Origin of the sequence: Balneola sp., assembly GCA_003712055.1 — a bacterium.
In the GTDB taxonomy this organism is placed as follows: Bacteria; Bacteroidota; Rhodothermia; order Balneolales; family Balneolaceae; genus RHLJ01.
This window is the reverse complement of sequence record RHLJ01000003.1, coordinates 230,687-288,357: the sequence shown is the minus strand read 5'-3', so window position 1 is coordinate 288,357 and position 57,671 is coordinate 230,687. Positions and strand designations below refer to the sequence as shown.

Sequence of the window (57,671 nt, the reverse complement as noted above, 5' to 3'; positions counted from 1 at the left end):
CCAGGATTTACTTATAACTTATCTTCAGAAGGTTTTGATATAAGTTCAATTGAGGAATTGAGTGAATTTCCTACCCACATCAATATTGATGTTAGTGGACTAGGGCAGGGTTTAAATTTGGAAGAATGCACCATTTCCGCAGTAGTAAATATTTCCTCTAGTATTATCAATGGAGCAGAGATGGAGGAAGCTACAGCATCACTAACGTTCTCTGAAGGTGTACTCAATATTGATGAAGGAATATTAAAAAGTGATATAGCAGATGGATCATTTACGGGAAGGAAAAATGTAACAGATGAAACCGATCCTGAGAATTGGCTGAATGCAGATTTAAATGTGAAGAATATCCAGCCCCTTGCACCTTTAGCGGGGGTAGAAGTATTAAAAGCCAATGGAATTTTTAAAGGGAGGGTCACTCAGGATACGAGTGGGGTATTAACAGGAACCATGGCTCTTGATCTTGAAGATATAAGGGTTGACAGTTTATTTACCTCGTCTAAAATTGATGGAGATATAATTGTCAGGCTTACCGACTATGAGTATTTCGATCTTAATGTAGACGTACAATCACCAGTTGTTAGTGGGATTACCTTTCAGGATATACAACTAATTTCTCAGGGTTTCGCAAGTGATGATACACTTGGCGCCGGATTTGAACTCGAAATTGTAGGTAGTGATCGTGGTAAGCTAATACAAGAAGGTGCTATTGTAGCAGATGTATCTGAAGAGAGGATCAACATGCGCTTTGATCGTTTTGATTTTATTACTAATCAATCTGAGCTATCGATAACAAGGCCATTTCATGTTGAAATCCTGGAATACTCCGTCACTACGGATACATTGGATCTGGCTTCGCAAGGGGGCGCTTTTCTTGCTCTTTCTATTCCCTATGCCGATAGTCTTGAACAATATGGCTGGGTAGAAGGGCAGAATTTTGATGTGGGTTTGTTACTCGAAGTAATTTTTGGGGAGCGCTTTGTAGATGGAGTCCTTTCAGGTGAATTGGTTGTGAATAAATCGGTAGAGGAAACAACTGGAAGTGGAGCTCTTAGTCTGGAAGGGCTAAAGTATGGAGAAATAGAAGCGGATCTGTTAACACTTCAGTTTGATATTATAAGAGAGCGTCTGGAGGCAAACGGAATCATAAACTGGGATGGAGAAGACCGGGTAGTAGGAAATCTGGATGTACCTTTTGTTTTGGGTAGACCAGATGAAAAAGAAGAGACCTTTTTTGAGCAGCCCGTGGAAGGTTCGTTAACGGTAAAACCTTCTGAATTATCTCGCTTTAAAGCCTTTCTTACTGAGTTCGGAATTACCGATACCGATGGAGTCCTGAGTTTTGATGGAACAATGAGTGGTACGGCAAGTGATCCAAATTTCCAGGGGGATTTTGAATTAGATGATCCAACTTTATCAGGTATTGCTGTTGATTCGGTGCTGGCGAGTTTTACTTATGATATCCAACAAGGAGGGCTGCAGCTTGAAGCATCTGTTATGACAGCAAACCAACGAGCTGCTGATATTGATGTGATTTACCCCATTGAGTATGACTTCAGAAACTTTGAAGTCGTTTTACCTGATGAGAGCGAGAATATCCAGGTATACGCTAAAACCGATGCTTTTAATCTGGCCGTATTTAATGACTTTCTCGATAAAAGGTACTTAAGGGATTTAACCGGAAGGTTAGATGCAGACATTAGCTTACAGGGTACCAGAGAAAATTTGCTTCCTTCAGGATATCTCAGACTATCGAATTCTGAAGTAGATGTACCAAAAGCAGGTATCACACTAACCGATATCCGTTCCAATTTAGAATTTGCTCAAAATGGGTTAGTAGTAAACGAGTTCCAGATGAAAAGCGGAGGAGGGAATCTTAGTGCTGATGGTATTATTTCACTAGAAGGTATTTACCCGGAGGCTCTGGATCTGAACATTAGTGCAACTCGATTGAAACTGGCTAATACAAGTAATTATAATATGATTATTGATTTGAGTAGTGAGCTTACTGGTAAAGCTACTAACCCGGTTGCCAGTGGAGAAATAACGGTGAAGAATGGGTTTTTTAGGCTACAAGGCTTTGGTGAAAACTCGGTAGAAGAAGTAATACTTGAAGGAGAAGAAGCTTCATCATTTAGTCCATATGACTCACTGAGCATTGATATGGTAATTGAAATAGAAAGAGATTTCTACGTGCGCAATGCTAATTATCCAGATATGGAAATAGAAGTTAGGGGGAATCTGGATGCTCATAAAACTACGAATGAAGAATTTTCCTTATTTGGTACTTTAGAAGGAACCAAAGGCTACATAAGACCCCTGGGTAAGTTGTTTACTACCGAAGAAGCGAGATTTATCTTTAGTGGTCCTGTGGATGACCCCGAACTTTTTGTGCGTGGAAAGTATATTCCTCCTACTCGCCAAAAGGGAGAATCCATAGAATTATTTTATATCAGCGAGGGAACTCAAAAAGATCCGAAGTTCCGTTTTGAAAGTAACCCAGAGATGGAAGAACAGGAAATTATTTGCTACACTTTATTTGCGAATCCATGTGTAGAATCCTGGCAGCAAATACTTGCGGTAAACAGCAATACCTCAACAAGAAATATATTAACAGACGTGTTATTGGATGAAGTAGAAGCTCTTGCTACCCGAGAACTGGGAGTAGATATAGTTCAGATAGACAACACAAGTACAACCGGAACAACTTCCATAAAAACGGGATGGTACCTAAACGAGAGAACCTTCTTTGCAATCATAAACGAACTTTCAGGTTCAACTCCAAAAACCTTGTTCCAATTGGAATACATTCTTTCTAAGTATCTGGACTTAATTGTTACTCAAAGTTCGGATACACGAAATGGTATTGATCTTAGATATCAGTTCGATTATTGATTATTTGTTAATGGTTATTCGTTTTTGGTGAAATCACCTTACCAATAACGAATAACCATCATCAGTTTGAGGTGAGTTCGTCATACGCTGTATTGATATTGAACTCAAGGGTTAGCCCCCAACCCGGAGCCTGGAAGTCTTCAAAACCCGGTATCACCTCTGCGCTGGCAATTTCCTCTTTTGATTTTCCTTCATCTATTCCTTTTTGAGTAAACATCAAAAGTTCTTCAAGGAAATCACTTTTTCTGAGCACATCTCCTTTTGAAGCCTGGATTCCATAGTTGGCATTTCCATGACCACAAATATAAATGGCATCTGCTGGTAGCTCATTAACTGTAGTTCGTAAAACTTCAACCCAGTTTTTAATCCAAGCACCCGCTCCCGGATCGATAAAAGGGTAGGCTCTATTGAAAACTAAATCTCCCATGTGGGCTATATTCGCATTTTCAAAATAGATAACTGAATCTCCACCTGTATGAGCACGCCCATAATAGGTTGCGTGAACAGTTTCGTCGCCAACTTCTTGACTCCATTTGTCAGAAAAAGTAAGATCTGCCGTGACCTGGGCGTCGACTACTTCCTGCCCTCTCCTCTCTGCAGCAGCTAACTGATACCCGGGTACATTTTCATGAGCAACAATATGAGTAGTAAAATCTTTGAAAGCTGAGTTACCAGCTGTGTGGTCTCCGTGGTGATGTGTGTTGATTAAATAGTCCATTTTCCTGCTGGTACGCTCTTTTAAACCGGCAATGCAATTGGCTGCCGAATTCGGAAACTGTGAATCCACAGCAACAAGAGCATTATCATTTAATAGCCACCCAATAGTACCTCCGCGCTCTGTATATACTCCCACATTTCTCCGAATGAGGGAAAAATCACGCCTAAAAAAAGTATTTGAAAAAATATTAAGAGGAAGAAAAGCACCTGCTCCAACTAAAGCAGAATTGAAGAGGAAATCACGTCGTTTCATAAATAGTATTAGTTAAGTGGAGTTTGAAACAAGCAAACAACCGAAAGAAAAGCAAGAACGTTTACCAGATTTGAGGTCTTATTTACCCCTCGATTTCATCTCTGATGAGTAGCAAAATTGCTGAGTGAGGGACAATCAGGTATTTCTCGTTTTCGAATTCAATTTCGAATGACCTGCTCTTCAAAAAAATAGCCAAATCACCTTCGCTGGCTTGCATACCAATATAACGGGTGTCCTCAGTAGCCTTCCACACTTCTTCTACATCATGATTTGGGATGGGATATCCGGGACCTGTTTTTAAGATATATCCACTTTGAATTTCTTCTTTCTCTTTTACAGATGCTGGTAGAACCAGGCCGCTACGGGTATGCGTTTCCATATCCCGGGGTTTGATAAGCACCCGATCACCAACAACAACAAATTTGTCGATAGAATTAAGATATTCCTGAATCATTCTGAATATTTTTCGTCAAAGATACACATTGCGAACCTTTTGTGTGTTCGAGTATGTTAACAAGATCAACGATCTAACCATTTCGATTATGGATTTAAATAATAAACTATGCGTAGTAACAGGAGCTAATTCAGGAATTGGTTTCGAAACCACAAAAGAACTAGTAAAAAGAGGGGCTTTTGTTGTCATGGTTTGCCGAAATGAAGACAAGGCAGAAGCAGCTAAACGAAAAATCCAGGAAGAAGTGCATGGTGGAGGTATGGAAATCATTCTTTGTGATTTCTCCATTCAATCTGAGATTCGAAGTGCTGCAGAAAAAATTAAGTCAACATATCAAACCATCGACATGCTGATCAATAATCATGGTCTGGTGTCAGCTAAGTACCAGGAAACCGTTGATGGTTTAGAGTATACCTTTGCAGTAAATCATATTGGATATTTCCTATTTACCAACCTCCTGCTAGATCATTTAAAAGCAGCAGAAAGAGCCCGGATTATTAATGTGGCTTCAGATGCACATAAAGGAGGGCGTTTTGATCCAGATAACATTCAGCTAAAAGATGGATACAGTAACTGGACAGCGTATGGAAATTCTAAACTGTACAATATCCTGTTCACGGTAGGATTAGCTGACAGGCTTAAAGAAACCAATGTAACAGTTAACTGCCTCCACCCCGGAGTGATTCGTTCTAATTTTGGGAATAATGGCTCCGGTGTGTTCAAGCTTTTCTGGAAAATGTGTGGGCCTTTTATGAAATCAAACCGCCAGGGAGCAGAGACCACCATATATCTGGCAACATCAGATGAAGTAGAAGAAGTAAACGGTGCGTATTTCAAAAACAGCAAAGTCACCACCCCTTCAAAAATAGCCCGGAATAAAAAGTACGCGGAAAAACTTTGGGAGTATAGTGAATCGGTAGTCGATAGTTAATGGAACTTTGTTGCTAAGGAGATAGAAAATCAATACCCTGTTTACTAATTAACCTATTCGGTCAATGAAAAATATTGCTCTCTTTAGTGTATGCCTTTTTTTTATATCCCAAACGGCAATCGGTCAATCCAGGGTTTCGATAGATGAATACCGTGGCACTCAGGAGATGATTGCTCGTGGGATATTGGAAGGCAATGCTATCCAAACTAATTTTCGCAATCATGGAGAACATTCCAGGTGGGGAGATTTGCCCTGGGGGATATGGCCAAACCTAACTTGTGATAGATTTGATCCTACCTGTACTGGTGGTGGTGGCAGGCACATTGATGGAGTTGGATTTATTGTAGCAGCAAAAGTAGTGGGTGAGCAAGCAAAATGGTCGTATTATTATGGCGAGGGTGCTCGAGATACCACACTTAATCCTGTAATTATTAACTATAAGGCTGCAGGGATACGAGTAAGCCCATATTCAAGTAATATTTGGGGGTGGCTACCGCTAAACGGGTTTCATAATATTTCCAGAGTAGACCCAATTACTTTTTCAGCCAGCCCTGTTCCGGCAACTTCTGATGACAATACTTCCTGGCCTAATTCATGGCCGGATCGACTAAGCGAGACTACAGATGCCGGGTGGCCAGGAAGCTGGAATGGATTTAGAGGCAAAGGTCTCGCTACCGGGAACCAGGAGACTTTTTATGTGATGGATGATTTTTCAGACCACGAATATTCATTTGGTCAGGAGGTCGAAGGCCCCCATAGTACTTTTGGAGTATACCAACCTTCCCCCTCTGATTCATCAATGGGGGGGCTTGGGATTCAAACAGAAGTAAGGACTTTTCAATTTAATGATGGAATTGGAAAGGATATGTTATTCACACATTATCGCATGACTAATGTAAGCGAAAAAGATCTTGAAGAAGTCTGGACTTCCATACTTCTTGAAAGTGGGTTAGGTGTTGAAGAAGATGACGACAATGCACAGTTATTTCCTGAGCACAATATGATCATGTTATGGGATAGTGATGGTGTTGGCGAACCTACTCAGGTCGGCAGTGATACATATGATTTAGGGTATGTTGGTTTTATGCTGCTTGAGCACTCTTTAGATGAGACTAATGGTATTGACGATGACAATGATGGGATAATAGATGAATCCAAGTTTAATGGCCCAGGGGAACTTATTGAGGGTCAGACTGCTATTGAGGCGTACTTAAATGCTAATTACAATCGAGACCGATTTGATAATGTTTTTATCCCTCTTGACGAATTTCCAGCCTATCAATTCGGATCATGGTGGACAGGTGATGAAGATCTTGATTGGGTTCCTTTCGAAGATTGGAACGAAAATGGAATATATGAACCGGATTTAGGGGAAGAATTGATTGATGATGTAGGAAGAGATGGGATTGGTCCTGGAAATGAGAATTATATGGGCCCTGATGAAGGCGAAGCCGATGGCATTCCAACCCAAGGAGAACCTAATTTTGGAGAATTGGATATGCTTGAAGCGGAGAATGGAGACTTAACGGTTTATGATCTGAACACTCGCCCCTACTATGAAAGCGGAAATAATCTAAGAGACGATACATGGATGTTTGATCGGATTTTTAACTCACAGATTTCCAATCCTGATTTTGTAATGCCAGGCACAATAGTTTCAGATGAGCCAATGGTAATTATGGGAGTTGGTCCATTTGAGCTTCCGGTAAATTCCAGTTCTTACTTTATAACGGCACTATTTTTTGCTGAAGACAGTACGGAGCTTTTCAAGAAAAGGGAGCAAATCTTAGCTATTTATGAGAGTGATTATGGACAATCCATATTTCTTACCAATTCAGAAGAAGATGGTTCTCAAGTAGTACCAACCGAAATATCTCTTTCTCAAAACTATCCCAACCCATTTAACCCAACTACCAACATTGAGTTTAGTCTGAATACTACAGCTAGTGTGAACTTGGCTGTATATGATGTAATGGGGAGAGAGGTAAGCCGATTGATTTCTGGGCAAAACTATAGTGCCGGAAGCCATAGCATAAATTTTGATGCATCCGGTTTATCAAGTGGGATATATTTTTACCAGTTAAAAATTGGTAGGTTTATTCAAACAAAGAAAATGATGCTAATCAAATAAGATGATATTTTTTAAGCCTATAGTATTTGCCAGCCTATTTCTGTTTGGTGTTTCTTTTTCAATATTTGCTCAGTCATCCATACCACCAGAGTATCGGGGAGCTTGGGAGAATCAAGCTCGTGGTGTTTTATATGGAAATGAAATTTCTACTAATTTCCGCAATCATGGGGAACATTCCAGGTGGGGAGATTTCCCCTGGGGGTTTTGGCCAGATGGTGGGAGTAAGCATATAGATGGAATGGGTTTCATTATAGCTGGCAGGGTTCCCGGAGAAAGAGCAAAATGGGAAGCTTATTTTGGAGAAGGAGCAACTGATACCACACTTACACCTGTAATTATTAATTACAAGGAATTTGGAAAACGAATTAGCCCATATAATGGAAATTTGTGGGCCTGGACGCCATTGAATGGGTTCCATAATCCAAATCGATTAGACCCAACTACTTTAACACCTAATCCAATACCTGCAACATCTACGGATAAAAGTTCCTGGCCAACATTTTGGCCAGATCGATTAGATCAAACAGATTCAGGATGGGAAGGAGTTTGGAACGGATATCGCGGTAAAGGAATAGTGAATGGGGCTCAGGAGACTTTTTATGTAATGGATGACCTTTCTGATTATGAATACTTGTTTGGCTTAGAGACGGATGGACCTCATAGTGAACTTGGAGTATATTATCCAATTCCAAGTGATTCAACAATAGGTGGATTAGGTATTCAAACAGAGGTAAGAACGTTCCAGTTTGCTGACCAAATTGCTAAGGATATGTTGTTTACACATTATCGAACAACTAATGTTAGTGAGAAAGATTTGAAGGAGGTGTGGACTGCTCAAATCGTTGATGTGGGATTAGGCAATGAAGAAAATGATGATGATATAGAACTGATTGAAGAGGAAAATCTGATAATTTTGAAGGATGATGACGGATTAGGTATTAGTACATACGGACAGAGTTATGATCTGGGTGTAGTAGGAATTTTGCTTCTTGAGCATTCCTTAGATGAGAGTAATGGTATCGATGATGACAATGACGGGATCATAGATGAATCCAAGTTTAATGACCCTGGTGAATATTTGGTTGGGAAATCTGCTATCGATACATATTTGAATCAAAACTACAATATGGAGCGCTTTAACCAGCTTCACATTGATTTGGATGAGTTTCCTGCATATAGGAATGAGCGTTGGTGGACAGGAGATGAAGATATGGATTGGATTGCCTATGATGATTTGAATAAGAACGGCGTACAAGACTCTGATGAACCACTGCAAGATGATGTTGGTCGTGATGGCTTGGGTCCAACAGATGAAAATTATCCGGGACCGGATGAAGGTGAGGCAGATGGGATACCAACTAAGGGAGAGCCAAATTTTGGTGAGTTGGATATGTTAGAGTCAGAGAATCGCGACATATCTTTTTTTGATGTAGATACACGTCCTTTTTTTGAGTCAGGTAATAATTTGAGGGATGATACATGGTTGTTCAATCAGATTTATGAGAATCAACTTTCAAACAGGTTTATAGTACCGGGCCCGCAAAACGACGAACCGTTTGTAATCTTTGGAACAGGTCCCATTGAATTGAAAGTAAATTCAAGTATGTATTTCATAACAGCTTTAGTTTTTGCCGCCACGGAAGAGGAATTATTTGTAAAAGTTGAGCAAGCAAAGGCCATTTATGAAAGTGATTATGGACAATCCATGTTCCTAACTAACTCAGAAGAAGATGGTCCTCAGGTAGTACCAACCGAAATATCTCTATCTCAAAACTACCCAAACCCGTTTAACCCAACTACCAACATTGAGTTTAGTCTTTCCAGATCAGGCGCAGTAACACTGGAAGTACTTGACATCACAGGAAGAAAAGTTCAGACTCTGATTTCAGATCAAAATTATAATGCCGGGATACACTCTGTTCAATTTGACGCAGGTAGTCTTTCAAGTGGGATTTACATATACCGTCTTGAAGTTGCCGGACAAGTATTTACCAGAAAATTAACCTTGATTAAGTAGGAGTAGCTTATTCCTCATAATGTCTTGTTAATACCTCACTCATATAGTCAAAGAAAGGTCGAACTGTGAGATAGGTCTTGGTAACTTCGTAAACAAAATCTTCAGAAAACACTTCTTCATCAGTGAACTTGTGCTCAAAATAAAACGACTTATATCGAATTAAGTCGATATTTAGGTGATCTTTATCATAGCCTCTTGGCGCTGTAGCAACGGTATCTCCTTTAAGCTCCCCAAATGTTTGTTTAAAGGTGGTTTCCTCCATGATAGATCGCAGCGGTTGAGCGTCGTGGGCTAGCTCTTCTCTAATTAATTTTAAATCGTCCTTATTCGGTTGCCAAAACCCGCATCCCACAAAAGTACCTCCGGGAGTGAAATGGATATAATATCCTCCCCTCAACCATTTGGTCGATCGTTTAAGAAAACCAGCCAGGTGAGTTTTATAGGGAGATTTATCTTTCGAAAAACGCACATCCCGATAAATCCTGAACATCGATTTTTTTCCAGACTCATTTTCAATGTTATCTATCTTTTTCATCTCATCAATAAGCCCTTCCAGGAAATTAGCAATATTCGCATGCGCTTGTTGGTATTGAGGCTTGTTCTCGGTAAACCACTCGCGGTTATTGTTCTCTTTTAACTCAGATAGAAATTGATAGGTACCGGGTCGTATGCTTTCCATATTTTTTTCTCTAAGATCTAAAATGTGTTCGAAAGCCTAAAATCTAAGGTATAGGCAGGTTGGTTTTGGGATTACCGGGTCTTTTTGCCTTCTGTTAGTAGCTCAATGGTTTTTGCGATCCGGCGTTGTCGGGTTTCTTCTTTTTTGGCCTCATAAATCCAGGCCACATATTCGCGTTTATGGGTGTAAGCTATTGATTCAAAAAAGGCCTTTGCCTCGGGATTTACTTCAAGTGCTTTGGCAAGGTCTTCGGGAGGAATAACCGTTTTGGTTTTTCGGTCTACTCCAGGTGGGTCTTGTCCAAATTTTGAAGGTGTTTTCCGGCCAGCTTTGCTGACCAGCCTCATACTTGACCAATCTTCATCCAGAGAGATTAACCTTACTGGTTCAAGTCCAAATGCCTTTACCGCTCCCCAGGTATTATCACGGCTTAAGTCTGTATCAATACTCCCGGATTTCTTGGGGTAAGAAAGCCACAGCTGGCCTTCCTTCTTTTGTCTATCGGCAGCCTTGGGAATCCATTCTCTGAGCTCAGATTCATTTTTAGTGAAGAGAATTACGGAGTCAAAATGCTCATCATCAGCGGATGAAAACTCAATGCGAATTCCATCAAACAGAGGATGAACGCCCGGGTTCGAGTTCATCAAAAGCACTGAATAATCATCTTTGAGCTGTAATTTTTTGAATAAGGGATTTGACATACTCAGGTTGGGTTTCTCCAAGCAGAGTATGATCTATTTAATTCAAGTTCAAGAGTAATTCTAGAGATGCATCGAGCAATTGACGTTGCTGATTCTCCTGAGAAATGGAGGCGGTGCCTGAGCCAAGTTGTATTCCATAATAGCCAAACTGAGAGTGGTTTCCCCCTTCAACTAAAACAAACGAAGTATGCTCAGGAAGATTCACTGAGAAATCTTCAACTTCTTTAACCGATGACAGGCCATCTTCACTTCCATAAACTTTCGTAATTGGAATGTCTAAGCTAGTCAAATCTACTTCTCTGGGATGTGATGTGCCGATGAGCAGGAGTCCGGAAATTTCTTCAGGATGAATGCTCGAGAAATCGGAAGCCATAGCTCCACCTTTTGAGTGTCCTGCCAGAACCCATTTAACGGAATCAGGATAGCTTGAAAAAAGCTCTACCGTCTTTTCGAACACCGATGTTTTCAACTTTTCTGTAAAGGCTAGTCGGAAAGGAATCTTCTGAATAATTACCGGATATCCCTTCTCTGCTAATTGTCTTGCATAGGGTGCATATGCCTCAGCCTGAACCAAAGCTCCGGGATAAAAAAGTAAAGCACTAGAATATCCGGAGTTTACTGAAGCTGAAACCGGAATAAACTTAATGTACTCCGAAGAGTTTTCAACCATCACCGACGAGTTTGATTGAAGGATTGAGTCGTCATAACCCGTGGCCTGCATTTGAAAAAACATCCATATAACCACTGCAGTCCAAAAGATGAACAGAAAATACCGGATTCTTTTTCGTAAGCTTTTCTTTAACATAAATGAGCATGAATGAATTCGGACAACTACGTTTCGAATTGAAAAAGGTTAGAAATGCTCCATCATTATCTTTTGTGAAGAAATACTGCTCAAGAAAAAAATTCTCTGCTTTTAAAATTGTGTCTTTCTTCATTACTTGCTCGCCCTAATTGATAAACCTAAAACCTGAATTAGATCGGAATGAATAATCGTAAGTTGAGAATGGGGATGATAGGTGGCGGTGTAGGTGCTTTTATTGGAGCAGTACACCGACTTGCAGCAAACCTGGATGGGCAAATTGAGTTAGTATGTGGTGCCTTCAGCAGTAGTCCTGAAAAATCAAAAAAGACCGGAGAGGAATTGTTTCTGGATCCATCTCGGGTATATGGTTCGTATAAAGAAATGATCGAAAAAGAAGCAGCACTTCCTGAAGATGTACGAATGGATATTGTGTCGATTGTTACTCCTAACCATGTTCACGCAGATCCTGCGATTATGGCTCTTGATCATGGCTTTCCCGTTATCATTGATAAACCCCTTTGCTTCAATATGGAAGAAGCTTTCGCTATTCGTGATAAGGTTAAGGAAACAGGTTTGCCCTTTGCACTTACTCACACTTATACAGGTTACCCAATGGTGAAAGAGGCCAGGCAATTGGTGAAGTCCGGAAAATTTGGAGCAGTAAGAAAAATTTCTGTCGAGTATCCGCAAGGATGGCTATCTGAAAAACTGGAAGATTCTGATCAAAAGCAGGCTGCATGGAGAACAGATCCTTCCCGTTCCGGAAAGAGTGGAGCCTATGGGGATATTGGTACACATGCAGCTAATATGGCTGAGTATGTGTCCGGATTAAACATTACAAAAGTGTTGTCCCAGCTTTCAAAAGTAGTTCCCGGGAGGTTGCTGGACGATGACGCAAATGCTCTGTTAGAATTTGAAGGTGGAATTCCCGGAGTATTATCCGTTTCTCAAATTTCTGCTGGAGAAGAAAATGCAATTAAAGTCCGGGTGTATGGTGAGAAAGGAGGAGTGACCTGGACACAACGCGATCCAAATACATTATTGGTTAGCTGGACGGACAAACCTGCTGAAGAATATCGAGCCGGAACAGGTTATGTATCTGAAGCAGCTCAGGCGAATTCAAGAACTCCAGCGGGTCATCCAGAGGGATATTTAGAAGCTTTCGCGAACATTTATAGAAATTTTGCCATGCATGTTCGAGCTCATAATGCAGGAGAAAATCACGATATGGAAGTGTATGATTATCCCGAGATTGATGAAGGAGTTCATGGAATGAGTATGGTAGATGCGATAGTAGAATCTACCGAAAAAGGTAATGTTTGGATCAACGTAGAACACTAATGAATTAAAAATTCAAAATGAAAGATTTAAATAGAACCTTTGCGATCCCGACGAATGTCGGGAGAAGCAATCTCCGGTTAATGTTTAAATACTGAGATTGCTTCGTCGTATTCACTCCTCGCAAATGTTAGACATTTTAAATTTTTCATTAGACGAAGTAGAATAAAAGTATTGAAACAAATTTTAGGAGATAAATGAGATGAAGACAATCAAAGGACCAGCAATTTTTTTGGCGCAATTCATGGATGACGTTGAGCCCTTCAATAATTTAAAAAGCATATGTGAATGGGCAGCAGGGTTGGGATATAAAGCGGTTCAAATTCCAAGTTGGGACGGTCGGGTAATCGATCTTGAAAAAGCCGGAACCAGTAAAGATTATTGCGATGAAATAAAAGGTGTTGTAAATGAAGCAGGGCTGGAAATCTCCGAACTTTCTACGCATTTACAGGGGCAATTAGTAGCTGTTCATCCCGCCTTTGATACCATGTTTGATGCCTTTGCTCCCGACAATCTTCAGGGGAAACCCAATGAGCGAACTGAATGGGCAAAGCAGCAAGTGAAGTACGCCGCAACTGCAAGTAAACATCTTGGTATAAATGTAATGGCGAGCTTTTCGGGAGCGTTGGCCTGGCCCTTTGTGTATCCGTGGCCACAACGCCCGGCTGGTCTGGTTGAAAATGCTTTTGAAGAATTAGCAAAACGATGGATGCCAATTCTTGATCATTGTAAGGAGGAAGGTGTAGAGGTATGCTATGAAATTCATCCGGGAGAAGATTTGCACGATGGCGTGACATTCGAGCGGTTCCTGGAAGCTACCGGAAATCATAGTTCGGTTAAGATGTTGTATGATCCGAGCCATTATGTGCTTCAGCAACTGGATTATCTCCAGCATATCGACTTTTATCATGAGTACATCCGCATGTTCCACGTTAAGGATGCCGAGTTCAATCCCACAGGTAAATCGGGAGTGTATGGGGGATATCAGGGATGGGCGGATCGGCCTGGCCGATTCCGTTCGCTAGGAGATGGACAAATTGACTTCGCAGCCATTTTCTCCAAATTAAGTCAGTATGGGTATGACGGCTGGGCGGTAATGGAATGGGAATGCTGTATCAAATCACCAGAGCAAGGAGCAGAAGAAGGAGCTCCATTCATTCAAGCCCATATTATTAAAGTAACCGAAAAAGCCTTTGATGATTTTGCTGGCGGCGAAGTGGATGAAGCTACAAATCGTAAGATTTTGGGGATTGATTAATTACTCAATATGTCCATCAAGAAACCGATCATAAGTCTATTATCAATCTCATTAGTTAATCCAAAGGTTCCGTAGGAATATTTACCTACTATTTCGGCGTCTGTTCCTATTCCATAACTGAGCTGTAAAGTGCCTTGAACTTTAATGTTATCAGAAATGAAGTCAAGTTTATTTCTCTCCGATCGCCAGAACAAATACGTATCAAATCGGGCTGTATACTTTTCTGAAATCGGAACTATATATAAGAAATCAAAATAGGGTTCCAAGAATTGACCCTCACTCAACTCAGAATCATCCGATTGGGTATAATATATCGCTGAAACTCCTGCATTAAAGTAAGGTTTTAAACGAAGTCTGTTATAACCTTTCGAAAGTTGACTTACATAACTATCCAGTGGATTGTCTTTAATCAAGCCTCGTAAAGAAACTCTCCCAAGTATTCTTTGTTCATCTGAATCCAAACTTGTTTGATAAGAAGCATCCAAGTGAATTTTTTTATAGTTAAAACTGACTGGAGAAATTTTCAAGTATGAGGAAATATCATCAATATCTGTCGATAGCAAACCTTCTACTTCTAGGAAGAGAAAGAGATTTTCCGTATTGAATAGATTAAATGACTTTGCAAAGTCTATATAGCCATTGCCATTTAATGAGTCAGAGCCAGAGTCTCTCCAGCCAGCGTCAAAACGATCATAGTAGATGGATTTAAACCCTCCAAGTGCATCTAGCAAATCTTCTCTTTGAGTATCATTTAATAGTACAAAGGACGAGAAATCCAGAGTATTAAAGGCTTCTTTTTTGATTATTAGGATTTGATCATTATCAAGCAAAAGTTCGATATCCTCTTTTGCATGTGGCTTAATATAATTTGGGTCTTGAGCATACCATTCAACGTCCTGTTTCGAAGAAACCTCATAGATTATATTGAAGGAGTTTGGTCCAACGGTTAAGCGCTCTTTAGACGAGGGAGCAACATATGGAGTTCCTAATTCAGAATTTTTTCTTTCGACTTGAATTTTTGCATACAGGTCAAGCATATCCAGTTCATCTTCGTCATAATCTTTAGGATCTTTAAGAGACCTATCATTAGGCATATCATTAATGGTAAATTTGATGGTAAATGAAGGAGGTTCACTACTACTACTTTTACCTGGTGTTCGAATAACGGTTGAAAAACTTAGATCCGATGAAATGACTTCATTTTGGGCGTATGTAATCCCTGGTATGAAAACTAACACCAAAAGAATTACATTAAATAAGATTTTAGCTTTCATATTGCTCTCATTTGATTTACTCTGACATAATCAATAAGAGAACTAATCTTATTCATATTATTTATCCCAGACGTATCATCATTGAGGGATAGATCTACTTCGAAACCCCTTTCATCCATGCGATTCTGAATTGCATCACAAAAATCAAGCTTATATACATCCTCAATTTCTGCAATCAAAATCTCTTCACAGTCCCCATTAAAATTTCCAATTTCGTTTAAGGAATCACATACTATATCCTTAACCTCATCCCGTGTTAACCAAGCCATTATATACCCTTATTTATTCGTATTGACGGAAGAATATATCAAATAAATAATAACATGCAAGGACTTGTTATTTCTAAATATTATCCTAAAAAAATAAGGTACGGTTTTACAACTAATAGCTGAGGCGGATTGATCTTATGTAACCGCGAAGTCTATATTCTGAACGTCGAACATATTCGCAATTCAAAAAAACCTGTCTATGAAAGGCACCATTTATTTTACTCTTTTACTAGGGCTATTAGTAACTGATCTTGCTAATGCCCAATCAGTGCGGAAAAGCCAGAAAGGAACCGTTTCTCAGCAAATTGCTCAAACTATGATAAGTATTGAGTATCACCGCCCGGTAGCACGAGGAAGAGTACTATTTGGTGATGAAGGCATTGTGAACTATGACAAGGTTTGGATGCCCGGCGCTAACGAAGCTACTACCATTGAGTTTTCAGAAGATGTTTCCATAAATGGAAGCGAACTGAAGAAAGGAAAGTACAGTGTATGGACTATCCCAGGAGAAACCGAATGGACGGTGATCTTTAGTAATCAGTGGGATGCCTGGCACAGCAGATACCCGGAAGGTGAAGACGAATTAAGAATTACTGCTATTCCTGAAGAAGGAGTTCATATGGAAGTGCTGGCTTTTTACTTTCCGGAAGTAACCGAAGATTCAGCGATATTGAGGTTTCATTGGGGAAGCACGGTAATTCCTTTAGTTATTAGACTATAACAAAACTGATATGAGTAATGAAAAGCTTAAAAATTACAATCAGAAGTTACTGGCCCTTCTTGGTACTATAATGACCCTAATTGCTTTCGCAGTTTTGATATTAGTAATTATTATGGGGGTTTCAGAGATAAAATGGATGTTAGATTCGGGAGATGACGAGCCTGGAATACTTTCGGAAGAACGGATTGAAGAACTTCAGGAGGAAAATAAGCGCCTTCAGGTTGTTTCATATGATTTTCCCAGCCTGGTAGATACCCTAAATCTCAAGTACTTGATTCCAGTAAAACATAAGACACTAAACGCTGCAGAATTCATTGATCCGGATATATATGGACTATTCGATATGGCTGGATATCCACAGGGAAAAATTGACAGGAGATATTCAAGTAGTATATATGGTTCTTTCAATAACCTCTTGATTTATGACCAAAAGAATAAAACAATTTCAAAGCTCTTTGATAAGCGGGTGAACTTCGGAGAGATTAATACAAATTATATTAATGAAGATATCATAGTTCTAATGAAGGCATCTTCGGAAGATACTTTCAGAGATGGTGTTATAAATCTTAGAGATATGAAATCTCTGTACCTGTATTCGTTTTCAGAAGGAGAGCTCAGGAATATTTCTATTGAAGGTTTAGATGTTCAATACTTCAATTTTGTAGAGAACACCACAGATCTGTTAATACAATTTGGCATAGATCATAATAAAGATGGTAGGTATGATGAGGCCTATGAACCTTCGGTGATTAAGCTATACAATTTTGACAACGATAAGCTAATCGACGTAATCGACAAAAATACTAGTAATGATCTTCAAAAGTTACTTGAAGGTACGGAAGACTGAGTCCAGTTAATCTTCCTTCCTTACTGGCCTTCGATTGTCATCTGAAACAGTATCAATTAGCTTGTTATATGGATCTATACCTGCTGAAATAGGTTCTTCATCTACAATAATAGTAAGCGTGGTTTCAATTGAATCGAACTTATGCTTTTTCAGGTAAAGCACTTTTTCTTTTCCATCTTCATCTGTTGCAAAAACGCCAACATCAATCCAGTCTTGCAGTGGGAGAGAAAGCACCGGTCGGGATCTCCCTTCTACTTCCAGGCTTAAGCTATCTCCATTCGCATCTGTATAAATACGCTTCCCTCGTTCACTATTGGCGTACTTTACTGTTTGCACCGTAAGTTCGACCTCATATTTACCATCTTCGGTTTCTGAGAAATTGCTTTCTTTTACTCCGTTGTCATACAAGGTGATAGTTTTGAACATATCATCAATCAAGTACTTCAACGAATCAGGGGTAGCTTCTTTTAAAAAGGCAGTAAATTCGGTGGCAGTGGTATATGGAGCGTCCTGGAAAGCAACAGCGTCAATATACCGGCTAAGGGCTTCATTCATTACCGATTCTCCGATGTAATCGCTTAAGGCATAAAGCACTAATGAACCTTTGTTGTAATGAATGTATTGTTGGTTCTCATTGTAAATCAGGGGTCGCTCTCTTGTTCCTTCCAACGCACGACCAGTGAGATAACTATCAAGAGCATCTTTAAGGAAAATGCGCATCTGGTTTTCACCGTACTCCTTTTCCAAAACTTTTAAGGAACTGTATTCCGACATGCTTTCAGACATTACTGTAGCTCCCTGAACATTGGCTCCGATCACCTGATGTGCCCACCACTGGTGAGCTACTTCATGTGCGGTTATACTAAAGGGATAATCGACGCCATCTTCATTTTCATCGTCAACTTTAGCGATGAACCCAATAGCCTCTGAATAAGGAATGGTATTGGCAAAGGACTGAGCGAAGCCCCCACTGGTTCGAGGGAATTCCAGGATGCGAACCTGCTTATGTTGGTAAGGACTGAATTCTTCTGTGAAATAGTCCAGGCCTCGTTGTACCCCTTTGATCATCCGGTCGATATTATAGTCGTGATCCTTGTGGTAGTAGATCTCAATAGGCAATCCATTCCATGTATCACGGGCTACTTCAAAACGAGCAGACATGAAAGAGTAGAAGTTGAGCATCTTACTATCCATTTTGTAATGGAAATAGCGACGTCCATCTTCCTCCCATTCTTTTTGCAAATACCCTGGAGCAACTGCTATTTGGTCGGGAGAGGTACTAATAGTGGTTTCGAAATCAATCCAGTCTGCATCGTAGGAGATGTAGTTATTCTGAAGGGAGGCACTATCAGTTTGCGGAGCCATTCGTTCTTTAGGAGGAAGTCCAAACTTTTCCCGGGAATCTTCTCCAATCAACTCACTTTGTGGGTTATATCCAATTCTGGGGAAGAGCCCATTATTGATAAATGTTCCGTTGTTCAGAATCGGGGAGTTATTTCTAAGAATGGTATTTGGAGCATTCCATACTTCGAAATTGAATACAAGAGAGTCTCCGGGCTGAAGTGGCTCAGCCAGTTGGAAGATGTCATAGTTCATGGAATCATCTTCCATAACCAGTTCATAGTCGGCTTCGAAATCAAAGTTGGTTTCTCTGCTGCTGTGATCTATATGGATAGAATCGATGGCAAAAGGCGTTTTATTCTTTAGGATATAGGTTCCCTTTGCTTTGAAGTCTCTCGTTTCAGGATAGATATCAAGATCAATATTCGCACTTACAATTCTGGGTTGAGGGATATGTTCATATTTTCCATAATTAATTTCCCACTGAGCTTGCCGGGCTTCCCATTCTTTAGAAGTGAGGTACTCATTTTCAATGTTATTGACATAATAAATGTAACCGCCTATGAAGAGGAAAGCTCCAAACGAGAATACGAGTAGGGAAGATAATACCGGAGAGAATTCTTTTTTAGCCTTTACCCAGCGCCCCTTGAATCGATCTGCTAATCCTCGGTTCAGGAAAAGAATGGATAGGATGTACATACTAATACCAAGTAATAGCCAGTAGATTTTATACACGAAATAAATCCCCAGGGAGCTACCATAGCCGTTCATATCGGAATAGTTGGCATTAGGCCCACTATTGTACTTAAATATATCCTGTTCAATACCGATGCCATCAATAAAGGTCAAACCAATAGAGATTAATAGTAGAAGGAAGAATCCTATGTAATAATTTTTGAACCAAGTATGAATAAAAATGGCTAGTAAGCCCCAAATGACAACATGAATAAGTTCAATTCCATACAGATTGAAAAGGTATTGACCGATCTCAAATTTGAAGTAGCCATTAAACATTTGTACTCCAATACCAACAAGCATTATGGTTCCAAGAAGCAAGGCCTGCATTTTCACCAATGCAAAAAATTTGGATAGTAATAACGACCAATTGGGAATTGGAGTGGAATGAAGCAGCTGATCTACTTTATACGTCCTTGCTCGATGTAGTAAGATTCCAGCATACAAAAAGGTGAGTAGGTTGATGAACAGACCAAAAAAGGTGCCGGGTAGTTCAAGCATTTGCCAGGTAACCGGAAGAGTATCTGTTCCATAGATTTCACCACCAAGAGTAATAGTTAATAAAGATATTAGTACTCCGATAATAGCAATGATAATGAACGGCCATCCTCTTATGATATACTTTAAATCAGTATTAGAAGTGCTCCATGCAAGCTTCAGATGCTGAGTAAATGTATGATTGAAAGATACTTTGGGGAGTTGCACAGCGAGTATGCTTCCGAAGTTTTTCTTTGTTACTACCTCACCAGGCTTTTTGAAGAAGCTAAAACTAAATGCCTGCTGACTGAAGCTAAAGCTGTAGTAAACCAGTCCAAAAATAATTACACCAATTCCAGACCAAAGCAACCGATTGTAAATGATAATATTTTCCCAAGGAAGCATATTTTCATTTTGCTCATAGATCGTCCAGTATTGGGTATAGTAATTCAATGACTGGGCTCCAAATGGGTCAATCATTGCTGAAAGTAGTTCATTATCTAATCTTATACTGAGTAGGTTCGCTACAGTCTGAACGATTATGAGAACAAGCACAGCCAGGAAGCCCACACTTACGCTTCTCATAAAAGTTACTACCGCAAAAACAATAGCTCCATAGAAGAAGATATTCGGGATGATAAACATGATGAATGACTGCAAATAGCTCATCAATCGGAATGGCCCTAAAAGGTCTGGATTAGTACCAGGCATCACCGAACCAAGCATAATACCTATGGCTGTAATTACAACGACGATGAGCGCAATAGTCATCCCACTTAAAAACTTTGCAAACAGGTACTCCCACTTCCTAAATGGATAGGAAAAAGTTATGGAGTACATCTCATGTTGGAAATCCTTATAAATAGTCCCACCAATAATCGAAGGAAGCAGGAAGTAAATAAATAAGGTCATCTCATTAAGAATACCATTTATGGCAATAGGAGAATTGACAATAGTTACTGAGTTAATGCTTGCTGTAATACCCTCAAAGATTCCCGCTGCGGTCGCCATTATGAATACAGAAAGCAGGAACATTACTCCTGAATAAATGTAGAAAAGTGGTTTCTTGAACCAGGCCTTTATTTCAAACCAAAAAATATTGAAGAACATGATTAAGCTCCTGCTTCAACGGTTTGTTGATCCTGGTGAAGAGTGACAAAGTAGACATCTTCTAGCTCAGGTTTTTTTGCAGAAAAGCTTTCGTCAGGTTTGGTTAGGTTGTGTACCCGGATGTTAAGGCTGTTATCCTGGTTGAAGTTGGAAGAGATCACATTAAAAGAAGCTTCATGGGTTTCCAGTTCTTCCCGTTGGATATTCTTTGTCCAGATTTGACCTTCCAGTTGTTTAGTAGATTCTTCCGGCGTTTGATGAGCCAGGATTTTACCCCCGTTCATAATGGCCATATCAGTACAGAGTTCTTTCACGTCATCCACAATATGGGTAGAGAAAATCACAATATTATTGGTTCCAATTTCCCGGAGTACATTCAAAAAGCGATTTCGTTCAGCGGGGTCAAGACCAGCGGTAGGTTCATCCACGATAATGAGCTTTGGGTTATTCAATAAGAGTTGAGCGATTCCAAAGCGCTGTTTCATCCCCCCGGAATAACCCGCTACATTTTTTCTTCTTACTTCAAAAAGATTGGTTACCTCAAGCGCTGCGTGAACAATTTTATTTCGTTCAGCTTTACTGGAAATTCCCTTCAGTTTGGCAAAATAGTCCAATAAGTCCTCAGCGCTCATCTTGGGATAGACACCAAAAGATTGAGGTAAATAGCCTAGTACTTTACGAAGTTCAATCTGATTGTTGAGGATATCCAAATCATCCAAAAAAGCAGTGCCGGAATCTGGCTCCTGGAGAGTAGCTACCGTTCTCATTAGGGTAGATTTACCTGCACCATTTGGCCCAAGTAATCCAAACATTCCTGCTTCTATTTCCACGGAAACATTATCAAGGGCTCTTACCCCATTTTTATAGGTTTTCGAAATGTTAGATAAAGTCAGTTTCATAAGGTTGATACTTGTTTTGAATGATCAGGTGCAACAATACATGATTAGTCACAAAGTCGCACGAATTATTACAACTCTACTATGTAGTATTTATACAAATCTATCTGATGATAAGTGCTCTGAAAAATTAGATAGAAATAGTGGGTCAGAATTTACCGCAAACCAGCGCCTTCTCTACTCCGGGTGCCAATTGGTCAAGACCTTGAATGAATTGATCCTCACCTATGAGGATATCTGCTATCTGCCCACTGTATTTAATAGCTGTTTCTCTCATAAAGCCCATCATTGGCCATCCCCATAATGCAGAAAAAAGAATCCCATCTTCTTCAAAATATGGATCGGTGAGGTAAGTGCATTCGATTACATTTTCTACGGCACTTCTATTTGTGGGACTTCCACCAATTAAGTCGATGACTACTGTTCCTTTTTCAAGCAAACTTTTCGTGTGATCTCTGGTCACCAGATAATTTATCCCCCGAAGGTGGGCAGGCTGTTCAGCACCATTGACGATTAAATCAGCAGATTCAATATAGGATTCAATTTCACCAGTTTTGGTATGAGCCTTACCAAGTACTTTGATAGTTCGAATTCCTGCTTCATAGCACTCATGAATGGCGCCCATTCCTACATTTCCATATCCAAGAATAACAGCAGTTGCCGCTGAAGCTTCCATTCCTTTCTCACTGACTTCATGAAGTAGTTTTAATCCATACCGAGCACCTGCCCTACCCGTTTCGTGCAAGGCCTCGATCTTACGTTTTCCAAACTTAGGAGCCGGATTTACCTTTCGATAATATTTTAGAGCCTCTTTTCCATAATTCTCAACGAAAGGATGGACATCATAATAGCGTACATTAAGCCCTTCGAGTTTGTTTACGAGAGAATCTGCTTCTTCAAAGATTTCAGAATCAAAAACGACGACGGAGTGGCTATGCAAATCGCCAAGCTCGTCTGGAGCTACATCCAAAGGATGAAGTGTAAGCTTGGAAGGAGAGTGATTCATTAATCGCCGGATAACCCCGCTCATTCGTTCAGAATATCCGATTACATGAAATTCATCCATATCAACCCCGGCCCTTCGCAGATCCATTTCTACGCAGTTATCTGCCGCCATAAGTCCCAGTACCAATTCCTTTGGGAGTTTTTCCGGAGACTGAACCACATATTCCATGGCTACCACATTAATCTGGTGTTTCTCTAACAATTTTGCTCGCTCAGGAAACGAACTGAAATGTGCCATACAAAACAAGGTGCTCCCAGGCTTCATAAGTGGAATACTTTCCATAGCAGGACCTTTGAATTTAATTACGAGATCCTTGTTTTGATAAAGCTCAGCATTGCTTTGCAGGTTTGCTCCGGCATCTACATATTCCTGATTAGAAAAGCCAACCCCTTCTCCAGCTCCGTACTCTACAAAAACTTCGCAGCCGTACTCAATCAGTTGTTTTACATCGTTTGGGATAAGTGCTACTCTTTTTTCCAGAGCTCCAGGGTTTTCTGGCGATTCGATTTCCTTAGCCAGACCAATAATTTTATACATACAGCAAGTTAGTTTGTAGCTTTGAAATTAGGATTTTGTATGATTCCGAATAAGTTACCAAAAGGGTCAATTACTGTCGCTACATAAACCTCTCCACCCACGTGCATAATTTCCTCATCAGCTGTAGCTCCTTCTGAAATTAACATTTCCCAGGTTGCATTTATATCGCTTACTCCCCAATAAACAATACTACCCTGAGTCCCAGGTTTTCGGTCGGGAATTAACCCAAGCTCATAACCGCCAATATCAAATCCCACATAATAATCTTCATCGAAATATGGTTCTTGCTTAGTAATCTTGCTATACCATTTTTTTGCTTCAAGTAGATTTGGCGCTGGATATATAACCGTTCGCAGTCCTTTAATCATGATCCTTTTTTGCAAGAAGGTAATAAAAAGGTAGGCTGGAAATAAAAAAGCCTCAATGGTATCATCCGATTAAGGCTTGGGGTACAGAATAAAAGCTATAAATAGGTTATGATTGTAGTAATTGAACCAGTAAATATTCCTTTTAAGTTGGGTCTAATTTTTTAGTTCTATGTCTACTGAATGCCTTCCTTTTTTGGATCTGAGTAAACAATCAGCAGTAAGGTTAATTCTAATCAGCCTGAAGTTTCTATATGAGTAACAGTATGTTTGATCGTTACAAATTCAAATCTTCCAAAGGTTTCTGTATTAGTATTTAGTTTGATTGTAATTGGTTCGATAGTTTCAAGAGTAGCGCCACTAACAATTGTTGCAAAAGCTCCATGTATGCCTTTGAGATTAAGGGAGAATAGATAACTCGGGAAGAGAAATTTGAATAGTAGTCTATCTATTTTTACAGATAAGAACTAAGAGATAATGCGATTACTTAATAACCAATTTGAATTCCAACGGAGAAATAATCTCTATCACTTAGTTGTAATCCTTTTGAGATATCGGATTTATTGAATTCAAAATTAATGATAAATGCACGAACTGGTTCGAACTGAGCCTTGACTTCTATTTCGTTAATATGATGTACATCTCCGCTTAAAAAACGAACAACGTCTCCTCCTCCCTGAGGTTCAAAGATATCTCCCCCAACATCTTGAACTAATACCCCGTTTTCGTCAACCACATTAAGCCCTTTTCGAATTCTTTTTAAGGCCAGTTCTACCCATGCACGCTTTGGGAGCCACTGCCGGATTTTTATCATCGCCTGATCGCTATTAGGGCCAAGGTCATGTCCTAAGGATTGATTGAAATTCTCATAGGTATTAAACCTGAATATATGCGTATAGTAGTAGGGTTCAATTCGGAAATATTCCAAATTAACACTGGTACCAGTTTTATAAGAAGTACTAATCCCAGCCTGATAAGATAAAACTGCATCTTCAGAAGAACGATTTCCAGTTTTTTTAAACACATCTGAGACCTTGTTTATATCATCCATTCCTAATCCCGCATATAACTCGACTGATTTGAATGGTCTAATAATTCCTTCAAAATTTATACCGGGGTTATCTCGATCCTGATTATTCTCTTCTGCTACGTCAACAAGGTAAAGAGGGTTTAAATGGCTAAAATCTAAACTTCTGTTACTATATATAACTGTTTGAGTATATATCATACTGATCCAACTGAACGGTAATAATTCGAATCTTCGCAATACTATCCATCTTGGAGTTGTTACCCTTGATAAGAAGTCCTCATCATTTACAGTAATAGTTTCATTTTCTGTACCCAGACTTTGAATAGAACCATGCATGTATGAAACTTTCAAATATTTGGAGTTCCAATTGAGTCTCATCCAATCAAAATCAGGTGCCTGCCTCGAAAGGATCAAGGATTGATCGACTCCCAGCCCATACTTAAGTGATCCTCTTCCGATATCGAAACGAAGCTTGCCATATGCAAGAGATGCAAAACTTTGGGTATAAGAACCAGATGATTTCCCTTGTAATATGAAGAAAGTATCTCCAAAAACTGGATGATATTGTACAGCTCTTTCACTACCTAGTTCAGTAAAGTTTTGGTACTCGAGATGTAGACCTATGAGGTTATACAGACTTCCGTATCCTCTAAAGCCTTTAAAGTCATGAATACCTTGAGTAGTAACTCCTCCTGATTCATTAACAATATTTCCGTATCCCCACCAGGCGTCCAAAACCACATTTGATATAGAATCATTATAGCTAAACAAGTGTGATTCCTCATCACTAAGGTAATGAGAAACTTTCTTTTTGAGGATTGTAGAAACAGACCTGTCGTCTGTTTTTAACAAATCATTCGGTGAATTCTCTATTTGATAATCCAAATCAAATTCTTTCGAGTAGGCTACGTATTGTTTGCGATCAAAATAGCCAAGCTCTCCTTCTTCAATATCCGATAAGATGGTTGATATCTCCCCCCTGGAAAGAGGGAGAACTTCATAATTATAAGAGGGGGCGTTTCCAAGAACACGTTGATGATGCAACCATTCATAGACAGGGTGATTGGCAGGTACCAGCGATATCTGCGCTCTGCTCGTACTGCTTAGAATTATTGTAAAAAGAAAAAGAACGAAGAAAGGTTTGAATAGTTTCATGGAAGCCTATCAACTGATTGGTTTGGAGATCTATCATTATCTCCTTCGATATTCCAAATTAATTTGATGAATTGTCGAGGCGACAGGATTTGAACCTGCGACCCCTCGGCCCCCAGCCGAGTGCGCTACCGGACTACGCCACGCCTCGAATATTCAAAGATACATATCCTTTTCCTGAAAACTCAACCAGTTTAACCAGCAGCTTTTGCTTTTATTGGGGGTTTGTTGGATTGATGTTTCTTCATATATCTTCGCTTAGCAATGGAGATAAGCGGGGTTCCTAGCGCAGCCGGAAGAATCCAGGAAAGCCATGCATATTCAAGATGAGCTAGGTGAGTTCCGGACATCTGTACGGCAAAGGCGGTGACGGCTGCGATATAGGCTCCACAAAACGCAGACATATGATGGTAAAACCACCAAAGTTTGTCATCAACATTCTTCTTTCGGAATATGATCATGTCTTCAATGGCGCTCCAGCTGGTAAGAAATCCAAATACGGTTAGCAGAATAATTAGAGGCTTGATACTTCCTGAATCAATATATCGTGTTACTGCCAGATATAGGAAAGATAGCCCTGCAAGTGTGGTAATTATCGCTCCAGTCCAATCAATCCAATTTTGTTCACCAGGTTTCTTGCGGTACAACACTCTATACCCAGTGAAACACATATAAAAACTGAATACGGCGATAACAAGAAGAAAGTAATTGAATCGATAAAAGAAGATCATAAGCAGGGCGGTAGCAAAAATGCCAAACATGGTCCAGAAAAAAAGCTTACCGCTTAAGCGATGGAGTTTCCCTCCTTTTTTTGAAAACATAGGAATTAAACCCGAGATCAAACAAAGGGCTCCAAGAAGTACATGGGTATATCGTAGAATGTCGTGCATAGTCAAGTGCTTTAATTGAGTTTGCACAAACTACGCTGGCATGCTTTAAGTGATTTACGTCAGGGATTTAGACTCGATTTCAGGGACATAAAAATATCAATAAGGGACGAGGAGTGATAACCTGGGACGAGATGAGGTGATCAATGGCTAGATTGATGCCCAGGATTTTAGATTATCCGCATAGGTTTTTGATACGGGTATTTTCGAGTCTCCTGAATCTAATGTAAGAGTGTATCCGTTTCCAGAAGGCTTGACTTCTCTTATTTTTTTTGCATTCACCAAAAAACTTCGATGGCAGCGAATGAGATAGTCAAATTTTGAAAGACTGGCTTCCAGTTGTTTGAGAGTAAATCGTAACTGAAAAGTATGGTTACTTTCACAATGGAAAACCAGATAATTCTTTTTTGACTCGACATACAATAACGCTTCAATATTGATATTTCGGGAATCTGACTTATTTAGTTTGATTGTCCAACGTGTAACTGATTTAGGAAGATCTCCATCCAGCTGGTCAACAATCGGAGTAACTTCATTAAGTCGTGTTGATAGCGCCTGGTTCTTTTCAAAAAGATAAGCTCCTAATATTGGCAGGATAGCAATTATCAAAGTTAGCACAGTTAAAGTGAGAAACCCCTGAGCAGTAGCTTCTGAATTACTTAGAACCAGATAGAAAATGTAGTTTGCTATCGCAATTGTAGTAATTATGAGGGTAGTAACAATGGTCGAATTAACAGATCGTTTAGTACGCTGATTAATAATAAAAAGCAGTATTTCGTAAAAAAGAACTATCCCTCCTGAGATAAGTCCGAAGCATAGTGCAATCAAAAGAGTGAGTACTACGGAATAATGCGGGTTGGAAAGCATATAGATATACACCCCAATCCACACCAAAAAAACAACTATGCCGATAGTTTTGAGCTTACTTGCTATATGTGGAATTACTCTGCTCATCCTTTAGATTGGCAAAGTTCTACAAGAACTCCTGTGTTTCCTTTTGGGTGAAGAAAAGCCACTAATTTATTGTCAGCACCTTCTTTGGGTTTTTCGTTTAGAACGATGAACCCTTCCTTTGATAACCGCTCAAGTTCGAGATGGATATCATCTACTTCAAAAGCTACATGATGAAGGCCTTGCCCTTTCTTTTCTATATACTTTGCAATAACAGAATCTTCTGATGTAGCCCCAAGTAACTCAACTTTTGACTCTCCAGTTTGAAAAAAAGCAGTTTCTACTTTTTCGCTTTCAACAGTTTCTCTTTTATAGCAGGGGCTATTTAAAATTTTCTCGTAAATCCTGATAGCCTCATCAAGGTCTTTTACTGCAATTCCAATATGGTCTATGTGCATAGTTTTAAATTTTTTTTGGGGACAAAAAGCCTCTTATTTTGTACCATCAACGCAAATGAAAATACTTCAAAACAAAAAAAACAAATGAAAAGAATTTCCATTCTATTAGTTTTTGTAATTCTAAGCCTAACGTGTACCGATAAAGAGGAAGTTAGTAGAGCAATTGCAACAGATGAAATTGCAATTATCAGTACAAATTTTGGAGATATACATGTAGTACTATATGAAGAGACTCCGTTGCACAAAGAAAATTTCCTAAAGCTAGCCAAAGAGGGCTTTTACGATAGTACCACTTTCCATAGGGTAATGAATGAATTTATGATTCAGGGAGGAGATCCATTTTCAAAGGATGATATCCCATTTAATGATGGTCAGGGAGGCCCTGGATATACAATTAATGCCGAGTTCAACAACAAATTTTACCATAAAAAGGGGGCATTAGCTGCAGCCCGTTTAGGGGATCAACAAAATCCTGAGAAAAAATCTAGTGGGTCTCAGTTTTATATCGTTCACGGAAGAACGGTATCTAGCTTGGAATTGAACCAGATGCTTCAAAGCTTGAATAACCAGGCGATACAACAAATGCTGGCAAAGTATGTACAGGCACCTGAAAACAATGAGCTCCTTCAATCATTACAGCAATTTCAAATGGCAGGTCAGCTTGATAGCGTGCAGGCTATACTGACTCGTGTTAAACCTATAGCAACAGAGGGCTTCATTCCAAAGATATATACGGAAGAGCAAAGGGCTGTATATAGCACCGAGGGTGGTGCACCTTTTCTTGATGGTAATTATACAGTTTATGGAGAGGTAATCAGAGGTCTTTCGGTAGTAGATTCTATCGCGGTTCAGAATACCAATCAGGCGGATCGACCCTTTGAGGATATAGTAATGACCGTAAGAGTGGAAGAAATGAGCCGAGAAAAGATTACTTCCGAATATGGATATTCGTACGATAACTAATCATAAAAAAAAGCTCCTATTAATCATTTTCTTTGTATCTGCATTCGGCATGTCATGTACTGAAGAACAGGAGCAGGTGCACTTTTTTCTGGATGGGTACCCTGAATTACAGTTTGTAGATTTAAGGGGGAACCCGATTCCCCCCGAATTCTTTATTCGGCATGAAAACCAGAATGGGATGTCGGTTTATGAGATTCAGGATCTTACACTTAGTCTGGTTTACCGCAAATCTAAAGAAGCTTATTCCGGTTTTATAAGAACATACCATTGGGGAGTATATAATATCGAAGCTGTGTTTAAAGACGGAAGTATAGAACGTCTAAGGTATTGGCATCCAAACCGTCAGCTAGCTATGGATAGAGATTATCAAACCGGAAATGGAAACGTTTGGACCTCGGAAGGAAAGCTTGCTATTACATGGGAAGAGGGAGAAACTCAGTTTAGAAACACGCTAACAGGAAAGATAAAAAGTCTGCATAGTGACAGTATCAGTTATTTTTTTGACTACGATGGAAATTTATTGCATTATACGTTGCGTACAGACACCGCTTTCCTTCAGTATTATGCGGATGGTTCTCCCAGGTATGTCTTTCCGATAGGAAATAATGGATCAATCAATGGATTGGTCAAAAGATGGCATCCCAATGGGCAGGTACAAGCCATTGGTACTTATAAGGATGGAAAGGAATCGGGAACTTGGATAGAATACGATTCGTTAGGTAACGTGCTTGGTCAGGTTGATTACGAACAATAACATTACGGATTAAGATAATTTCCATTAGCTGGGGAATTTTCTTGAAGTAATTCAATGAAGTTAAGGAGTTATTGTGTGGAGACCATTACACCTGGATTACATCCTTTCTAAGTACGAACCCTTAAGTGCCAAGGTAATTGTACCATTGATTTCCTGGATTTTAATCATTTCAGGTACAATTGCTGTAACGTTCATAAACCTCCCTGAAGACTGGATTAGTCAAAGCTCCGACAGGAGTCAATTACTTACTTTCTTCATTTTAAATCCCCCTCTTCTCATTTGTTTATTATTATTGTTCTGGGTGGGTTTTGAATGGGCCTTTATCCCGATTTTTTTATCAATGTTTATAATTGGGATTTTTAGTCACTTACCTTTTTACTGGTCAATTTTATTTGCTCTTTCTTTCGTTTTCGGATTATCAATTTATGCTATAGTCTATCATAGCTTGTCAGTCGACTATAAGTTGAGGGGAATAATGAGCGTGGTAGTTTATATCATTACCTCTTTTATTTCTGCTACAGCAAGTTCACTAGGAGCATTCATTTGGAGTATGTCTCACGACTTAACCGTTTCGCAAACGGAAAGTCTTTGGAATGGTTGGTGGGCTGGGTCATTCCTACAGTCAATTATTATTGTAGGGCCTCTTTTGTTCATTTTTTCTCCCAAAATTGAACAATTTAAAGTCAGGCAATATGAAGTTCCTGATCGGGGAGAGATTTCATTGAATTGGATTTACAGTACTATTGTTGTTGTTACCATAGTAATCTCTGTTTTCATTTATTCAGGAAAATACCTCGGCCAGCAGCGCGTAGCTGAAGAGGTAATGGCCATGGAGTCAAAGTCATTAGAGTTGATTATTGGTTCATTAGAATCATTTCAAGTGATTACGTGGATATCTATTTGGATAATTCTATGTGTTGGATTTGGTGCTGTGTTCTTAATTGGAAGCTGGAACAGAGAACTGAAAGCCAAAGTCGAGGAAAAGACCTTTTCTCTTAAAAAAATCGAGGAAGAGCTTATTCAATCTCTTTCGGAAAAAGAGGTTTTGCTTAAAGAGATTCATCACAGAGTAAAAAATAATCTTGCCGTTGTTACGGCGCTTTTAGACCTGCAGTATATGAACACGAATGAAGAGAAGGTCAAACATGTATTGAGCGATTCCAAGTCAAGGGTTAAGTCTATGGCCTATATCCATGAAACACTTTACCAAACTGAGAATTTCTCTAAAGTAGATTTGCAAGAGTACCTGGATAGGTTGTGCAAATCCATTAATACCACGTTCAATCCGATGGGAAAGAATATTTCTATTATTCTCGATACAAGTGGGCATAGTTTAGAAATGAGTAAAGCAATCCCCCTGGGTCTTCTATTAAATGAACTCCTGGTGAATTCATATAAACATGCATTTACTAATCGAGAAAAAGGTACTATTAACGTCGGGTTAGAAAAAAATGGTGATAAACTGGAGTTAAAAGTCAGAGATAATGGAGTTGGATTTGAGTTAAATGAGAACAGAGAGAGAAATAAAACTCTTGGTATGACCATCATCAAGACCTTAGCTCGTCAACTTCAGGGCGAAGTTGAAATGAATTCGCAAGAAAGTGGTACTCAATTTAAGTTGACTATGAAGCTGGCTTCATAAGCTTGTATATTGAGTTAAGATAAACCTAGTTCAATGAGCCACCACCCTCTTAAAATGAAACGAGAATATCCCTTTTGGATGAAGGCCTCTGTTACGCTAGCAGGGCTTTCTCTACTTTTTGTAATTCTAAGCTATGGGAAATTTATCCTTATGCCGCTGGCTTTCGCCGCATTTCTTTCTATGCTATTAAGTCCGGTGACCAGGAAACTCGAGAGTTGGAAGTTAGGCCGTGCCTTTAGTATCGTTCTAACTCTTCTGTTAGTCATTGTTGTATTTGCTGGAATTATCTCTCTTATTTCCGCTCAATTTGTCCAGTTTTCAGAGCGGGTACCGGAAGTAACGGAGAGGTTAAAAAATGTCATTGATGAAGGGATACAATTTCTTGAGGAAACAGCAGGCTTGTCCCAGGAAGAGCGTACCAATTATTTGCGTCAGGGTTTGAGAAACCTGGTTGACCGAAGCGGGCAATTTGTAAGTTCTTTTGTTGGGGCTACTACAAGTGCATTTACACTAATTTTGCTTATACCCATTTTCATCTTTTTTATGCTGTACTATAGGGAGATGTATCAGACTTTTTTCAGAAAGCTCTTTGAAAATAAGGATGGTAGTTCAAGAATAGACATGGTGTTAATTGATGTTCAGGATGTGACTCAAAACTACCTGGTTGGAATGCTTACTGTGATTGGGATTCTTGCGGTGCTAAATACTGTAGGTTTATTCATCATTGGGATGGAGCACGCCATATTTTTTGCCGTTTTTGCTTCACTAATGGCCGTTATTCCTTATATCGGAATCATAATCGGCGCTCTTCCACCCTTGTTATTTGCGTTTCTACTCGGCGATTCTTTACTCCAGCCGGTTCTTGTAATAGCGGTCTTCGGAGTCGTTCAGTTTTTGGAAGGAAATTTTATCACTCCAAGAATCGTAGGTTCAAAAGTCTCTATAAATCCATTTGTAGCCATGCTTGCCTTAATCATCGGAGGGGAAGTATGGGGCATTTCAGGTATGATTCTATTTGTACCACTGATTGGAATACTCAGAGTGATTTTTGAAGAAATTGAAGAACTCAAACCCTATGGGTATTTACTTGGAAATAGAATAGAGTATTGACCCTTTGTTCAAATGATATTGCAGTGTTCCTAATTTTAGTTATTGGTTATTCGTTATTGATGGATCACCTCTCCAATAACGAATAACCAATAACTATTATATAGTCTAACCAACATTCTCTCATGAAATCGTTTCTCACTTCACTCAGTCTACTCAGCATCCTATTTTTAGCTGGCCCCATTAATGCTCAAATTGTACCCACTCCGTTCTCGAAAGGAGTGAATCTAACCAACTGGTTCCAAGCAGGATCTCCTCAGGAAATTGATTTTTCCAAGTACTCTAAAGAAGACTTTGAAAACATAAAGAGTTTAGGTGCCGATGTAATTCGCCTTCCTATCAACCTCCATTCTATGACTGCCGGAGCACCGAATTATGAAATTGATTCCCTATTCTATTTTTTTCTGGACCAGGCGGTTGATTGGGCTGAAGAACTGGAGATGTATTTGATTCTTGACAATCACACCTTCGATCCGCTTGATGCAACCGATCCAAATATCGGTGATGTACTTGTTCCGGTTTGGACGCAAATGGCTACACATTACGGCGACCGATCAGAGTACATCATGTTCGAAGTGCTAAATGAACCACATGGAATAGCTAACTCAACCTGGAATGACATCCAAGGAGACGTAATTGATGCCATCAGGCTTGTAAATACCAAGCACACGATCATCGTTGGTCCGGCTGATTACAACAGTTTTAGAAGTCTCGAGTTTATGCCTGAGTATGCTGATACTAACCTGATCTATACCTTTCATTTTTATGATCCATTTGTGTTAACCCATCAAGGGGCTACCTGGACAGATCCGTCAATGGGGCCTTTATCAGGCGTTCCATTTCCCTATGATGCAGCCAGTATGCCAAGTCTGCCAGCTTCCTTAGCAGGAACATGGATTCAGGGAGCATTTAATAACTATGCTAATGAAGGAACTCCGGAAGATGTCCGTGAGCTATTAGATATTGCTATTGATTTTGCCGAGACCCGCGGAGTACCGGTATTCTGTGGTGAGTTTGGGGTATATATTCCAAACAGTGATAATGAATCTCGTGTGAACTGGTATGGAACCGTAGGTCCGTATTTATCAGAGAATAACATTGGTTGGACCATCTGGGATTACCAGGGAGGCTTTGGGATTTTTGAAGCGGGTACAGGAGAACTCTTTGATCACGACATTAATGTGCCATTGGTAGATACACTGGGCTTTATCGTACCAGAGCAAACCGAATTAGTAATAAGACCAGATTCTGTGAGCTTCGATATTTACAGGGACTTTTCTGCAAAAGGAGTATCAAGCTCAGGTTCCGGAGGCTTGGTCAATCTGTATGACACAGAAAATGTATATGACGGTGAGTTTAGTATCTCCTGGACGGGGGCCACTCAATACAGCGCGATCACCTTTGATTTTAGCCCAAATAAAGATTTATCCAGGTTACAAGAAGAAGGATATACACTCTATCTCCAAATGATAGGAGATACTCCGGGAACAGATGTAGATTTACGTTTTATCGATACGGACACCAATACCGATGGTGATCGCCCTTGGCGTGCAAATATCAGAATTGATGAAAACAGGATAAACTTTGATGGAACCTGGCAAGAAGTAATTATTAGTTTAAATGAGATTACAGAAATGGGTAGCTGGGATGATGGAGCATGGCACGAACCTCAGGGAGATTTTGATTGGTCGGCGATAGATGTGTTCCAGATTGTAGCTGAAACTGGAAACCATGGGGCTGCTAAATTCTGGTTTGATGATATTCAAATAAATGCAGCACTTATAAATTCCAACGAACAACCTGGCGATACTCCGCTGGAGTTTGCTTTAAACCAAAACTATCCAAACCCATTTAATCCATCGACGACCATCAGCTTTACACTTGCTGGTACTCAACATACTTCGCTAAAAGTATATGATCTGCTTGGCAGAGAAGTCTCGGTATTGGTTGATGAAGTTAGAAGTATCGGTAACCACGAAGTTCGCTTTGATGCTTCAGCTCTATCTTCAGGCGTTTATCTGTATGAACTCAGAGCCGGAGATTTTGTACAAACCCAGAAGATGCTATTGGTGAAGTAGGGCAGGATAGCCTTTTGATACTCCCGACTTACTTTTTGCGGTCATCCTGAGCAAACCTGCGAAGGATCTAATCGAATAGCTTGTCAGATTCTTCGGCAGTAGCCTCAGAATGACTTGGTTTTTAGGGGTTAGATTTAGTTCGAAGAGATTTCTTATATAGAATTGATATCAAATAGCTTATCTGGCTTTAAAAAACTTTATCACTTCATCAGCACTCTTAGTATTCAGTACTCGCTCCTTTTCGTATTTTCCTTTTCGGGCGATGCGAACCCCATACTTCATCAAATCAATGTTATCAATATTGTGCGCATCCGGGTTGATGGAGGTCATCAAGCCTACTTCTCTGGCTTTGTTACCGAAGCTCCAGTCTAAATCAAGGCGCAAAGGGTTGGCGTTTATTTCAATAGAGGTATTATGCTCAGCAGCAAGAGCGACCAGTTCATTCAAGTCGATATCGCTTCCATTTCGTTTAAGCAATAGTCTTCCTGTTGGGTGACCAACCATACGGGTATAAGGGTTTTTAATAGCATTGCGGAAACGCTCCATCATTTTATCCCGAGGCATATCCAGGGTTTGATGAACACTTGCAATAATGAAATCGAAGCCTCCTAAAATATCATCGGAATAATCCAGGCTGCCATCTGCAAGAATATCTGATTCGATACCTTTGAAGATGACGAAATCTTTTCCAGAGCTTTTAAATTCTTCATTCAGTTGATCAATTTCTTCCCATTGTTGCTTTACTTCATCTTCAGAAAGTCCACCAGCGTAGGCTGCTGTTTTGGAGTGATCGGTCATGCCCAGGTATTCGTAGCCACGTGCCATACAGGCTTCTGCCATTTCCCGGATAGAGAACTTTCCATCACTCCAGGTACTATGGGCATGGATTACTCCCCGGATATCTGCATCGGTAACAAGAGAAAGTTCGTCCTGCTCTTCAAAAATTTCGAACTCGCCTCGGTCTTCTCTTAGCTCCGGTGGGACCCAATTGAGTCCAAGCATGTTATAAATATCCGTTTCTGTTTTAAATGGATTCGGAGCCTCCCAATTAGTTTCTCCGTTTTCAAATAAGTCATACAATCCGTACTCATTTAAACTCATTTTTCTCTCCCTAGCACGAGATCGCATCACCACATTGTGTTCCTTACTTCCAGTGAAGTACATAAGGGCAGCAGCAAAGTTTTCAGGCTTTACAATCCGCAGATCCACTTGGCGACCTTCTTTAGTCCGAACAGAGCTTTTAGTATCTCCCTTTCCAAGAACTTCGGTAACTCGTTCATGATTAGTAAACACCTCAAATAAATTTGGGATATGTGCTTCATCGGCAGCAATAAGAATATCAATATCACCTATGGTTTCTTTGGATCGGCGTAATGACCCCGCTATTTCGATTTGCTGAACGCCTTCTAAATCCTTCAAACTTTCCATGATGGATTCGGCAATGCTCGCTGCCTGATCTAGTCGGCATCGCTCATCAAACTTCTCCATCCACTCAATAGATTTCGAAATCTTTTCTGCTGATTTACCTCCCAAACCCGGAAGCTTGGCCAGCTCACCACTTTCTATTAAGGTTTTTAGTTCCTCGATTTCAGTAATACCAAATTCCTGATGAATCTTAAGAATGTTCTTTGGTCCAAGCCCGGAAATATCCAACCATTTAATTAGGCCTAGAGGTACTTTCTCCTTGAAAGCTTCAAGAACCGGCATGCTTCCGGTTTCTGCATACACATAGATATCCTCAGCGATAGATTTACCAATGCCTTTAATATCAGTAAGGTTCTTGTTTTCGATGTATTCATTGATGTCATCGCTTAAACCTTTTATAGTCTGAGAAGCTTTGTCAAAGGCGATGGCTTTGAACCGGTTTTCTCCGGCTAGCTGCATAAGCTGAAATACTAGACTGAGTTGTTCGGCTACATCCTGGTTGGTGGGCATAATTCTGGCATTAGATTTGAGCTGAAAGTACATAGCTCTCTTAAAGCCCTCAAGCATTAATCTCTTTTTTCAAAAACTTCAACAAAATGGTTGTCCCTTCCCAAAGGATACAGTACAATTGATGTTTCCATATAAATCAGATTTTTCAACATGATGAAACGATTTTCTACCATTTTTTTAATGAGCTTGTTTGCATTCACAGTTGCCTTTGCTCAACTGCAATCACCTGCCGAGTATTTAGGGTATGAGCTAGGCGAACAATGGACTCCTCACTACAAGGTGTACAACTATTTCCATCATGTAGCGAAAAATTCTGATATGGTAGCCATTGAAGATTATGGATTCACTTATGAAGGCAGGGAATTGACTCATGTGGTAGTTACTTCAAGACAAAATCATTCGAACCTTGAAGAAATCCGACTCAATAACTTGAAGCTGGTTGGGTTTGAATCAGGTGAGGTTACGGATAATACTAAAGCTATTGTTTGGCTGAGCTATAACGTGCATGGCAACGAGGCTTCGTGTAGTGAAGCAGCCATGAATACTATTTATGAATTGATAGCTAATAATTCTTCCTGGTTGAATGATGTGGTAGTGATCATTGATCCAATGTTAAACCCGGATGGCCGGGACAAATACGTAAATTGGAATAAGGCAATTACTGGAGCATTAGCTGATCCCGATCCAACAGCCCGCGAACACAATGAGCCCTGGCCAGGAGGTAGGGTTAATCATTATTATTTCGATTTAAACAGGGATTGGGCCTGGCAAACCCAAATTGAAAGCCAGCAACGTACTCAGGCATATTTGAAATGGATGCCTCATGTGCATGTGGATTACCATGAACAAGGCTATAACAGCCCCTACTATTTTGCTCCTGCGGCAGAGCCATTTCACAAGGCCATTACTGATTGGCAGCGGGAGTACCAAACTATGATTGGAGAGAACAATGCCCAATATTTTGATGAGAATGGTTGGCTGTATTTTACTCGTGAGATTTTTGACCTCTTCTATCCAAGTTATGGAGATACATGGCCTACCTTTAATGGCGCTATTGGGATGACTTATGAGCAAGCTGGTCATAGCCGTGCAGGGTTAGCTATTATTACTAACCAGGGAGATACACTTACTCTAAGAGATCGATTAATACATCACAGTACAACCGGACTTTCTACAGTAGAGATTACCGCTCAAAATGCTTCGAGAGTAGTTCAAGAATTTGGAGATTATTTCAGTAATACCCTCGAGAATGGATCAGGTGAGTACAAAACCTTTATTGTTAAAAAGAGCAGTAACCCGGATAACGTAGCAAGGATGATGCGCTACCTGTTAGACCAGAAAATCTCAGTTCGGGCTGCAGAAAGAGCGAGTACGGTAAGTGGCTATAATTTTGCAAATGGGCAGACAGAGCGAGTGAATATCGAAGCAGGCGATTTTGTAATTAGCACCTATCAACCACAAGGGACCTTAGTACGGGTACTATTCGAACCAAGACCTGAATTAGCCGATTCACTTACTTACGATATTACGGCATGGGAGGCACATTATGCTTTCGGTGTAGATGGGTATGCGTTGACGAGTAGAGTAGCTGAAACGGGTGTTTCAATGGAAACAGAACCCAGATTATCTCCATCTGTCGATCGACCATATGCCTATTTAGCTAAATGGAATTCATTAGACGATGTGAAGTTTCTAGCTCATATTCTCAAGAAAGGGGTAAAGGCCCGGTACTCTGAAGTGCCTTTTTCTATGGATGGAACTCAATATCCTGCAGGTACGCTTGTCATCACACGAAACGGAAATGAAAGGCTTAAAGGTTTTGATGATATCGTGAAAGACGCGGCTGATTTATTAAACCGTGACCTGACACCCGTTTCAACCGGGTTTGTAACTACCGGAAAGGATTTTGGATCATCTTCCATTAACCTGGTTAAAGCTCCAAGGATTGGGCTAATTGCCGGAGAAGGAACAGGAAGCAATAATGTTGGGCATATTTGGCATTATTTTGATCAGGTAATTGAATATCCCGTTACTCTTATCAATCGTGATGATGTGGGATATATAGATTGGAGTGATTATGATGTAATGCTCCTTCCGCCAGGTTCCTACGGTGGTACTTTTGGAGAATCTGGAATTGGTGATTTACAGGACTGGATCAGAAGCGGAGGAACACTAATTGCAGTTGGCGGAGCAAATGGTTTCCTGGCTCGACAAGAAGGATTCAATTTAACCCGCAAGTCTTCCGATAATGGAGAAGAAAGTATGGAAGACAGGCTTAGAAAATACTCAGATTCGGATCGCTCATTTATTCCAAATCTTAGTGTAGGAGCTGTATATGAACTTAGCATGGACAATACACATCCACTCGCCTTTGGATATGACGAGACCTATATGTCGTTAAAGTTGGGTTCTACTTCTTACGAGTACCTGGAAAATGGATGGAATGTGGGGGTTGCTAAAGATGGAGCTCCAAGGAGCGGCTTTGTTGGCCATAGGGCACAGGAACTTATGGGAGAATCCCTTTCTTTTGGAGTTCAAAATATGGGAGCTGGTGCAGTAGTGTATATGGTAGATGATCCATTTTTCAGAGGCTTCTGGCACAATGGAAAACTACTAATTGGGAATGCGGTATTTTTTGTTGGGAATTAGCAATGATCAATTAACAATGGCTCAATGAACAATGGAGCCATTGTTAATTCTTAATTGAGTCATTGGATAATTCCACCTCGCTGGCTATAAACCCAAAGGAAGCCCAGCTATTGCCTTTAACTACCTGGTTCCAGATTTCATAAGCTCGGGCGCTTCGTCCGTTCATATAATGCCAGTTGCCAATACCGTAACCAATAGTAGCATTACTTAACGCATCGGAGCTTCCGTCCAGAAGAAGATCGGGTTCGAATTCAGATTTGAATACAAGAAGAAGCTTTAAATAGCTGTCATTTTCAATGATGTCCATATCCGAATGAATCGGCTCAATGATTTGTCCGGCAAGTTCGTCCTTCCCGCTTCTTTTAAGCGACATATAATACCAGTACACAGCTGCTACCAGCATATCATCATTGGTGCTGGCCATGATACATTTTTCATAAGCTTTTTGAGCGTTTTCAAAGTCACTCTCCAGATAATAAGCTAAACCAAGGTGGTACCAGATATTAGTATGTAAAGAGCTTCGAGGCATGTTTAGAGCATTTGGAAGGCCGTCAGGCTCTACAATGTCTTCGGTTCCTTTAATAAGCTCTCCTGCTTCTTCAAAATCCTGGATTGCGTGATCAAAAGCGCGCAATGTAATATATCGGTGAGCGCGATGACGAAGTAGTTGAGGTTCTACAGGATGTAATTCAATTCCTTTGGAAAATACCTCCACAGCTTGTTGGTACTCTCCTAAGTAGGCAAGTCTTCTTCCATACCAAATGATATTCTCAATACTTGTGTCATCAGCATTGTAATCCCGCTCTGCTTCATCAAGGTTTTTAGTAAATACTGTTTTGATACTATCACCAAGTACAGCAGCTCTAAGCGAATCCCCTAATAAAGAAACAGTCTGAACAGAACTGCTTTCGGGTATGGCAAGATAGGCAGGTTCAGGAAGCTGTTGGCAGGAAAGTAATAGAAAAGTAAACATGCCGATATTATATCTGTTCATAATTGGACTTCTTCTAAATGAGTTATTTGCAAGATGGTCAAAAGTTTTTTCAATCCAATTCTTGAGACAATTCTAAAACCTATCTCTGCGAAAATTAATCGAACAAAAATAAAAAAGAGAGGCATAATAAATAAAAGGTTCCATAAGGATGCAGCAGTCATTTCATTTGTTAATATGCCAATTATAAAAGGGATACAAATAGAAAGAGGCATTGCTAATAGAAGGCCTTTAAAAGCTTTGTGTAATTGAATCTCAATTATTCCGTGATCACCGTCAAATTTTCCCTCGAAAACACACATGGCTCCATAGCCTATTTCTGATGAAATTACTTTAAAAGTACTTTCATTAACAATTCCCCTGAATTCTTTATCAGTCCAATCCGATACGAGGGAATATGATTTATCAGTGTATTCTTTTAAGTCAGCAAGCACTGATTTATGGTCGTTATATAACTCTACTTTGAGTTTTTTAGAAGGAAAGAGTTTTACTTTGTTAGACAAATGCTTGCATTATAATTGAAGATCCATCGTCATTTCTTCGCCATCTCTAAGAATGGTAATCGTGGTTAATTGTCCTTTCTCTAGCTTATTTAAGCTTTCCATGTAGCCGTATATATCTTTGAGTTCATCCCCGGCCAAACCTATAATAATATCCCCATCCAGCAAACCCGCATTAGCTGCTGGTCCACCTGGGTTGGTTCCCGAAATTTTCATTCCCCTACCATCATATCCATAATCGGGTAGTACCCCTAAAGTTGGGCCTTCTAGTCTCATACTTCTTCTTTGTTCTCCAGGCGCTTCAATGAATTCGAGTTCAGTTTTATCCAGCTCATCAAGCTGAACTATTACCCTGACCAGATGATGGAGAGCTAATGCGGTTCCATTGAAATTGACGTACTCAGTATCGTCTGAAGGTTTGTGGTAATCAGAATGGGTATCCGTAAAATAGTGCAGTACTGGAATATTCTTATAGTAAAAGCTGGTATGATCGCTCGCTCCGGTACCATCGGTTACTTTGTTTAAAGCCAAATCACCGGTATTAGCAGAATCCAGGATGGCTTCCCATTTCTCTGCTGTTCCTACCCCAAAAACGATAAGTTTTTTATCAGTCATCCGGCCAATCATATCCATATTGATCATGGCTATTGCATTTTCAAGGTCTATAGTAGGTTCTTCAACATAATGCGCAGAGCCCAATAAACCCATTTCTTCACCGGAGAAAGCAAGGAAAAGAATATCCTTTTGTGGACGATGCTCAGAGAAATATTGAGCCAGTTCAAGAAGCCCGGTAGTTCCGGAGGCATTATCATCGGCGCCGTTATGAATACGCTGAACATCACCTCTGTATAACGAGCCAAACTCTCCATAACCAAGATGATCGTAATGTGCTCCAATGATGATAACTTCATCACTTTGCCCATTTCCTCTTAGAAGCCCGGCTACATTTTTTGAAAGTCGCTTTTCGCCTGTAGTATCAGTTGAATGTGGATTTCGAAGCAATGCAGTGTTTATGGTGAATTCCTGGAAAAAAGTACGATCGTCACCGGCTGGCTCAAGGCCAAAATCTCTGAAGTGATCTGCAATATAGTTAGCGGCGGTAGCTTCACTGGCTGTACCCGCTTCCCTACCTTCCAATTCATCTGAAGCCAAAAAAGTAATGTGAGACTCAATATCCTCAGGAGTAATATTAACCGAAAGAGTCTGCTTATCCTGATTCTGAGTGTTATTGCAAGCAAGAAAAGTGAAAATTAGGGCCAGAACGCAAGTAAGAAACTTCATGGATTGATTTGTGTGGTTTAAAATTGAGCGAGAAAGTAGTTTCACTTTATGAAGATTTATTGAAGAAACTTATCTAAATAATACTTCATTAAAAAGGTTCATCCTTATGTCGCAAAGTCAACATACCATAGCTTCTTCTTCAGACGCTATTTTTTTATTGGATAAAAACGTAGTTTAAAATTACGGTTAGGGGTGCCCTTCAAACCAGGAGCGGCTGAGATTATACCCTACAACCTGATCCGGATAATACCGGCGGAGGGAAACCAGTGCTTTTCGCTACTTTGTTTACCTCCTCCATTAACCTAAACACTTAATTGGAGGAATTGATGTTTTCAAAAACATTCATTTCTAGGCCGCTTTTTACGGCTATTTTTTTACTACTCATCGGCACTATTACATCAGCTCAAACTATTACAGGCTATGTATATGATGCAGAAGATAAAGAACCCTTAGTTGGGGCTAATATTCTTCAGGTAAATACTCAAAATGGTACCTCAACAAATGAAGAGGGGTATTTTGAATTAGAACTAACTGGTTCTGGCCCGAAGACAATTCAAATCTCATTTCTAGGTTTCAAAACACAAACTGTTGAATTGGGAGAAAATGGGACTTCGATAGAAGTTTACCTGGAGTATGGAGTTGCGTCTCCTTTTTCTGGGTTAATAGTTCAGGCCACCCGGGTGGATGAAAGTACACCATTTACATTTACTAATATAAGCAAAGAAGAACTTGAAGAACGTAACCTCGGTCAGGATGTCCCCTTTCTTTTAAACTTTGCACCCTCAGTAGTAACTACATCTGACGCAGGAGCGGGAATTGGCTATACTGGTATCAGAATTCGAGGAGTGGATCCCGCTCGAATCAACGTTACGATTAATGGAATTCCGGTTAACGATGCCGAATCGCATGGGGTTTTCTGGGTTGATTTGCCTGACATAGCTTCTTCTATCGAAAACATTCAAATACAACGCGGGGTTGGTACTTCAACGAATGGAGCGGCAGCTTTTGGAGGATCTATAAACCTTCAAACCAACACCTCCCGAACGGACGCCTTTGCAGAAGTGAATACTGGTTTGGGTTCATTCAATACTCGTAAAGCAAATATTCAGCTTGGTTCAGGCCTAATGGAAAATGGTTGGATGTTCGAGGGAAGGTTATCGAAAATACTTTCGGATGGATATATCGATCGCGCTAGTGCAGACCTGAATTCTTTTTATTTATCTGGTTCAAAGCGTGGAGAAAGAAGTATCCTGAGAGCGGATGTATTTTCAGGAAAAGAGATCACTTATCAGGCATGGTATGGAGTGGAACAAAGCGTACTTGAAAGTGGTAACCGTACATTTAACGAAGCAGGTACAGAGAAAGATGGTGATCCATATGAAAATCAGGTAGATAATTATCGTCAGGACTATTATCAGCTGCACTATTCGTATGAATTAACCAGCGACTGGGTTGCAAATGCTTCCCTACACTACACCAAAGGACAGGGTTATTTTGAAGAATACAAAGCCGATGAAGATCTAGATGATTATGGAATAACTGTCACCGGCCCAGGTCCAACTACATCTGATTTAGTTCGCCGAAGATGGCTGGATAATGATTTCTATGGGGGTGTGTTTTCATCAAAGTATAGAACTACCGATTGGGATTTAACCGTTGGTGGAGGAATCCATCAATATGATGGGGCTCATTTTGGAGAAGTAATTTGGGCGCGCTTTGCAGGAGATAGCGAAACAGAAGATCGTTACTACGATAATGATGCCGATAAATTAGATATGAACTTGTACGCTAAACTCAATTACCTACTTGGTACGAACTTTAATGCATATCTCGATGCTCAGGTTCGAACGATTAATTATGATTTCTTTGGGAATGATGGAACCGGGCAGCTAGCAATTGATCAAAGTGACAAGCTTACTTTCTTCAATCCTAAAGCCGGTATAGTCTATAGGAATTATAAAGGTGACCGGGCATTTATCTCTTTTGGAGTAGCAAATAAAGAACCTACTAGAAATGAATATGTAGACTCAACCCCGGAGAGCCGCCCTGAGCATGAGACATTATATAACTTAGAAGTAGGATACACCAAAGAACTGGATAGAGTAGTTATTGGATTGAGTACTTATGGTATGTTTTATCAAAATCAATTGGTACTTACAGGACAGGTAAACGATGTAGGGGCTTATACCAGAGACAATGTTGATCAAAGTTACAGAGTAGGGGTTGAGCTTGAAGGAGCAGTTCAAATTAATGACAATCTTCAATGGGCCGTAAATGCTACCTTCAGTCAAAATAAAATCGATAAAATATCTGAGTTCATTGACGATTATGACAATGGAGGACAGGTTGAAAGAATTTTCACCAATACAGACATTTCTTTCTCACCGAATGTGATTTCAAATTCAGTTCTGAGTTTTTCCAATTCGGGATTTGTAGCAGAACTATCATCTAAATACGTTTCCCGTCAATATTTAGATAATACAGAAGATACCGACCGATCTATCGATCCCTACTTTGCAAATGATCTTAGACTTAGTTATACAGTAGATAGGTTTGAGTTTGTTGAATCTATCACTGGAACGTTGCTAATAAATAATATCCTCGACACCGAGTATGAAACCAATGGGTACACATTTGGCTTTTTTGCTGGTGGAGAACAACGTTTTAATTATTTCTACCCACAAGCAGAAAGGAATTTTCTGTTTCAAATAAAGTGGGAATTCTGAGAAACAAAAAAGGCGGTTTTTAAACCGCCTTTTTTGTTTGCGTGTGATTTATCAGAAATCATTTACAAACCTATGTATCCCGAAACATTTTCTAACAAAAATTAACGCGTCTTTTCAGTTCACCACTCGTCCCATTGTAGATATTGAAGGCCTAAAAAGTGCCTTTATCGAAGAAATTCAAAAAAAACTTAAGGATAGGCATGAATGTGATCAGTAGCCCGTTAATATAGCTTGGTCTTCTGTCATCAATAAATAGCTATTCGTCACAAACAGTGCGTTTAACGAATAGTAAAGCAGCATATTTCCTTTTTTTAATATGTTAACAAGTCGAAAAGATTACATAATTGTAGCGGTAGCTGCCACGGTGTTTACCATTTATAATGCGGTACTTACCAGTCTTGTGGTTGCCAGTTTCGACAACGTTGAATTTGGATATTTTGGTGTATTTCTTGTTGAAGGATTAGCATTCTTGCCACTAGGCATATCGCTGTTAATCATTCTTTGGATAAGTAGAAGAAGGCCCGAATTCTTTTCTTCCTTAACCATCCGATCCTTTTTGCTGCATGTACTTTTCTCTGCTTCCATATTTGTGATACATGCCATTTGGCAGGTTTTTGTAAACTCCGTTTTCTTCGGTACGGAGTTTAATTATATCAGGGTAGAGAGAGATTTTATGGCTTTTCTTGAGATGAGATACCTGTGTTATATAACTATGATTGGAATTGCAGGAGGAGTTATAAAAGCCAGGCTACACGGAAAAGAAATGGTGAAGGAATCTGAGTTAAAGCTTGAATTGCAACGAGCAAAGATGAGTGAATTAGAGCTCAAGCTAAACCCAGAGATTATCTATCCAAACCTTTTATATATAAAAGAAAAGACCAAGGAAAACAGTGAACTAGCTTCGCAAATGGTCATTTCAATGGCTGGTTTGTTGCGAAAACTGGTTGATAATATGGAGAGGGGGTACAATCCATTGATGGAGGAAACGAAGCTTTTCGAACTTTATTCAGAGATACTAAAGCTGCGGAAAGAGGTTACTCTTAATATAAAAACCAATGTGAGCAAACTTGAGATAGATGAGAAAGTGCCGCCGATTATTCTACTTATCCCACTTATCGAGGAGCTTATTTTTGGGAAGTATACCGCGTATTTAAACGGTTTTGATACTCTGGGATATCAGGCCAATAAAATAGATAAGAAGAGATTAACCATTGCCCTAAGGGTAGAACCCATATCTACTACAGAGGGTTTACTCGAATTTTTGGAAAAGGAACCACTTACAAAAGTGATCGAAGCTAACCTTACCCAGTTAAACCGGGATAGTGAATTCTATTCATATATAGAAGATCAGGCGTTGGTGCTGGCAATAAGCTCAAAACGGGAGAAACGAGAATGATTCTGTTAAAAAATCTTACCTATATAAAAGAAGTGAAGAATGGGCTGATCCTTTTAGCTGGAATTTTTCTTTTACTAGTTTTTGGGGTAAATCTGTACTTCATCGACTACTTTCAAAATTCCTCTCTCCAAAGGGTGGTTATGTATACCATGTTATACATCCTTATCCCAGTACTTTTTTTCCCAATTCTGGTCATCATCTCATCGAGATTTTCACTGTTCAAAAGCTTAAAGAATATTGCTATTCATTTTATACTCAGCATAGTCTATGTGGCAGTTTTTACTTTTTTAGTTCAGTTTTTACGTTCAGCAATAGATGGGTATAACTTTTTCTCAGAAGGCCTGGAAATGGTGGTAAGTGTTTTAAGAAGACAATTCATTGTTTCGGGCTCAATGGCATTTCTTCTTTACTGGGGAATTGCCACTCTTTCCGGATTGCAGGATTATTATAAAGAGTTGGCAGAAACTACTGAGCGAAACAATGAGCTAGAGGCTCAACTGAATAATGCAACCTTATCAGCCCTAAAGGCACAATTGAAGCCTCATTTTCTGTTCAATACACTTAATATGGTTGATTTCCTGATTCACTCAAATCCGGAAAAAGCAATTAGCACACTTGATCGGCTGGAGGATTTGATCAAAAGTACCTTCGACCAAAACAGACCTAATTCATGTACCATCGAAGCAGAAATAGATTTTCTGGAGAAATACCTGGATATCGAGAAATCAAGGTTTCCCGAACGCCTTTCAATTAAGCTCAGCATTGATGATGCGACAAAGTCATCGAAGATCCCATGTTATTTGATACAGCCATTAGTTGAAAACTCAATAAAGCACGGAGTTGGGAAATCAATAAAGAAGTGTACGATTCGAATATCTACTTATCTAGACGATGCAAACCTGTATATCGAGGTTAAAGATGATGGGATTGAACAATCGCGAATGAGCGAGCTTAAAAGCGAAAAATGGGGAGTAGGGCTAAAGAATATAAAAGAACGCCTCACTATTTATTACGGTGAGTCAGGCGATCTGAAAATTACATTTCCTGAAGAAGGAGGATGTATCTCACTTATTAAAATCCCCAGGAATAAGCTAACGAAGGATGATAAGAACAATAATCATAGACGATGAAGAACATGCCCGGAACAGGTTAAAATACATGCTCAGCCAGGAGCAAGGTTTACAGGTAACCGAAGTATGTAGAAATGGAATTGAGGCTATAGAAGCAATCGAAAGTATAAAGCCCGATTTAATTTTTCTGGATATTGAGATGCCGGAGCTGAATGGCTTTGATGTACTTACAAATCTAAGCGGTTCATCAATGCCTATGGTAATTTTCGTCACAGCATTTAGCGAATATGCGGTCAAAGCATTTGAGGTAAATGCACTGGATTATATTCATAAGCCTTTCGACAAAGAAAGGCTTTCATTGGCGCTAGATAAAGTAAGGGAGCGGATCAAGAGTAGTTCAGAAGACATAGTAACGGAAAGGCTGGAGAAATTTTTATTAGAAAGAGCACAAGGGGAATCAGAACCGAGTAGGTTTGTACTTAAAAGTGGAGGAAGTATTTATATCGTTCAGTCGAAAGATATTTTATGGGTAGAAGCTTCTGGAAATTATGTACATATAGTAACGGAAAAGAAGAAGCATTTACATCGCACTACATTGAGTGGAATTCTTAAGCGGTTAAACAGGACTAAATTCTTTCAGATACACCGTTCGACTATAGTAAACCTTGATTATGTAGATCATATCGAAGAGTGGTCATATGGAGACTATAAAGTAGTAATGAAAAATGGAGGCGAACTTAAGATGAGTCGTAATTATAAAGAGCTTATCCAAAATATTTAGTAATTATGAACCCGCCAGACAGCGGCTCGTCCCTTCATATATCCGCTTGTCACATTTCTTTTTAAGTGCTTTTGAGCACCTCTAATATTTGAATCAGTGCGCTATAAACCGGCGCTAATTATTCAATAATAGTAGAGGAAATTATGACGAAAAAGCTACATTTATTAGCAATTTTGGCCATTTCAGTGCTAAGCGGTACAGCATTTGCACAAACCGGATCTATATCAGGAGTAGTAGAAGATAGTGATCAGGAACCCCTTGCAGGTGCTAGTATTTATATTGTTGAGCTCGATCGAGGCACAACATCAAATAGCGAAGGACAATATTCATTAAACAATGTACCAGTAGGTACATACACGATAATAACCAGGTTTTTAGGTTTTAAAGAGAATGAACAAACCGTAGATATTTCATCCGGATTGAATCTTCTTGATATAACGCTAGAAGATGATATCGTTGGTTTTGATGAGGTAATTGTTACAGGTACTGGATCGGCAGTAAGTAAGAAAAAGCTCGCAATGGATGTATCATCTGTTGATGAGCAGAGTATTCAAAAAGTACCTGCTTATACATTAAGTTCATCTTTATCAGGTAAGATTGCAGGAAGTACTATAACTCCTAATGGAGCACCTGGTGCACCATCAGCAATCATCTTAAGAGGGATCAATACCATGGGAACCTCTAGACCGATGATTCTTATAGACGGGGTTGAAATAGATGCCAGTTCTACAGCTGCGGGATCAGGTAGTGATCAATATAGTAGATTATCTGACATCGATTTTAGCAACGTGGAACGAATCGAGGTTGTTAAAGGTGCTGCTGCGGCTACGCTCTATGGAGCCCAAGGTGCCAACGGTGTTATTCAGATTTTTACCAAGTCAGGAACCAACGGACAAACAAGGATTGATGCATCTACTACCTGGTCTTTCGATCAACTGGATGAGAGTAGAACTGTTTCAAAAGCAACAAACTTCCACGCGTATCCAACCGATGCAAACGGTAATATTATTGGGCTAGCGTTTAACGAGAATACGGGTATCTGGACGGTGCCGGCAACCGAAGCTAATTCAACAACCGATCAACCATACACGGGTTATGATGACGGAACCGGGAACATTGTTCCATTAACCATTTATGATGATTATCTGGGTGAGTTCTATCAAACAGGAATTTCCCAAAACCATCAGATCTCAATTTCAGGTGGGAATGAAGTAACCACATATTTGGTATCCGGTTCATTTCTTGGACAGGAAGGTATTGAGCAGGACATTAATTTCGAGAGAATGTCTTTCCGCTTGAATACTACTACGCGGCTAAGAGATGATCTTACCATGTCACTTCGAACAAACTTGGTAAACTCGGATCGCTCAGGAGTTAGTGAAAGTGGTGATAACATCGAATCAGGATTGAACAACTTATTGGGAACAGCTCCATTCATCGATCCATTATGGCAAGACGAAAACGGCTTCTTCGCCACTAAGTTTACCTCAGGAAGCGTAAGTACGAATGGTCTATTCTTTAAGCAGATTCAGGAGCTCAATACCGGATCAAAACGCTTTTTAGGAAATCTAAATCTGAAATATAATCCAACCAGATTCCTGGAAATAGATTACAAATTCGGTTTGGACGGTTATTACAATGAGTTTAACCGAATCCAGGATAACGTAACCTTATTTGAAGACCCAACTACAGGTGATAATGAGGTAGTGATTCTAAACCCGGATGGATTTAGCCAAAGAATTGGACGTACTAACTATTTCTATAATTCAATTGTGGATGTTCTTTTAAAGTCTGATTTGGATAGAGACTTCTCATTAGGTATTCCAGTTCAAAGTACCACTCTTATGAAGTTTGACTGGAGGAGAAATGATTTCACAAGTACAACCGCTCAATCAGATGGATTACCAGCAGGTCTTCCTTTAACTACCATTAGAGCGGGAGCAACCGACATTTCGGATGAATTCCAATCTACATTTATCACTTATGGATACCTTTTAAATCAGCGATTCGATATCGATGATTACGCAGGATTCTCTGGTGGATTTAGAGCAGATAAATCTTCTGCCTTTGGTGAAGCTGCCGAGTTGAGGTATTTCCCTAGAGGGGATGCTTACCTCCGCTTATCCGGATTTGACTTCTGGGACAACATGTCCCCATTCGTACCTGAATTCAAATTAAGAGTAGCTTATGGCGAGGCAGGTACTCAGCCAGGAGCCTTTGATCGATTCATCACATTAAATCAGGGTAACATTGGGGTAAGTGGAACCTTTAACACCCCGGGTACCTCAAGTAATCCTGCTATTGTAGAAGAAGAATCTGCGGAATTGGAATTCGGTGCTGATTTATCCTTCGATCTAGGGGATACCTGGTTCCAGGCTATTGGGATTTCAGCGACCTATTGGAATCGCGAAAACAGTGGTGTAATTCAGTCATTGGCAGTAGCTCCATCAACAGGAAGCCAGGCTGTACTGGATAATACCATTGACCTTGAAGCTACAGGATTTGATTTAAGTTTAAATTCATTGGTATACAACAGCCAGAATTTTAACTGGTTAGCAAATTTGAATTTTGGAACCAGTGAATCGACAGTAGCTAATATTTCAAACGGTGAAGACTTGATCCTATCCGTATCGAACAACTTTGATTTTATCTTTAGAGAAGGCGAGCGATATGGTGTGTTCTTTGGCTTCCACCCGCTTGAATCATTAGACGAAATCGATCCTACTACAAACGCACGTTATATCGCAGAGGCTGATGAAGGTAATTTCGTAATCGTAGACGGAGCGGTTGTAAATCGATTCTCTAAGCGAATTCAAATGAGAAGTGAACGAGAAGTAATCGGAGATCCTACTCCTGATTTCTCATTGAGCTTTAGAAACGACTTCACAATTAGAAGAAATCTCGAAGTTGTATTTCAGGTAGATTGGGTACAAGGCTTTGATATCCTAAATGGTACAAAGTGGTGGATGTTTAATGCAGGTACTCACGAAGAATTCGAAGACCGTGTACTTATCGATGGAGACGAAGTAGTAGGTCAGCCAATCTTTGACCTAAATGGTGATCCTTTAACTCAGATAGCCAGAGTTGATGGTAGTGAGCCACAAGCATGGAGAAACTACCACGCTTCGAAGCGAAACGGACTTACCTCTTACTTTATCGAAGATGGTTCGTTTGTAAAACTTAGAGAAGTTTCTGTTAGCTACGACTTAACAAGTATGGTTGCACAGCATGGGATTAAAAATCTAAGGCTGGGCGTAACAGGCCGAAACTTGTTGACCCTTACAGGTTATGAAGGATTCGATCCTGAAGTATCTCAAGCTAATGAAGATAGTCGCTTCAGAGGTGTGGACTTATTTACCTATCCAAACTATAGAACATTCTCGTTCAATGTTTCTTTAGGCCTCTAATTATCAACCGATTAATAGGATAACAATGAAATTAGCAAAGAAAATAAGTTCCGGAATTTTAATAGTGCTTCTCGCAACATTTGCCTGCGATAATGCGCTGGATGTGAACAACCCAAATGAACCTACTCCTGATATTGTACTTTCTGAGGAAGGTATAAAAAGACAGGCGATAGGAATGTACGATGCCGGTGACGGTTGGTTGGAATGGGTATTCTGGCAATACCATGAGCATATGGGAGATAACTCTGTAGCTCCCTGGGTTAACTTCAACTTTAACCGATATCATGGTAGTGTGGAATTGATCGTTTATAACGATGGCACCGAATGGAGCCCTGTTGATCAATCTACTACCGGAAGAACCCAGAGAGAATGGCTGGAATTCATCAACGATAGAAACAACAGTGCTGGTGGTTTTGAACAAGAATGGGCCTGGGCTTATCAGGTACAAAACGAAGCCAATATTATGTTAAACGCTCTTGATGACGGAGTCTCCTTCTTAGGTACCGAGGCAGTAGCTACACAAAAAGAAAATGCCTATCGAGCATGGGCACATTTCTGGAAAGGATATGCATACTCACGAGTTGGTCTGCTTCACAGTCAGGGTTTAATTGTTAATGGTACATTGAGTAGTACCAACAACGATTATGTAAGCAAAGAGGAAATCCTCGTGGAGTCTCAGCGACAGTTCGATTTGGCATTGCAATATATTTCGAGTTTTGATGTAATCGCAACTGATGTTGTTCCTACTATTTTCCCTACTACGCTTACATCAGCTTCGATGGAGCAGAATATTAACTCACTCAAAGCCCGTAATATATTGTTAAGCAAATTCCGGGATGAGTTAACAACTGCAGACTTCAATGAAGTGAAGGCATTAGCTGAAGACGGATTAACGAGTAATGATGGCGCGTTCCTGATTGATACGGACAACGCAACATTTGTAAATACCGTTACCTATCCATGGAGAATGGCCAATTTATGGTCTGCTCCTTCAGCTCGGTTGGTTCAGGTGATGAATAAAAACGGGGATGCGAGAGGCGCGCGATTTACTGGTAACGGATTTGCCACTTTCCAGAATCGCGTAACCCAGCCTAATGTGAATACTCCGTGGTATTCGTTGCTTCCTTATGCAGGAACAAACCCTGGAGACTCCCCCATGTACTTTATCTCAGCTGAGGAAAATATTCTTATGCTGGCAGAAGCTGAACTTGGGCTTGGCAACGCAGCAGATGCGGCTACGCACATCAACACGGTTAGAAATATGCCATTGCAACAAGCAGCATTACCTGACTTAACCGCTGCTACCGAACAAGATTTAAGGGACGAGCGAAGGGCAGCTCTCTTTATGAGAGGCACAGCATTTTACGATGCCCGAAGATTCGGAGAGCTTAAATCAAGAGCAGATGGCGGAGGGGTATCCGGAGTGTGGGTGTACCGGTTAGATCCGGCAACACAAACACTTGTATTGGAAGACAGCTCAACAATCTATTTCGATTTTGTTGAGTATTGGGATGTTCCCGATGCTGAAACCGACTTCAATGCTATTCCAGGTGATGGTACTCCTGAAACAGGGAATGACTAAGTAAAGGTGCATTCTTAGCAAATAATGCAGATATACAAAAGGAAGGCAAACGCCTTCCTTTTGTTTTTAAAAAATGATATATCTAATGTGAATTAGAGATAAGAAAGATTCAATGGAACACTTGAGTAGATTTTTTGGTCATCCTGAGCATACCTGCGAAGGATCTTATCGGCTTTAACCCGCTTGGATTTTTCGGCGGTAGCCTCAGAATGACTTTTTTGGCATTTAAATCTCATTTCTTACCCCGAATTCACGTTACTTCTACGCTTTATGTAGTAATGCAATGAATATTCATACCTATATCAAGTTTGTATTTCCTATCTGCTTCGGCTTGATACTTGGTTTTGTTACTCATGCGCAAGAGAGTAGTGATAAGTACAAAAAAGAAAACGAAGAATTAGATCGCCTACTTTACGAGATTAAACCAATAATTCAGGATGACAGAGAGTTTGATCTATACAAAGGTTTAAAACTTGTAGAATTAATAGCAGGGTTAGAGGTGGATAGCCTATATTACCTTGCCGATTATACTTACTTCTCAGTCCTTTCCAGCGATTTGTTTTTGAGAGATAGGAAGTTAGCCAGGGAGGAATTAAATCGATTAAAACCCATAATAACAGCAAAAGAGAATAAGCGTTGGTCCAAACTGCTTCGAAAAAAGGATGAAAGGCTCATTACAGAAATTAAGCAGTTATGGGAGTTATCCAATCCGGTTCTTTCAACGCTTCATAATGAGCGCCTTATCGAACATTGGAATAGGGTATTCATCGCTAAACGGACTTATACAGAAAATAACAAATCGGGCTTTGGTACGGATGATAGAGGCGTTCTTTTTCTGAAACTGGGCGCGCCCCATCAGGTAAGAGCGTCGAGCATATCGTTAACCAGTTATTCAGACCCAACTATCGGAAGTCAGATTCCAATTGATAATAACGTGTACTTCCGGTTCGAGATTTGGTACTACGATGGTACTCAGTACATTTTTGGTGTTCCCGGAACGGGTGGTCCATTTGGGTTACAAACAGGAATTCTAGATTTGATTCCTGAATCAGGAAATCGACCTGGTTTTTATTTTGATCCAACTGCAAATCTTGTTCAGTCTACCAATAACCAATCGAATAATCAGTCTGGGGTATTCGGAGGTGGAGGAACAGTAACTCAAAATACTTCATTAGGTGTATCACAAGGTTCAAGCTTGTTATCCAGAAATGCGGCATCATTATTACTTCAATACTCGGTTTTGGAACAGGTAGCAAATGTTGATCCTTTCTATCTAACCATGTATAACAGGATGAGTAGTGATCTTATTCAAAATTCACTTACAGGAAGTGCGAATGCATTTAACAGTACTGCGTTAACTCAAAACCTGAAATACAAAGCACAAGAAAGGAACTGGTTCGAAAAAAAAAGAATTAGTACTCCAGATTTTCAGTCAGAAGCTTATCCCGAGGCAAAGATTCACAACCAGGAAGTTTTCTTTTTCGATTTTCTTGATGAATCAGGAAGCCCATTTAAGCTTATGGTAGTTGAATTGCTGGATTACTCAAAGGTTCAGCTATTTCTTGCTTCCGATACTACTTTAGGGCTTTCTGACATATCTAAAGCAGATTACTTTTATACCTACGACCAAGACTGGGAGATGATAGATAGTAATGAGTACGAGGTTTCATTAAGCTCAGCGAATTATAGTCCGGTAGTATCTTATTTGGTTGATGTTTCCCCAGAAACAAAGATGTTCCAGTCATCTTTTCTTAATACAAAAGATATCCAAACTGGCAAGGCAGGGTCTATAGTATCAACTTCAAGGCCGCTACAGATTTCCGGTTCAAGCTACATAGAAGAAGAGCTGGGCAAAAAAGGACTGAGCATTAGCGACCTGGTTTTAGCAAAGGATCAGGAAGAATCTCCAGGATATAATATTCCATTCTTTCCGTCTTTAGATAATGTTTTCGACTATGAAGGTGAGCTCACCGTTTATTTCGAAGCCTATGGTATTCCGCGAGGAGAGTTATTCGGTCTTGAGTATGGAAAGGATGACGAAACGAACAAGCTAAATGTGAGTTTTGTCTCAGAGGGTTTTGCTACAAAAGTCTGGATTAAAGTAGAGCTTGACCCGGAAATATATGAGCACGGCAAGTACGACATGACGTTTAATTTTACTTATAGGGGCAAGAAAATTGAAAGAAGAGCCTCAATTACAATTAAGTAGCAATTCTATACCATAATAAAGCATCTCGTCACTTTCTTTTTCTGAGATATATGGACAAAGGTATCTTTGATCAGAGCAGATACCTAACCCCTTTTATAATAACATAGATGACCACTATTTTATATCTGGGTATTTACCCTCGGTATCACGCTTGTTTCACAAAAGGAAAAGGCGATCATTCGATCGCCTTTTTTATTTCAAAAAATATTACTCAACAGTGATTGGTACCGCAACCTGAGTTGTTCCCCAATGAAGATTCAGATGAGTTTTAGTGTCGCTAAGCGCATCAAAATAGATAGCAAATCGCTCCATCATTGGCGCTTCAGTATTAGTCACTGCAGCTTGTACACGAACCTGGTCGTTAGCTTCGTCATAGCTATAGGAGCCCCAAGCGGGTCTTCCAGTTCCATCACCACGGGTTAATGCCGTACTTAGAATAACTGTCCAGTTTTCACCAGGAATAGTAAACAAAGTATAGGTTCCAGCTGGTACATCTTCGCCACCAAAACTAACATCAGTGGAAAAAGTAATAGTGGTAGCTTCATTTGCACCTGTACGCCAAACTTTGTCGGCAGGTGCCAGGGAAGACAAGTCTCTTCCTTTTAATCCAGGTCTGCCATATGTGACAGAAATATCTGTTTTGTTAAAAATAGTTTGGCTGACTGAGGCATTGGGGCTTAACCCATTTCCCATACCACGTTCTTGTGCAATAGTTAGTTCATTGGTAAGCAAAAGTGCAAATACAACTAATGCCCCAATCTTTAAGAAGGATTTCATAATGCTAGATTTAATTGAATTAGATTTCTAATAGCCTAAGCTACATTGATTTAAGCTTAATGGTAACCAAGAAAAAAAAGCCCCCATTCCATCTTTTAGAATGAGAGCTCTTTTAAAATAGTAATCCCAATATTACTTAACCAACAAGACTCTAATTGTACTCATGGTGGAACCGGTATTGAGCCTTACAAAATAGACTCCACTAGCAAAACCGGAAGCATCCCAGGATACTACATAATTTCCTCTGTTTTGCGAGCCTTGATAAAGCGTTTCAATGATTTGCCCTCTCATATTGTAGACAATCAACTCAACTTCACTTGGTTTTTCTATGTGATAACGAATGTTAGTGACGGGATTAAAAGGATTCGGGTATGAGCCTATTATTTTTGTAGTAGAAGGAACATTGATGTCCGTTTCAGTCTCATTGGAGGTGATATTTGGGTTTTCCAAAACAAGGAATTGTCCCATCATGCCGTCATCTTCATGAGTAAGAATATGGCAATGGTACATGTAAGGTATTTCGTTGTCATAGAAATCTTCAAATTTAGTAATAAACCTTACCGTTTCATCTGCTCGGATCAGAACCACATCTTTAAGCCCGCGTTCATTTTCCGGAGGTTCAACTCCGTCTCTGTCCAGGATAAAGAATTGTACATCGTGAATATGAAAAGGATGAGCAATATTTGTGTTGTTAGTGATCTCCCAAATTTCAGTGTCATCAAGGTAAACAGTATCGTTTATCACTGACATATCGAAGATTTGATCACCAATAGTGAAAGGATTTCCCGGCCCTCCGCCTTCAAATGTCTTGATTCTTGTTCTGTCTACGTCTGCTTCATCGTATCGGGTAATAGTGACTAAGTCGTTTGGGATAGTAGTGACAGGGTTATCATTAGTTTCCTGAATTCTAAATTCCATTACCTCAAAATCAACACCGTCTAAGGGACTTGGAGCGCCTCCTCCCGGTCCTCCAGGTATATCAACAGCCAGATCAGAAGCATAACTCATCAAAGAAAGTGTCTCGCCTTCATCGGCACTAAAATTAATGAGTATTTCAGCTCGTTCTCCTGTGGCTAACTGTAATCGATTTAGTGCAACAGGCGATTCCAATAATCCTCCGTCCGAACCTATTTGATAAAATGTTCTATTGTCACTTAGCCCGAATAGGTATACACGTTCTGAAGATCCATTAATAATTCGGAAACGAACTACCTGAGCCGGAACTTCTAAAAAAGCTTCAAAGGTAGCATTTACCATAACTTCATCACCAAATCCTACTACGGCAATATTTCCATTAGGCATGAAGCTTCGATCTTGTACAATTAATGGGAAATCGTCTACTCCATAAGTGCGTGGTAATTCAAGAGCCGCTTCCTCTTCGTCACGGACTATAATCGCACCGGCTATACCTCTGGTTACATGTTCATTTGTAGTTTCGTGAAGATGTGGATGATACCAAAAAGTAGTAGCGTTATCTAATACTTCAAAAGCGGGTCTCCAGGTTGTTCCAGCCGGGATAATCGAATGAGGGCCTCCGTCGTTCTCTGGGGAAACATGCATTCCATGCCAATGCATAGTGGTAGCTTCATTCAAATCATTATTAAGTGTAATGAAGACGGAATCATGCTTTTGAAAAATGAGTGTAGGAGCA

The 57,671-nt window shown here is 39.9% G+C and carries 42 protein-coding genes, 1 tRNA gene and 1 riboswitch (2 of these 44 running past the window's edge); of the genes, 21 read left to right on the top strand and 22 right to left on the bottom strand.

What is annotated here, in order from left to right; translation table 11 throughout:
* On the top strand, nucleotides 1-2,892 hold the 3' portion of the coding sequence (locus tag ED557_08620) for a hypothetical protein (protein ID RNC83826.1). Its footprint begins 1,611 nt before the window's first position; only the last 2,892 of its 4,503 coding nucleotides appear in the window; the start codon falls outside the window, past its left edge; the stop codon is at nucleotides 2,890-2,892.
* 61 nt (nucleotides 2,893-2,953) lie between these two features.
* Here the strand turns inward: ED557_08620 and ED557_08615 are convergent, their stop codons facing one another.
* Together ED557_08615 and ED557_08610 are read right to left on the bottom strand one after the other, a co-directional pair.
* Nucleotides 2,954-3,862 (bottom strand): MBL fold metallo-hydrolase, encoded by a 909-nt coding sequence (locus ED557_08615; protein ID RNC83825.1) that lies wholly within the window; start codon nucleotides 3,860-3,862, stop codon nucleotides 2,954-2,956.
* A gap of 82 nt (nucleotides 3,863-3,944) precedes the next feature.
* Nucleotides 3,945-4,316, bottom strand: a complete 372-nt coding sequence (locus ED557_08610) for a co-chaperone GroES (protein ID RNC83824.1) — start codon at nucleotides 4,314-4,316, stop codon at nucleotides 3,945-3,947.
* Between the two features lie 88 nt (nucleotides 4,317-4,404).
* On the opposite strand from ED557_08610, the gene ED557_08605 reads away from it, so the two are divergent.
* The 3 genes from ED557_08605 (at nucleotide 4,405) to ED557_08595 (ending at nucleotide 9,395) form a co-directional block, all read left to right on the top strand.
* The gene (locus ED557_08605; protein ID RNC83823.1) at nucleotides 4,405-5,247 is read left to right on the top strand and encodes an SDR family oxidoreductase; all 843 of its coding nucleotides are present in this window, start codon (nucleotides 4,405-4,407) and stop codon (nucleotides 5,245-5,247) included.
* A gap of 64 nt (nucleotides 5,248-5,311) precedes the next feature.
* Entirely contained in the window at nucleotides 5,312-7,378 is a 2,067-nt protein-coding gene (locus ED557_08600; GenBank protein ID RNC83822.1) for a T9SS C-terminal target domain-containing protein, read from the top strand.
* 1 nt (nucleotide 7,379) lies between these two features.
* Nucleotides 7,380-9,395, top strand: a complete 2,016-nt coding sequence (locus tag ED557_08595) for a T9SS C-terminal target domain-containing protein (protein RNC83821.1) — start codon at nucleotides 7,380-7,382, stop codon at nucleotides 9,393-9,395.
* Between the two features lie 7 nt (nucleotides 9,396-9,402).
* Here ED557_08595 and ED557_08590 read toward each other — a convergent pair whose 3' ends face one another.
* The 3 genes from ED557_08590 to ED557_08580 form a co-directional block, all read right to left on the bottom strand.
* Entirely contained in the window at nucleotides 9,403-10,074 is a 672-nt protein-coding gene (locus ED557_08590; protein RNC83820.1) for a DUF2461 domain-containing protein, read from the bottom strand.
* Between the two features lie 71 nt (nucleotides 10,075-10,145).
* Nucleotides 10,146-10,775 (bottom strand): DUF3052 family protein, encoded by a 630-nt coding sequence (locus tag ED557_08585; GenBank protein RNC83819.1) that lies wholly within the window; start codon nucleotides 10,773-10,775, stop codon nucleotides 10,146-10,148.
* A 37-nt stretch (nucleotides 10,776-10,812) separates the two neighbouring features.
* Entirely contained in the window at nucleotides 10,813-11,580 is a 768-nt protein-coding gene (locus ED557_08580; GenBank protein ID RNC83818.1) for an alpha/beta hydrolase, read from the bottom strand.
* Nucleotides 11,581-11,760: 180 nt separating this feature from the next.
* Between ED557_08580 and ED557_08575 the strand changes: the two genes are divergently transcribed.
* Nucleotides 11,761-12,921 carry a gfo/Idh/MocA family oxidoreductase gene (locus tag ED557_08575; protein RNC83817.1) on the top strand — a complete coding sequence of 387 codons (1,161 nt, stop codon included), beginning with the start codon at nucleotides 11,761-11,763 and terminating at the stop codon, nucleotides 12,919-12,921.
* 199 nt (nucleotides 12,922-13,120) lie between these two features.
* Nucleotides 13,121-14,176, top strand: a complete 1,056-nt coding sequence (locus ED557_08570; protein RNC83816.1) for a sugar phosphate isomerase/epimerase — start codon at nucleotides 13,121-13,123, stop codon at nucleotides 14,174-14,176.
* Here ED557_08570 and ED557_08565 read toward each other — a convergent pair.
* Nucleotides 14,173-15,450, bottom strand: a complete 1,278-nt coding sequence (locus tag ED557_08565; GenBank protein ID RNC83815.1) for a hypothetical protein — start codon at nucleotides 15,448-15,450, stop codon at nucleotides 14,173-14,175. The two genes, ED557_08570 and ED557_08565, sit on opposite strands and share 4 nt — an antisense overlap.
* Complete coding sequence (locus tag ED557_08560) at nucleotides 15,447-15,719, bottom strand: hypothetical protein (protein RNC83814.1); 273 nt, start codon at nucleotides 15,717-15,719, stop codon at nucleotides 15,447-15,449. The genes ED557_08565 and ED557_08560 overlap by 4 nt, the downstream gene beginning before the upstream one ends.
* 199 nt (nucleotides 15,720-15,918) lie before the next feature.
* On the opposite strand from ED557_08560, the gene ED557_08555 reads away from it, so the two are divergent.
* Nucleotides 15,919-16,440 carry a DUF2911 domain-containing protein gene (locus ED557_08555; GenBank protein RNC83813.1) on the top strand — a complete coding sequence of 174 codons (522 nt, stop codon included), beginning with the start codon at nucleotides 15,919-15,921 and terminating at the stop codon, nucleotides 16,438-16,440.
* Nucleotides 16,441-16,450: 10 nt separating this feature from the next.
* Nucleotides 16,451-17,287: a hypothetical protein gene (locus tag ED557_08550; protein RNC83812.1), complete on the top strand. Its 837-nt coding sequence runs from the start codon at nucleotides 16,451-16,453 to the stop codon at nucleotides 17,285-17,287.
* 6 nt (nucleotides 17,288-17,293) lie between these two features.
* Here the strand turns inward: ED557_08550 and ED557_08545 are convergent, their stop codons facing one another.
* The 9 genes from ED557_08545 to mce form a co-directional block, all read right to left on the bottom strand.
* The gene (locus tag ED557_08545) at nucleotides 17,294-20,950 is read right to left on the bottom strand and encodes a hypothetical protein (protein RNC83811.1); all 3,657 of its coding nucleotides are present in this window, start codon (nucleotides 20,948-20,950) and stop codon (nucleotides 17,294-17,296) included.
* A 2-nt stretch (nucleotides 20,951-20,952) separates the two neighbouring features.
* Nucleotides 20,953-21,849, bottom strand: a complete 897-nt coding sequence (locus ED557_08540; protein RNC83810.1) for an ABC transporter ATP-binding protein — start codon at nucleotides 21,847-21,849, stop codon at nucleotides 20,953-20,955.
* Between the two features lie 145 nt (nucleotides 21,850-21,994).
* Nucleotides 21,995-23,389, bottom strand: a complete 1,395-nt coding sequence (locus ED557_08535) for an alanine dehydrogenase (GenBank protein ID RNC83809.1) — start codon at nucleotides 23,387-23,389, stop codon at nucleotides 21,995-21,997.
* An 8-nt stretch (nucleotides 23,390-23,397) separates the two neighbouring features.
* Complete coding sequence (locus ED557_08530; protein ID RNC83808.1) at nucleotides 23,398-23,757, bottom strand: VOC family protein; 360 nt, start codon at nucleotides 23,755-23,757, stop codon at nucleotides 23,398-23,400.
* A 484-nt stretch (nucleotides 23,758-24,241) separates the two neighbouring features.
* Entirely contained in the window at nucleotides 24,242-25,939 is a 1,698-nt protein-coding gene (locus tag ED557_08525) for a hypothetical protein (GenBank protein ID RNC83807.1), read from the bottom strand.
* Between the two features lie 71 nt (nucleotides 25,940-26,010).
* Nucleotides 26,011-26,087: transfer RNA gene (locus ED557_08520), tRNA-Pro, on the bottom strand.
* Nucleotides 26,088-26,130: 43 nt separating this feature from the next.
* Nucleotides 26,131-26,826, bottom strand: a complete 696-nt coding sequence (locus ED557_08515; GenBank protein ID RNC83806.1) for a hypothetical protein — start codon at nucleotides 26,824-26,826, stop codon at nucleotides 26,131-26,133.
* A gap of 147 nt (nucleotides 26,827-26,973) precedes the next feature.
* Nucleotides 26,974-27,777 (bottom strand): LytTR family transcriptional regulator, encoded by an 804-nt coding sequence (locus ED557_08510; protein RNC83805.1) that lies wholly within the window; start codon nucleotides 27,775-27,777, stop codon nucleotides 26,974-26,976.
* Nucleotides 27,774-28,172, bottom strand: coding sequence for a methylmalonyl-CoA epimerase (gene mce / locus ED557_08505; protein RNC84043.1), 399 nt, complete (start codon nucleotides 28,170-28,172; stop codon nucleotides 27,774-27,776). Before mce ends, ED557_08510 begins: the two co-directional genes overlap by 4 nt.
* Here mce and ED557_08500 point away from each other — a divergent pair.
* The 5 genes from ED557_08500 to ED557_08480 all read left to right on the top strand — a co-directional run bounded on the left by ED557_08500 (nucleotide 28,158) and on the right by ED557_08480 (nucleotide 34,716).
* Nucleotides 28,158-29,135 (top strand): peptidylprolyl isomerase, encoded by a 978-nt coding sequence (locus ED557_08500; protein ID RNC83804.1) that lies wholly within the window; start codon nucleotides 28,158-28,160, stop codon nucleotides 29,133-29,135. The genes mce and ED557_08500 overlap by 15 nt on opposite strands.
* Nucleotides 29,113-29,889 carry a hypothetical protein gene (locus tag ED557_08495; protein ID RNC83803.1) on the top strand — a complete coding sequence of 259 codons (777 nt, stop codon included), beginning with the start codon at nucleotides 29,113-29,115 and terminating at the stop codon, nucleotides 29,887-29,889. Before ED557_08500 ends, ED557_08495 begins: the two co-directional genes overlap by 23 nt.
* 73 nt (nucleotides 29,890-29,962) lie before the next feature.
* The gene (locus tag ED557_08490; GenBank protein ID RNC83802.1) at nucleotides 29,963-31,531 is read left to right on the top strand and encodes a hypothetical protein; all 1,569 of its coding nucleotides are present in this window, start codon (nucleotides 29,963-29,965) and stop codon (nucleotides 31,529-31,531) included.
* Between the two features lie 33 nt (nucleotides 31,532-31,564).
* Entirely contained in the window at nucleotides 31,565-32,641 is a 1,077-nt protein-coding gene (locus ED557_08485) for an AI-2E family transporter (protein RNC83801.1), read from the top strand.
* A gap of 122 nt (nucleotides 32,642-32,763) precedes the next feature.
* Nucleotides 32,764-34,716: a T9SS C-terminal target domain-containing protein gene (locus ED557_08480; GenBank protein RNC83800.1), complete on the top strand. Its 1,953-nt coding sequence runs from the start codon at nucleotides 32,764-32,766 to the stop codon at nucleotides 34,714-34,716.
* A 177-nt stretch (nucleotides 34,717-34,893) separates the two neighbouring features.
* On the opposite strand, the gene polX is transcribed toward ED557_08480, so the two are convergent.
* On the bottom strand, nucleotides 34,894-36,651 hold the full coding sequence (gene polX, locus ED557_08475; GenBank protein RNC84042.1) for a DNA polymerase/3'-5' exonuclease PolX: 1,758 nt from the start codon (nucleotides 36,649-36,651) through the stop codon (nucleotides 34,894-34,896).
* 153 nt (nucleotides 36,652-36,804) lie between these two features.
* Between polX and ED557_08470 the strand changes: the two genes are divergently transcribed.
* Nucleotides 36,805-39,300, top strand: coding sequence for a zinc carboxypeptidase (locus ED557_08470; protein ID RNC84041.1), 2,496 nt, complete (start codon nucleotides 36,805-36,807; stop codon nucleotides 39,298-39,300).
* Nucleotides 39,301-39,343: 43 nt separating this feature from the next.
* Here ED557_08470 and ED557_08465 read toward each other — a convergent pair whose 3' ends face one another.
* From ED557_08465 to ED557_08455, 3 genes are read right to left on the bottom strand one after another with little or no spacing between them, the layout of a single operon-like run.
* Nucleotides 39,344-40,273, bottom strand: a complete 930-nt coding sequence (locus tag ED557_08465; GenBank protein RNC84040.1) for a hypothetical protein — start codon at nucleotides 40,271-40,273, stop codon at nucleotides 39,344-39,346.
* Nucleotides 40,274-40,290: 17 nt separating this feature from the next.
* A complete protein-coding gene (locus ED557_08460) occupies nucleotides 40,291-40,794 on the bottom strand; it encodes a hypothetical protein (GenBank protein RNC83799.1) in 504 nt (167 codons plus the stop codon).
* Nucleotides 40,795-40,803: 9 nt separating this feature from the next.
* Complete coding sequence (locus ED557_08455) at nucleotides 40,804-42,072, bottom strand: M28 family peptidase (protein ID RNC83798.1); 1,269 nt, start codon at nucleotides 42,070-42,072, stop codon at nucleotides 40,804-40,806.
* A 178-nt stretch (nucleotides 42,073-42,250) separates the two neighbouring features.
* Nucleotides 42,251-42,350: riboswitch (TPP riboswitch) on the top strand.
* A gap of 48 nt (nucleotides 42,351-42,398) precedes the next feature.
* Here ED557_08455 and ED557_08450 point away from each other — a divergent pair.
* The 7 genes from ED557_08450 (at nucleotide 42,399) to ED557_08420 (ending at nucleotide 55,243) form a co-directional block, all read left to right on the top strand.
* On the top strand, nucleotides 42,399-44,798 hold the full coding sequence (locus tag ED557_08450; GenBank protein ID RNC83797.1) for a TonB-dependent receptor: 2,400 nt from the start codon (nucleotides 42,399-42,401) through the stop codon (nucleotides 44,796-44,798).
* 316 nt (nucleotides 44,799-45,114) lie between these two features.
* Nucleotides 45,115-46,194, top strand: coding sequence for a hypothetical protein (locus tag ED557_08445; GenBank protein RNC83796.1), 1,080 nt, complete (start codon nucleotides 45,115-45,117; stop codon nucleotides 46,192-46,194).
* Complete coding sequence (locus tag ED557_08440; GenBank protein RNC83795.1) at nucleotides 46,191-47,324, top strand: hypothetical protein; 1,134 nt, start codon at nucleotides 46,191-46,193, stop codon at nucleotides 47,322-47,324. The genes ED557_08445 and ED557_08440 overlap by 4 nt, the downstream gene beginning before the upstream one ends.
* The gene (locus ED557_08435) at nucleotides 47,296-48,045 is read left to right on the top strand and encodes a DNA-binding response regulator (GenBank protein RNC83794.1); all 750 of its coding nucleotides are present in this window, start codon (nucleotides 47,296-47,298) and stop codon (nucleotides 48,043-48,045) included. Before ED557_08440 ends, ED557_08435 begins: the two co-directional genes overlap by 29 nt.
* 143 nt (nucleotides 48,046-48,188) lie before the next feature.
* Nucleotides 48,189-51,452: a SusC/RagA family TonB-linked outer membrane protein gene (locus ED557_08430; GenBank protein RNC83793.1), complete on the top strand. Its 3,264-nt coding sequence runs from the start codon at nucleotides 48,189-48,191 to the stop codon at nucleotides 51,450-51,452.
* 25 nt (nucleotides 51,453-51,477) lie between these two features.
* Entirely contained in the window at nucleotides 51,478-53,034 is a 1,557-nt protein-coding gene (locus ED557_08425; protein RNC83792.1) for a RagB/SusD family nutrient uptake outer membrane protein, read from the top strand.
* 283 nt (nucleotides 53,035-53,317) lie between these two features.
* Nucleotides 53,318-55,243, top strand: coding sequence for a GWxTD domain-containing protein (locus ED557_08420; protein ID RNC83791.1), 1,926 nt, complete (start codon nucleotides 53,318-53,320; stop codon nucleotides 55,241-55,243).
* Nucleotides 55,244-55,450: 207 nt separating this feature from the next.
* On the opposite strand, the gene ED557_08415 is transcribed toward ED557_08420, so the two are convergent.
* Both ED557_08415 and ED557_08410 read right to left on the bottom strand, forming a co-directional pair.
* Entirely contained in the window at nucleotides 55,451-56,020 is a 570-nt protein-coding gene (locus ED557_08415) for a DUF2911 domain-containing protein (GenBank protein ID RNC83790.1), read from the bottom strand.
* Nucleotides 56,021-56,152: 132 nt separating this feature from the next.
* Nucleotides 56,153-57,671, bottom strand: partial view of a T9SS C-terminal target domain-containing protein gene (locus ED557_08410; protein ID RNC83789.1) — the 3' portion only. It continues 188 nt past the right edge of the window; only the last 1,519 of its 1,707 coding nucleotides appear in the window; the start codon falls outside the window, past its right edge — the gene reads right to left on this strand; it ends in the stop codon at nucleotides 56,153-56,155.

Bases quoted from the DNA above. Each gene is read 5' to 3' on its own strand.
- ED557_08575 (RNC83817.1), top strand. From the start codon at position 11,761: ATGAATAATCGTAAGTTGAGAATGGGGATGATAGGTGGCGGTGTAGGT.
- ED557_08470 (RNC84041.1), top strand. From the start codon at position 36,805: ATGAAACGATTTTCTACCATTTTTTTAATGAGCTTGTTTGCATTCACA.
- ED557_08545 (RNC83811.1), bottom strand. From the start codon at position 20,950: ATGTTCTTCAATATTTTTTGGTTTGAAATAAAGGCCTGGTTCAAGAAA.
- ED557_08560 (RNC83814.1), bottom strand. From the start codon at position 15,719: ATGGCTTGGTTAACACGGGATGAGGTTAAGGATATAGTATGTGATTCC.
- ED557_08615 (RNC83825.1), bottom strand. From the start codon at position 3,862: ATGAAACGACGTGATTTCCTCTTCAATTCTGCTTTAGTTGGAGCAGGT.
- ED557_08535 (RNC83809.1), bottom strand. From the start codon at position 23,389: ATGTATAAAATTATTGGTCTGGCTAAGGAAATCGAATCGCCAGAAAAC.
- ED557_08585 (RNC83819.1), bottom strand. From the start codon at position 10,775: ATGTCAAATCCCTTATTCAAAAAATTACAGCTCAAAGATGATTATTCA.
- ED557_08450 (RNC83797.1), top strand. From the start codon at position 42,399: ATGTTTTCAAAAACATTCATTTCTAGGCCGCTTTTTACGGCTATTTTT.
- ED557_08605 (RNC83823.1), top strand. From the start codon at position 4,405: ATGGATTTAAATAATAAACTATGCGTAGTAACAGGAGCTAATTCAGGA.
- ED557_08440 (RNC83795.1), top strand. From the start codon at position 46,191: ATGATTCTGTTAAAAAATCTTACCTATATAAAAGAAGTGAAGAATGGG.
- ED557_08430 (RNC83793.1), top strand. From the start codon at position 48,189: ATGACGAAAAAGCTACATTTATTAGCAATTTTGGCCATTTCAGTGCTA.
- ED557_08485 (RNC83801.1), top strand. From the start codon at position 31,565: ATGAGCCACCACCCTCTTAAAATGAAACGAGAATATCCCTTTTGGATG.
- ED557_08555 (RNC83813.1), top strand. From the start codon at position 15,919: ATGAAAGGCACCATTTATTTTACTCTTTTACTAGGGCTATTAGTAACT.
- ED557_08510 (RNC83805.1), bottom strand. From the start codon at position 27,777: ATGAGCAGAGTAATTCCACATATAGCAAGTAAGCTCAAAACTATCGGC.
- ED557_08540 (RNC83810.1), bottom strand. From the start codon at position 21,849: ATGAAACTGACTTTATCTAACATTTCGAAAACCTATAAAAATGGGGTA.
- ED557_08610 (RNC83824.1), bottom strand. From the start codon at position 4,316: ATGATTCAGGAATATCTTAATTCTATCGACAAATTTGTTGTTGTTGGT.
- ED557_08435 (RNC83794.1), top strand. From the start codon at position 47,296: ATGATAAGAACAATAATCATAGACGATGAAGAACATGCCCGGAACAGG.
- ED557_08465 (RNC84040.1), bottom strand. From the start codon at position 40,273: ATGTTTACTTTTCTATTACTTTCCTGCCAACAGCTTCCTGAACCTGCC.
- ED557_08550 (RNC83812.1), top strand. From the start codon at position 16,451: ATGAGTAATGAAAAGCTTAAAAATTACAATCAGAAGTTACTGGCCCTT.
- ED557_08445 (RNC83796.1), top strand. From the start codon at position 45,115: ATGTTAACAAGTCGAAAAGATTACATAATTGTAGCGGTAGCTGCCACG.
- ED557_08600 (RNC83822.1), top strand. From the start codon at position 5,312: ATGAAAAATATTGCTCTCTTTAGTGTATGCCTTTTTTTTATATCCCAA.
- ED557_08500 (RNC83804.1), top strand. From the start codon at position 28,158: ATGGTCTATGTGCATAGTTTTAAATTTTTTTTGGGGACAAAAAGCCTC.
- ED557_08415 (RNC83790.1), bottom strand. From the start codon at position 56,020: ATGAAATCCTTCTTAAAGATTGGGGCATTAGTTGTATTTGCACTTTTG.
- ED557_08530 (RNC83808.1), bottom strand. From the start codon at position 23,757: ATGATTAAAGGACTGCGAACGGTTATATATCCAGCGCCAAATCTACTT.
- ED557_08495 (RNC83803.1), top strand. From the start codon at position 29,113: ATGGATATTCGTACGATAACTAATCATAAAAAAAAGCTCCTATTAATC.
- ED557_08570 (RNC83816.1), top strand. From the start codon at position 13,121: ATGAAGACAATCAAAGGACCAGCAATTTTTTTGGCGCAATTCATGGAT.
- ED557_08455 (RNC83798.1), bottom strand. From the start codon at position 42,072: ATGAAGTTTCTTACTTGCGTTCTGGCCCTAATTTTCACTTTTCTTGCT.
- ED557_08590 (RNC83820.1), bottom strand. From the start codon at position 10,074: ATGGAAAGCATACGACCCGGTACCTATCAATTTCTATCTGAGTTAAAA.
- ED557_08480 (RNC83800.1), top strand. From the start codon at position 32,764: ATGAAATCGTTTCTCACTTCACTCAGTCTACTCAGCATCCTATTTTTA.
- ED557_08515 (RNC83806.1), bottom strand. From the start codon at position 26,826: ATGCACGACATTCTACGATATACCCATGTACTTCTTGGAGCCCTTTGT.
- ED557_08525 (RNC83807.1), bottom strand. From the start codon at position 25,939: ATGAAACTATTCAAACCTTTCTTCGTTCTTTTTCTTTTTACAATAATT.
- polX (RNC84042.1), bottom strand. From the start codon at position 36,651: ATGCCCACCAACCAGGATGTAGCCGAACAACTCAGTCTAGTATTTCAG.
- mce (RNC84043.1), bottom strand. From the start codon at position 28,172: ATGCACATAGACCATATTGGAATTGCAGTAAAAGACCTTGATGAGGCT.
- ED557_08580 (RNC83818.1), bottom strand. From the start codon at position 11,580: ATGTTAAAGAAAAGCTTACGAAAAAGAATCCGGTATTTTCTGTTCATC.
- ED557_08565 (RNC83815.1), bottom strand. From the start codon at position 15,450: ATGAAAGCTAAAATCTTATTTAATGTAATTCTTTTGGTGTTAGTTTTC.
- ED557_08420 (RNC83791.1), top strand. From the start codon at position 53,318: ATGAATATTCATACCTATATCAAGTTTGTATTTCCTATCTGCTTCGGC.
- ED557_08595 (RNC83821.1), top strand. From the start codon at position 7,380: ATGATATTTTTTAAGCCTATAGTATTTGCCAGCCTATTTCTGTTTGGT.
- ED557_08425 (RNC83792.1), top strand. From the start codon at position 51,478: ATGAAATTAGCAAAGAAAATAAGTTCCGGAATTTTAATAGTGCTTCTC.